The 57142-nt window shown below is 68.5% G+C and carries 56 protein-coding genes and 1 pseudogene (2 of these 57 running past the window's edge); 28 read left to right on the top strand and 29 right to left on the bottom strand.

Going from position 1 to position 57142, the window contains the following annotated elements:
* The 5 genes from RBB84_RS23790 to RBB84_RS23770 form a co-directional block, all read left to right on the top strand.
* Positions 1 to 318, top strand: partial view of an acyl-CoA dehydrogenase gene (locus RBB84_RS23790; protein WP_064256776.1) — the 3' portion only. Its footprint begins 654 nt before the window's first position; the window shows 318 of its 972 coding nt (coding positions 655-972); its start codon lies beyond the left edge, outside the window; its stop codon occupies positions 316 to 318.
* Complete coding sequence (locus tag RBB84_RS23785; RefSeq protein WP_064256775.1) at positions 315 to 1364, top strand: acyl-CoA dehydrogenase family protein; 1050 nt, start codon at positions 315 to 317, stop codon at positions 1362 to 1364. The genes RBB84_RS23790 and RBB84_RS23785 overlap by 4 nt, the downstream gene beginning before the upstream one ends.
* A 38-nt stretch (positions 1365 to 1402) precedes the next feature.
* Entirely contained in the window at positions 1403 to 1627 is a 225-nt protein-coding gene (locus RBB84_RS23780; RefSeq protein ID WP_064256774.1) for a hypothetical protein, read from the top strand.
* 94 nt (positions 1628 to 1721) lie between these two features.
* Complete coding sequence (locus RBB84_RS23775; protein ID WP_033096902.1) at positions 1722 to 2597, top strand: aldo/keto reductase; 876 nt, start codon at positions 1722 to 1724, stop codon at positions 2595 to 2597.
* A 69-nt stretch (positions 2598 to 2666) separates the two neighbouring features.
* Positions 2667 to 3404: an acetoacetate decarboxylase family protein gene (locus RBB84_RS23770; RefSeq protein WP_064256773.1), complete on the top strand. Its 738-nt coding sequence runs from the start codon at positions 2667 to 2669 to the stop codon at positions 3402 to 3404.
* Between the two features lie 13 nt (positions 3405 to 3417).
* On the opposite strand, the gene RBB84_RS23765 is transcribed toward RBB84_RS23770, so the two are convergent.
* Complete coding sequence (locus RBB84_RS23765) at positions 3418 to 4041, bottom strand: hypothetical protein (protein ID WP_064256772.1); 624 nt, start codon at positions 4039 to 4041, stop codon at positions 3418 to 3420.
* Positions 4042 to 4124: 83 nt separating this feature from the next.
* On the opposite strand from RBB84_RS23765, the gene RBB84_RS23760 reads away from it, so the two are divergent.
* Positions 4125 to 4745, top strand: a complete 621-nt coding sequence (locus tag RBB84_RS23760) for a TetR/AcrR family transcriptional regulator (RefSeq protein WP_064256771.1) — start codon at positions 4125 to 4127, stop codon at positions 4743 to 4745.
* A 6-nt stretch (positions 4746 to 4751) separates the two neighbouring features.
* Here the strand turns inward: RBB84_RS23760 and RBB84_RS23755 are convergent, their stop codons facing one another.
* Genes RBB84_RS23755 through RBB84_RS23745 form a run of 3 tightly spaced genes read right to left on the bottom strand, consistent with a single transcriptional unit; the run spans position 4752 to position 6915 of the window.
* A complete protein-coding gene (locus tag RBB84_RS23755) occupies positions 4752 to 5447 on the bottom strand; it encodes a GntR family transcriptional regulator (RefSeq protein WP_006550439.1) in 696 nt (231 codons plus the stop codon).
* A complete protein-coding gene (locus RBB84_RS23750; RefSeq protein ID WP_064256770.1) occupies positions 5434 to 6174 on the bottom strand; it encodes a hypothetical protein in 741 nt (246 codons plus the stop codon). Before RBB84_RS23750 ends, RBB84_RS23755 begins: the two co-directional genes overlap by 14 nt.
* Positions 6175 to 6915, bottom strand: a complete 741-nt coding sequence (locus tag RBB84_RS23745) for a hypothetical protein (RefSeq protein ID WP_064256769.1) — start codon at positions 6913 to 6915, stop codon at positions 6175 to 6177. It lies immediately after the preceding gene.
* 80 nt (positions 6916 to 6995) lie between these two features.
* On the opposite strand from RBB84_RS23745, the gene RBB84_RS23740 reads away from it, so the two are divergent.
* Positions 6996 to 7970: a D-2-hydroxyacid dehydrogenase gene (locus RBB84_RS23740; RefSeq protein WP_033096907.1), complete on the top strand. Its 975-nt coding sequence runs from the start codon at positions 6996 to 6998 to the stop codon at positions 7968 to 7970.
* A gap of 32 nt (positions 7971 to 8002) precedes the next feature.
* Complete coding sequence (locus tag RBB84_RS23735; protein WP_064256768.1) at positions 8003 to 9373, top strand: amidase; 1371 nt, start codon at positions 8003 to 8005, stop codon at positions 9371 to 9373.
* A gap of 65 nt (positions 9374 to 9438) precedes the next feature.
* Here RBB84_RS23735 and RBB84_RS23730 read toward each other — a convergent pair whose 3' ends face one another.
* On the bottom strand, positions 9439 to 9933 hold the full coding sequence (locus RBB84_RS23730; RefSeq protein ID WP_019290153.1) for a DUF3830 family protein: 495 nt from the start codon (positions 9931 to 9933) through the stop codon (positions 9439 to 9441).
* A 22-nt stretch (positions 9934 to 9955) separates the two neighbouring features.
* Positions 9956 to 11197: an aminotransferase class III-fold pyridoxal phosphate-dependent enzyme gene (locus tag RBB84_RS23725; RefSeq protein WP_064256767.1), complete on the bottom strand. Its 1242-nt coding sequence runs from the start codon at positions 11195 to 11197 to the stop codon at positions 9956 to 9958.
* A 181-nt stretch (positions 11198 to 11378) separates the two neighbouring features.
* On the opposite strand from RBB84_RS23725, the gene RBB84_RS23720 reads away from it, so the two are divergent.
* Positions 11379 to 12353, top strand: coding sequence for a PRC-barrel domain-containing protein (locus tag RBB84_RS23720; RefSeq protein ID WP_156666117.1), 975 nt, complete (start codon positions 11379 to 11381; stop codon positions 12351 to 12353).
* A gap of 90 nt (positions 12354 to 12443) precedes the next feature.
* On the opposite strand, the gene hsaB is transcribed toward RBB84_RS23720, so the two are convergent.
* The 4 genes from hsaB to hsaA are packed head-to-tail and all read right to left on the bottom strand — an operon-like array spanning position 12444 to position 15990.
* Positions 12444 to 13031: a 3-hydroxy-9,10-secoandrosta-1,3,5(10)-triene-9,17-dione monooxygenase reductase subunit gene (hsaB, locus tag RBB84_RS23715; protein ID WP_064256766.1), complete on the bottom strand. Its 588-nt coding sequence runs from the start codon at positions 13029 to 13031 to the stop codon at positions 12444 to 12446.
* The gene (hsaC, locus tag RBB84_RS23710; RefSeq protein ID WP_019290158.1) at positions 13031 to 13930 is read right to left on the bottom strand and encodes an iron-dependent extradiol dioxygenase HsaC; all 900 of its coding nucleotides are present in this window, start codon (positions 13928 to 13930) and stop codon (positions 13031 to 13033) included. Before hsaC ends, hsaB begins: the two co-directional genes overlap by 1 nt.
* Positions 13931 to 14806 (bottom strand): 4,5:9,10-diseco-3-hydroxy-5,9,17-trioxoandrosta-1(10),2-diene-4-oate hydrolase, encoded by an 876-nt coding sequence (gene hsaD / locus RBB84_RS23705; protein WP_006550449.1) that lies wholly within the window; start codon positions 14804 to 14806, stop codon positions 13931 to 13933. It abuts the gene before it with no gap.
* Between the two features lie 8 nt (positions 14807 to 14814).
* The gene (hsaA, locus tag RBB84_RS23700; RefSeq protein WP_006550450.1) at positions 14815 to 15990 is read right to left on the bottom strand and encodes a 3-hydroxy-9,10-secoandrosta-1,3,5(10)-triene-9,17-dione monooxygenase oxygenase subunit; all 1176 of its coding nucleotides are present in this window, start codon (positions 15988 to 15990) and stop codon (positions 14815 to 14817) included.
* 191 nt (positions 15991 to 16181) lie between these two features.
* Between hsaA and RBB84_RS23695 the strand changes: the two genes are divergently transcribed.
* The 7 genes from RBB84_RS23695 (at position 16182) to RBB84_RS23665 (ending at position 24052) form a co-directional block, all read left to right on the top strand.
* The gene (locus tag RBB84_RS23695) at positions 16182 to 17330 is read left to right on the top strand and encodes a Rieske 2Fe-2S domain-containing protein (protein WP_006550451.1); all 1149 of its coding nucleotides are present in this window, start codon (positions 16182 to 16184) and stop codon (positions 17328 to 17330) included.
* A 2-nt stretch (positions 17331 to 17332) separates the two neighbouring features.
* Positions 17333 to 17695, top strand: coding sequence for a hypothetical protein (locus tag RBB84_RS23690; RefSeq protein ID WP_033096911.1), 363 nt, complete (start codon positions 17333 to 17335; stop codon positions 17693 to 17695).
* A gap of 178 nt (positions 17696 to 17873) precedes the next feature.
* Entirely contained in the window at positions 17874 to 19586 is a 1713-nt protein-coding gene (gene kstD, locus RBB84_RS23685; protein WP_006550453.1) for a 3-oxosteroid 1-dehydrogenase, read from the top strand.
* A gap of 40 nt (positions 19587 to 19626) precedes the next feature.
* Positions 19627 to 20487: a MaoC/PaaZ C-terminal domain-containing protein gene (locus RBB84_RS23680; RefSeq protein ID WP_064256765.1), complete on the top strand. Its 861-nt coding sequence runs from the start codon at positions 19627 to 19629 to the stop codon at positions 20485 to 20487.
* 34 nt (positions 20488 to 20521) lie between these two features.
* Positions 20522 to 22267, top strand: coding sequence for a cholesterol oxidase substrate-binding domain-containing protein (locus RBB84_RS23675; protein ID WP_064061663.1), 1746 nt, complete (start codon positions 20522 to 20524; stop codon positions 22265 to 22267).
* 61 nt (positions 22268 to 22328) lie between these two features.
* A complete protein-coding gene (locus RBB84_RS23670; RefSeq protein WP_231912057.1) occupies positions 22329 to 23387 on the top strand; it encodes an alpha/beta fold hydrolase in 1059 nt (352 codons plus the stop codon).
* 50 nt (positions 23388 to 23437) lie between these two features.
* Complete coding sequence (locus tag RBB84_RS23665; protein ID WP_019290163.1) at positions 23438 to 24052, top strand: NAD(P)H-dependent oxidoreductase; 615 nt, start codon at positions 23438 to 23440, stop codon at positions 24050 to 24052.
* Between the two features lie 27 nt (positions 24053 to 24079).
* Here the strand turns inward: RBB84_RS23665 and RBB84_RS23660 are convergent, their stop codons facing one another.
* From RBB84_RS23660 to RBB84_RS23615, 10 genes are all read right to left on the bottom strand, one after another.
* Positions 24080 to 24868 (bottom strand): ABC transporter permease, encoded by a 789-nt coding sequence (locus tag RBB84_RS23660; RefSeq protein WP_170318477.1) that lies wholly within the window; start codon positions 24866 to 24868, stop codon positions 24080 to 24082.
* A gap of 11 nt (positions 24869 to 24879) precedes the next feature.
* On the bottom strand, positions 24880 to 25857 hold the full coding sequence (locus RBB84_RS23655; RefSeq protein ID WP_033096913.1) for a daunorubicin resistance protein DrrA family ABC transporter ATP-binding protein: 978 nt from the start codon (positions 25855 to 25857) through the stop codon (positions 24880 to 24882).
* Between the two features lie 94 nt (positions 25858 to 25951).
* On the bottom strand, positions 25952 to 26788 hold the full coding sequence (locus RBB84_RS23650) for a mycofactocin-coupled SDR family oxidoreductase (RefSeq protein WP_197481867.1): 837 nt from the start codon (positions 26786 to 26788) through the stop codon (positions 25952 to 25954).
* A gap of 115 nt (positions 26789 to 26903) precedes the next feature.
* Complete coding sequence (locus RBB84_RS23645) at positions 26904 to 28310, bottom strand: DUF2252 domain-containing protein (protein ID WP_064256763.1); 1407 nt, start codon at positions 28308 to 28310, stop codon at positions 26904 to 26906.
* A 79-nt stretch (positions 28311 to 28389) separates the two neighbouring features.
* On the bottom strand, positions 28390 to 29559 hold the full coding sequence (locus RBB84_RS23640) for a lipid-transfer protein (protein WP_064256762.1): 1170 nt from the start codon (positions 29557 to 29559) through the stop codon (positions 28390 to 28392).
* Complete coding sequence (locus RBB84_RS23635) at positions 29556 to 29960, bottom strand: MaoC family dehydratase (protein WP_064256761.1); 405 nt, start codon at positions 29958 to 29960, stop codon at positions 29556 to 29558. Before RBB84_RS23635 ends, RBB84_RS23640 begins: the two co-directional genes overlap by 4 nt.
* Positions 29957 to 30976: a bifunctional MaoC family dehydratase N-terminal/OB-fold nucleic acid binding domain-containing protein gene (locus RBB84_RS23630; protein WP_064256760.1), complete on the bottom strand. Its 1020-nt coding sequence runs from the start codon at positions 30974 to 30976 to the stop codon at positions 29957 to 29959. The genes RBB84_RS23635 and RBB84_RS23630 overlap by 4 nt, the downstream gene beginning before the upstream one ends.
* Positions 30977 to 31020: 44 nt before the next feature.
* A complete protein-coding gene (locus RBB84_RS23625; RefSeq protein WP_006550465.1) occupies positions 31021 to 32172 on the bottom strand; it encodes an acyl-CoA dehydrogenase family protein in 1152 nt (383 codons plus the stop codon).
* Positions 32157 to 33200, bottom strand: a complete 1044-nt coding sequence (locus tag RBB84_RS23620; protein ID WP_064256759.1) for an acyl-CoA dehydrogenase family protein — start codon at positions 33198 to 33200, stop codon at positions 32157 to 32159. Before RBB84_RS23620 ends, RBB84_RS23625 begins: the two co-directional genes overlap by 16 nt.
* Before the next feature lie 67 nt (positions 33201 to 33267).
* The gene (locus RBB84_RS23615) at positions 33268 to 35415 is read right to left on the bottom strand and encodes an acyl-CoA dehydrogenase (protein ID WP_064256758.1); all 2148 of its coding nucleotides are present in this window, start codon (positions 35413 to 35415) and stop codon (positions 33268 to 33270) included.
* An 89-nt stretch (positions 35416 to 35504) separates the two neighbouring features.
* Between RBB84_RS23615 and kstR the strand changes: the two genes are divergently transcribed.
* The gene (kstR, locus tag RBB84_RS23610; RefSeq protein WP_006550468.1) at positions 35505 to 36164 is read left to right on the top strand and encodes a cholesterol catabolism transcriptional regulator KstR; all 660 of its coding nucleotides are present in this window, start codon (positions 35505 to 35507) and stop codon (positions 36162 to 36164) included.
* A 92-nt stretch (positions 36165 to 36256) separates the two neighbouring features.
* On the top strand, positions 36257 to 38833 hold the full coding sequence (gene otsB, locus RBB84_RS23605; protein WP_064256786.1) for a trehalose-phosphatase: 2577 nt from the start codon (positions 36257 to 36259) through the stop codon (positions 38831 to 38833).
* 21 nt (positions 38834 to 38854) lie between these two features.
* Here the strand turns inward: otsB and RBB84_RS23600 are convergent, their stop codons facing one another.
* Entirely contained in the window at positions 38855 to 39961 is a 1107-nt protein-coding gene (locus tag RBB84_RS23600) for a LacI family DNA-binding transcriptional regulator (protein WP_024102867.1), read from the bottom strand.
* 169 nt (positions 39962 to 40130) lie between these two features.
* Between RBB84_RS23600 and RBB84_RS23595 the strand changes: the two genes are divergently transcribed.
* From RBB84_RS23595 to RBB84_RS23570, 6 genes and pseudogenes are all read left to right on the top strand, one after another.
* Positions 40131 to 41192, top strand: coding sequence for a zinc ABC transporter substrate-binding protein (locus RBB84_RS23595; protein WP_064256757.1), 1062 nt, complete (start codon positions 40131 to 40133; stop codon positions 41190 to 41192).
* A 26-nt stretch (positions 41193 to 41218) separates the two neighbouring features.
* Positions 41219 to 42082 (top strand): ATP-binding cassette domain-containing protein, encoded by an 864-nt coding sequence (locus RBB84_RS23590; RefSeq protein ID WP_006550472.1) that lies wholly within the window; start codon positions 41219 to 41221, stop codon positions 42080 to 42082.
* Positions 42079 to 42963: a metal ABC transporter permease gene (locus RBB84_RS23585; protein WP_006550474.1), complete on the top strand. Its 885-nt coding sequence runs from the start codon at positions 42079 to 42081 to the stop codon at positions 42961 to 42963. The genes RBB84_RS23590 and RBB84_RS23585 overlap by 4 nt, the downstream gene beginning before the upstream one ends.
* A 137-nt stretch (positions 42964 to 43100) precedes the next feature.
* A pseudogene (locus tag RBB84_RS23580) lies at positions 43101 to 43960 on the top strand (GMC oxidoreductase); the annotation flags it as partial.
* A 19-nt stretch (positions 43961 to 43979) separates the two neighbouring features.
* Complete coding sequence (locus RBB84_RS23575; RefSeq protein WP_064256755.1) at positions 43980 to 44738, top strand: 5-oxoprolinase subunit PxpA; 759 nt, start codon at positions 43980 to 43982, stop codon at positions 44736 to 44738.
* Positions 44739 to 44763: 25 nt separating this feature from the next.
* Complete coding sequence (locus RBB84_RS23570) at positions 44764 to 45372, top strand: allophanate hydrolase subunit 1 (RefSeq protein ID WP_006550478.1); 609 nt, start codon at positions 44764 to 44766, stop codon at positions 45370 to 45372.
* A 30-nt stretch (positions 45373 to 45402) separates the two neighbouring features.
* On the opposite strand, the gene mgtE is transcribed toward RBB84_RS23570, so the two are convergent.
* A complete protein-coding gene (gene mgtE, locus RBB84_RS23565) occupies positions 45403 to 46755 on the bottom strand; it encodes a magnesium transporter (protein ID WP_064256785.1) in 1353 nt (450 codons plus the stop codon).
* An 86-nt stretch (positions 46756 to 46841) separates the two neighbouring features.
* On the opposite strand from mgtE, the gene RBB84_RS23560 reads away from it, so the two are divergent.
* Complete coding sequence (locus tag RBB84_RS23560; protein WP_064256754.1) at positions 46842 to 47714, top strand: biotin-dependent carboxyltransferase family protein; 873 nt, start codon at positions 46842 to 46844, stop codon at positions 47712 to 47714.
* Between the two features lie 17 nt (positions 47715 to 47731).
* On the opposite strand, the gene RBB84_RS23555 is transcribed toward RBB84_RS23560, so the two are convergent.
* Genes RBB84_RS23555 through carD form a run of 6 tightly spaced genes read right to left on the bottom strand, consistent with a single transcriptional unit; the run spans position 47732 to position 52897 of the window.
* Positions 47732 to 48775 (bottom strand): alpha/beta hydrolase, encoded by a 1044-nt coding sequence (locus tag RBB84_RS23555; protein ID WP_064256753.1) that lies wholly within the window; start codon positions 48773 to 48775, stop codon positions 47732 to 47734.
* Positions 48776 to 48819: 44 nt separating this feature from the next.
* The gene (gene rlmB, locus RBB84_RS23550) at positions 48820 to 49788 is read right to left on the bottom strand and encodes a 23S rRNA (guanosine(2251)-2'-O)-methyltransferase RlmB (RefSeq protein WP_006550482.1); all 969 of its coding nucleotides are present in this window, start codon (positions 49786 to 49788) and stop codon (positions 48820 to 48822) included.
* Entirely contained in the window at positions 49788 to 51182 is a 1395-nt protein-coding gene (gene cysS / locus RBB84_RS23545; RefSeq protein WP_006550483.1) for a cysteine--tRNA ligase, read from the bottom strand. Before cysS ends, rlmB begins: the two co-directional genes overlap by 1 nt.
* A gap of 11 nt (positions 51183 to 51193) precedes the next feature.
* Positions 51194 to 51670: a 2-C-methyl-D-erythritol 2,4-cyclodiphosphate synthase gene (gene ispF / locus RBB84_RS23540; protein ID WP_024102859.1), complete on the bottom strand. Its 477-nt coding sequence runs from the start codon at positions 51668 to 51670 to the stop codon at positions 51194 to 51196.
* Positions 51671 to 51675: 5 nt separating this feature from the next.
* On the bottom strand, positions 51676 to 52383 hold the full coding sequence (gene ispD / locus RBB84_RS23535) for a 2-C-methyl-D-erythritol 4-phosphate cytidylyltransferase (RefSeq protein WP_064256752.1): 708 nt from the start codon (positions 52381 to 52383) through the stop codon (positions 51676 to 51678).
* A 25-nt stretch (positions 52384 to 52408) separates the two neighbouring features.
* A complete protein-coding gene (carD, locus tag RBB84_RS23530; protein ID WP_006550486.1) occupies positions 52409 to 52897 on the bottom strand; it encodes an RNA polymerase-binding transcription factor CarD in 489 nt (162 codons plus the stop codon).
* A gap of 276 nt (positions 52898 to 53173) precedes the next feature.
* Here carD and RBB84_RS23525 point away from each other — a divergent pair, with 276 nt between their 5' ends.
* The 3 genes from RBB84_RS23525 (at position 53174) to dinB (ending at position 56603) form a co-directional block, all read left to right on the top strand.
* Positions 53174 to 53806 (top strand): hypothetical protein, encoded by a 633-nt coding sequence (locus RBB84_RS23525; RefSeq protein ID WP_024102857.1) that lies wholly within the window; start codon positions 53174 to 53176, stop codon positions 53804 to 53806.
* Positions 53807 to 53897: 91 nt separating this feature from the next.
* Complete coding sequence (radA, locus tag RBB84_RS23520; RefSeq protein WP_006550487.1) at positions 53898 to 55289, top strand: DNA repair protein RadA; 1392 nt, start codon at positions 53898 to 53900, stop codon at positions 55287 to 55289.
* Between the two features lie 57 nt (positions 55290 to 55346).
* Complete coding sequence (gene dinB / locus RBB84_RS23515; RefSeq protein WP_006550488.1) at positions 55347 to 56603, top strand: DNA polymerase IV; 1257 nt, start codon at positions 55347 to 55349, stop codon at positions 56601 to 56603.
* Positions 56604 to 56629: 26 nt separating this feature from the next.
* Here the strand turns inward: dinB and RBB84_RS23510 are convergent, their stop codons facing one another.
* Positions 56630 to 57142, bottom strand: the 3' portion of a protein-coding gene (locus RBB84_RS23510; RefSeq protein ID WP_006550489.1) for a PaaI family thioesterase. Its footprint extends 51 nt past the window's final position; only the last 513 of its 564 coding nucleotides appear in the window; its start codon lies beyond the right edge, outside the window; the stop codon is at positions 56630 to 56632.

The raw sequence follows: 57142 nt of genomic DNA, 5'->3' as shown, positions 1-57142 counted from the left end.
CAGGCGGTCAAGCACCATCTCGCCGAGGTGGCGGTCGCGCTGGAGATGGCACGTCCGCTGCTGCACGGTGCGGCCATCGCCGTCCGCGACGAGCTGTCCACTGCGTCCCGGGACGTCTCGGCGGCCAAGGTCGCGTGCGGCGACGCCGCCTATCTCGCCGCGCGCACGGCACTGCAGGTGCACGGCGCGATCGGCTACACCCAGGAATACGATCTGTCGCTGTGGATCACGAAGGTCCGCGCGCTCGTCACCGCGTGGGGCACCCCCGACGAGCACCGGGCACGCGTGGTCGCGGCACTCGAGAGCGAGGCGTCATGACGTTCGAGACGGAAGATCGTGCCGCACTGCGGGACTCGGTGCGTACCCTGCTCGCCAAGCACTCCGATTCGGCTGCCGTCCGGCGGGCGATCACGACCGGCAGCGGGTACGACGACGAACTGTGGACGATGCTCGTCGAGCAGGTCGGGGTCGCAGCCCTCGCCGTCCCGGAGGAATACGACGGTGTGGGCGCCTCGTGGGTCGAGGCCCACGTGGTGCTCGAGGAACTCGGCCGCACGCTCACCCCGTCGCCGTTCCTGGGGTCGGCGGTGCTCGCGGCGCAGACCGTGCTGCTGTCCGGTGATGCCGACGCGGCGGCGCGTCTGCTCCCCGGCATCGCGGCCGGCGAGGTCGTCGCGGTGTGCTGGGCGTCGGCCACCGGCTGGCAGCGTCCCGGCGTGAGCGCCGAGGGCAACGTGCTGACCGGAACCGCGCACTACGTGCTGGGCGGCGACATCGCGTCCACCCTGCTCGTGCTCGCCGCCGACGGTGACACGGTCGGTCTGTTCGAGGTCGATCCGGAGACCGACGGGGTGTCGCGGCGCCGCGTGCCCACGATGGATCCCACGCGTTCCCTCGCGGAGGTGTCGTTCTCGGCGGTGACCGGTCGTCGCCTGTCATCGTCCGACGATCTCGTCGACCGGTTGCGGGCGTCCGCGGCGATCGCCCTGTCGGCCGAGCAGGTGGGTGCCGCGCAAGCGGTGCTCGACCTGACCGTCGACTACGCGAAGAACCGCAAGCAGTTCGGTCGCGCAATCGGGTCGTTCCAGGCGCTCAAGCACCGCATGGCCGACATGTACGCGCTCGTAGAGACGGCGCGATCGATGTCGTATGCGGCTGCGTTGTCGCAGGATCCGCAGGACGCGTACGCCGCGAAGATCTACTGTTCGGAAGCCCTCCAACAGGTCGCGTCGGAGGCCGTGCAGCTGCACGGCGGGATCGCGATCACCTGGGAGCACGACGCGCAGTTGTTCTTCAAGCGGGCGCACGGCAGCGCCCAGTTGTTCGGGCAACCGCGCGAGTACCTGAGCGCAATATCGGCCTGAGCAATATCGTCGGCGGCGATCCCTGCGAAAGATCGGTGATGCGCCTCCTCGATTCCTCGGTTCCACTCCCCGCGCGTCCCCGCCGCGTCCTCGTGGCGGGGACGTCGAGGAGTTCACCGCGCACCCACGGTGGGTACCGCGACCGCGTCCTCACCGCGCTCGCACAACGTCCCGATCTGCCGGTCGTGCGGCTGACGGGCCGACGGGAGGTCGATACGTGGGCGGCGCTGTTCGCCTGCCGTCCCCCGGCGTCCGGCGGATGAACTCGACACCCGTCCTCGGAGCCCGCGGGCCGGAGAGCACCCGATCGTCCGGGATCACTCGCGCCCGCCGCGGCGGCTCGCTAACGTCGGAGAGATGACACCTCCCACGATCACGCTGAATTCCGGAACGACGATCCCGCAGCTGGGCCTGGGAGTCTGGCAGGCCACCAACGACGAGACCGAACATGCGGTCCGATACGCGATCGACGAGGCCGGTTACCGGCACATCGACACGGCCGCGGCCTACGGCAACGAGGAAGGCGTCGGGCGCGCGCTCGCCGCGTCGTCGGTGCCGCGCGAGGACATCTTCGTCACCACCAAGCTGTGGAACTCCGATCAGGGTTACGAGCCGGCGCTGAAGGCCTTCGACACGAGCCTGAAGAAGCTGGGCACCGAGTACGTCGATCTGTACCTGATCCACTGGCCGCTGCAGGACCGCGAGCGGATCCTGCGCACTTGGGACGCCCTCGAGAAGATCGCCGAGTCCGGGCGTGCGAAGGCGGTCGGAGTGTGCAACTTCGAACCGCACCACCTGCAGTTGCTGGTCGATCGCGGCGGGCTGCTTCCGGCGGTGGATCAGGTGGAGTTGCATCCGCACCTGTCGCAGCAGGAGATCCGCCGGTTCGCGTCCGAACACGGCATCGCCGTGGAGTCGTGGAGCCCGCTCGGGGGCACGAGCAACTCGGGCTGGGGTCCGAACTCGAAGCCGAACACCCTGCTCGTCGACCCGATCGTCACCCGCATCGCCGACCGTCACAGCAAGTCGGCCGCGCAGGTACTCATCCGCTGGCATCTGCAGAACGGGCTGATCGTCATCCCGAAGTCGGTGCACGAGCAGCGCATCTCCCAGAACATCGACGTCTTCGACTTCGAGCTCGACGAGCTCGACCTCAGCGAACTCGACACGCTCGACGACGGCACGCGGGTGGGCGCGCATCCCGACGAGATGAACATCGGCGCCCCCTCCTGATCCCTTCTCTCCGGAACTGGAACGTGTTCTCATTGTCGGGTACGCACGTCCGACTTCCGGAAGGCAGCGATGAGCGAGACGACGACGCATCTGGTGCTGGGCAAACCGGTCACGATGCCCGTGCAGGTCCGAACGGCCACGGCGTTCATGGGGATGTTCTCGGTTCCCGTGCGCGCCGCGCAGGAACTCGTCGCCCACACCGGGCTCGAGATCCTGCAATACCGGCCGGGCCACGGGATCTGCACGCTCGTCTTCGTGGACTACGTCGACGGGGATCTCGGCCCGTACAACGAGTTCGGGGTGTGCTTCCTCGTCCGCAACCACCGCAACCGCGGCGACGGCATCGTCGGCGACTGGCGGAGCCTGGTCGGCGGGCAGGCCGGTGCGCTCATCCACCATCTGCCCGTCGACGGCGACTTCACTCTTGCGGCGGGACGCGGCATTTGGGGTTTCCCGAAGACCCTCGCCGACTTCGACGCCGACCACGACAGCAGCACCAAGCGCGGTTCGGTCTCCGCCGACGGAGTGCTGATCGCCGAACTGGCGGTGGCGCCCGGATTTCCGGTGCCGGGCAACGGCCTTGCAGCCTCGCTCGCCGCCTACTCGCACATCGACGACGTCACCCGCTGCACGACCTGGGAGATGAATCCGAGCGGCGTGCGCACCCGGTTCGGCGGCGCGACCCTACGGTTGGGGACGCATCCGATCGCCGACGAACTGCGGTCGCTCGGTCTGCCCCGACGCGCACTGACCTCGTCGTCGATCGCCGATCTGCGGATGATCTTCGGCAACGCGACCGTCGTCTGAGACTCTCCCGGACTCAGGAGAGCGCGCCCGAGACGGCGAGGACGATCACCGCGACACCCAGCAGGGTGTCGAGCACACCGCAGAACTCCGCGAGCGAGCGGGCGACCACGGTGTTCCGGCGGAAATGAACGTAGTCCCACGCGGCGTGACCGAGCAGTCCGAGCCCGACGATCACGCCCGCTGGGACGGGGGTGACCGTCACCGCGGCCACCGCGACGGCACCGAAACCCAGCATGGCCACGGCCGACGGCCCGACGAGCATCGCCCGGCCGGCCGGGGTGCGCGCGAGTCCGTAGACGGCGCCGGCGGCACCGAGCGCGACCATCACCACGGTGATCTCGACCGGTACCCCGAACGCGACGACGGCGACCTTGCCGATGCCGATCAGCGCGACGGCGCCGAGGAACAGCGGCCAGGCCGCGCTGCGACGACCCAGCACGGCGGCACCGAGATAGACCAGTGCCGCGCCGGTGAGGATCGCCGGGAAGTCGGTGCCCCCGTCCGCGAGGACGAACGCGGCGAGGGCGACTGCGACGAGGCTCGGCCACCGGCGCAGCACCCCTCGTAGCAGCGCCTTCGGGTCGATGCCGGTCGCAGGTCGATCGACGGGGACGATGGTGATGTCGGAGCTCGTCATGAGGATCCGCCTAAGTTGAACAGTGATGTTCGATTTGGCGATCAGCGTAACCTGAACATCAGTGTTCGACAAGAGGAGGATCCGTGACCACCCACGAGGCATCCCCTCGTCCCGAGTCCCCCCGCCCGGAATCCCCCCGTGCCAGGAAACGTGCGGACGCCGAGCGGAACATCGAGGCGATCCTCGACGCCGCGCGCATCGCACTCAGTCGTGATCCCGACGCGAGCATCGGGGAGATCGCCAAGGCCGCCGGCGTCGGGCGTGTCACGCTCTACGGCCACTTCCCCACGCGCGTAGAACTCGTCACCGCCGTGGTGCAGCGCACGCTCGCCGAGGCGGAACAGACCATGGACCGGATCGACCTCACGGGCGACCCCCGCGACGCCCTGCACCGCCACATCGCGGGTTCGTGGTCGCTGACCGCCGACGCGGGGGCACTGCTCGCGGCGGCCGAACAAGCACTTCCCGCCGAGGACGTCCGCGCCGCACACGACGGCCTGCTCGCCCGCGCGACCGCCCTCATCGAGCGCGGTCGCGCCGAAGGGGCGTTCCGCACCGACCTGGCGTCGTCCTGGCTGGCGTCGGTCCTGCACAGCCTGGTCCATTGTGCCGCAACCGAAGTCGCGGCAGGACGGTTGTCGGCGGAGGACGCCGCCGACTACATCGCCGCAACGGCCCTGTCGTCGTTCACCCCGCCCGGCTGAGCGGTATCAGCCGGACGCGATCACGCCGTCGACGTTCTGACGCTCGCGGAGCCGGGTGACCGTGTCGTGCAGGTGCTCGTCGAGCAGACGCCGCACCTCCTCCCGGTCGGCGGTGCGGATCGCCTCCCGCAGCACGACGTGCTCGTCCACCTGCACGTGCAGGTCGGGATAGGTGGTCTGCAAGGCGCCGAGGCACATCCGCGTCTCGACGAGCAGCGTGCGGGCCGCCCGCACGAGCCGCGGACTGTCGGCACTGGCCACGAGGATCTCGTGGAAACGTCGGTCGCCGTCCGAGACACCGGTGGCGTCCTCGCGTTCGGCGGCGGTGCGCATCTCCTCGATCGCCGGTTCGAGGGCCTTCCACGTCTGTTCGCGACGGCCGTCCAGCACCAGGTCGAGGGCACCGCCCTCGATGACCCAGCGGCTGCGGTAGATGTCGACGACGTCGTCGAAGGTGAGCTCGGTGACGAAGATGCCCCGATTGCGGATGCTGTAGAGCAGACCTTCGGACAGCAACCGCTGCATGGCTTCTCGCAGCGGGCCCCGGGAGACCTGGAAGTGCGCCGCGAGTTCGGCCTCCCCCAGCTGTTCGCCGGGACCGAGCGCACCCCGGACGATGGCCGACCGGATCTGTTCGGCGATGAGCTCGGCCGTGGACGGCCGGGTGACAGGACGTAGATCTTCCAGATCACCGAGCACCATGATCGGTATCCTCCTCGAACAGTGAGCCCAGCTCCGGGCATTCCACTGTATATCCGGCGAGTTCCAGGCCGTGCCACACGGTGACCTGGTTGGCGGTCAGCACCGGCTTGCCGGTCTCCTTCCCGAGTTCCCGCATGATCCGCAGCGTGTGCATCGCGGTGTCGGGGACGAGGACCGCCTGTGCGTCGGGATGATCGTTGGTCCTCACGAATTCGAGGACGGCCTCGTCGGTCAGGGTGCCGACCTCGGCGGCGGTGTCGATGCCGGCGTCGGCGAGCGAGACGACGTCGACACCGGCGTCCGCTAGGAAGGCGACGAACAGTTCGGCGACGTCCCGCGGATAACTCGCCGCCACGGCCACCCGGCCGACTCCGAGCGCCCGAAGTGCGGCGACGAACGCGATGCTCGTGCTCGTCGTGGGCACGCCTCCCGCCTCCCGGGAGAGCTGCTCGACCTGGGTGCGTGCCCCCTCGGGTCCGTACACGAAGCTGCCCGACGTGCACGCCCACACAAGGGCGTCGAGGGGCTCGTCCGCGAACTGCGCCGCTCCCCCGGCGAGCTTGGCCGGGCTCCCGAGGTCGAGGAGTTCGGGAACGGCGTGCAGATCTGTTCCGTAGATGTGGGCGACGGGCAGATTCACCCCCAGGAGTTCGGCGGCGAACGGGTAGTCGTCCTCGGCGGCATGATCCGGGTAGACGATCCCGATGGTCGGACGGTCACGATGCATTCAGAACACTCCTCTCAACCACTTCCCCGGTCCGGTCATGGGCAGCTTCATCCGTCCCAGGCACGCCCAGATGGTGAGCTGGTTGGCCGTGAGGACCGGCTTGCCGAGTTCCCGTTCGAGCGGCGCGATCAGGTCGTAGGTCGGCAGGTTGGTGCAACTGACGAAGATCGCCTGCGACTCGGGGGTATCGGCCCCGATGATGTGTTCGGCGATGGTGCGGTAGTTGACCTTCCAGATGCCGCCGCCGAGCCCGAGATGTGACGACCGGACGACCTCGGTTCCGGCCTCCTTCAGGAAGTCGTGCAGCAGGTCGGTGAGTTCCCGGTCGTAGGGGGTGATCACCGAGATGCGGGTGAGGTCGAGTTTGTGGAGGGCTTCGAGCAGCGCTCCGGAGGTCGTGACCGCGCACGGTGCGCCCGCCTCGCAGATCGCGTCGCACAGGGCCTTCTCGTAGGCCACCCCGTTGACGAAACTGCCCGACGTACACAGATAGGCAACGACTTCCGGTTCCACCGACAGCACGTCGCGGGTCGCGACCATCAGGTGCCGTCGGTCGGACACCAGCTCGGCCATGGCACGGCTGACCGGCACCGGCTCGTAGGGGGTTCGAGCGAGGTGCAGACTGACCTCGAGCGGCGCCCATCGCCACAGTTCTCGTTCCAGAGCGAGATCGAAGGGTGCGATCACACCGATGCCCCGCTGAGCCAGAGGACCTTCGAATTCGGGAATGTTCAGTTCCATACGGTCCCTCGGCTTCGTCAACAGTTCCCTCAGCCTTGAGGATTGTTGACAATAATACGAGGCGCTCTTACGGTGTCAACGTGGATGCCCAGCCGGTCGTTGCAGTGCTTCATGCCGAAGCCGTGCCGGATCGTGCGTGGATGGCCCCGGTGGCCGAACACGCCACGGTGCGCTACACCGACGCCGCCGGTCTGGCGGACGCACTCGACGGCGCCGACATCCTCTTCGCGTACGACTTCCTCACCGACGCCCTGCCCGCGGCCTGGCACGCCGCGACCTCCTTGAAGTGGATCCATGTCGCCGCGGCCGGGGTCGACGCCCTCATGTTCCCCGACCTGCGCGACAGCGACGTGGTCGTCACCAATTCCCGCGGAGTCTTCGACGGGGCGATCGCCGAATACGTACTCGCCCAGATACTTTCCTTCGCCAAGGACATCCCCGAATCCCTGCGGCTCCAGCGCGAGCACATCTGGAAGCACCGCGAGTCCGAACGCATCGCCGGTCGCTCCGTGCTCGTCGTCGGCACCGGTCCGATCGGCCGCGCGATCGCACGCCTGCTCTCGGCCGTGGGGATGACGGTCCGAGGCTCGGGCCGGCGCCCTCGCGACGACGACCCCGATTTCGGCACCGTCACCACGACCGCGGATCTTCCCGGCGCCCTCGCCGACGCCGATTTCGTCGTCGTGGCCGCGCCTCTCACCGAGCAGACCCGGCACCTGTTCGACGCCCGGATGTTCGCCGCGATGAAGTCGCAGGCCCGCTTCGTCAACGTCGGGCGGGGCGAACTCGTGCGCACCGACGACCTCGTCGAGGCACTGCGGTCGGGCGCCATCGCCGGTGCCGCACTGGATGTGCTCGACGTCGAGCCGCTCCCCGAGGACCATCTGCTCTGGGACATGCCGAACGTCTCGATCACCCCGCACAATTCGGGGGATTTCGTGGGCTGGCGCGATGCGCTGGTGGACGTCTTCATCGACAATTTCCACCGTCACCGCAGTGGCGAACCTCTTCGGAACGTGGTGGACAAGAAGCTGGGTTACGTGCCCGGCGCGTGAGAGTCGGCATCGTCCGACGAGAAGGAGGCACGATGGAGCCCACAGACATGACCGCCGTCGAACTCGTGTCGGCGTTCTCCTCGGGCGAGTTGTCTCCCGTCGAGGTGACACGGGCCGTGCTCGATCGGATCGCGGCGCACGATCGCGAGATCAACTCGTTCTGCCTCGTCGACGAGGAGAAGGCCCTCCACCAGGCACGCCGCTCCGAGGAGCGGTGGCGGACCGGCTATTCGAAGGGTCTGCTCGACGGGGTCCCCATCTCGATCAAGGACGTCTTCCTCACCGACGGATGGCCGACCCTGCGGGGCTCGCAGGCCATCGACGAGAACCAGGACTGGAACGTCGACAGCCCGGTCGCGGCCCGGCTGCGCGAGGACGGAATGGTGCTGGTGGGCAAGACCACCACCCCGGAGATCGCGTGGAAGGCGGTGACCGATTCGGCCCTGTACGGGGTGACCACGAATCCCGTCGATACGACGAAGACCGCCGGTGGCTCGTCCGGTGGCAGCGCGGCGGCGGTCGCGGCCGGCTTCGGTCCGTGCTCCGTCGGCACCGACGGTGGGGGCAGTATCCGCATCCCCGCATCGTTCTGCGGCGTGGTGGGTTTCAAGCCCACTCACGGCCGGATCCCGATCTTCCCCGCCAGCCCGTTCGGGCCGCTCGCGCACGCCGGGCCGATCACCCGGACGGTCGAGGACGCGGCGCTGCTCACCGACATCCTCGCGCTGCCCGATCCCCGGGACCCGACGGCCCTTGCGCCGCCGCTGACGACCTTCCGCGGTGGCCTCAACCGCGAGGTGGTGGGGATGGACGTCGCCTATTCCAAGACCCTCGGCTACGTCGACGTGGACCCCGAGGTCGGTGAGATCGTCGACCGGGCGGTCCGCGTCCTCGACGAAACCGGGCTGCGCGTGACCGCCGCCGATCCCGGTTTCCCCGATCCGCTCGATGCCTTCGAGAACCTTTGGGCGGCAGGCGCAGCGACGATGCTGAGGACCTTCCCCGAGGGCACGCGCGACAAGGTGGATCCCGGTCTCGGACGCGTGTGGTCCCACGGCGAACAACTCGGTGCCGTGGACTATCTCGAGGCCCGCGCGGTCGCGGCGGCGGTCGGCATCACGATGGGGATCTTCCACCAGAGGTACAACGTGCTGATCACCCCGACGATGCCGATCCCCGCCTTCGAGGCCGGCCACGACGTGCCTCCGGATTCGTCGCTGACCTCGTGGCCGCAGTGGACCCCGTTCACCTATCCCTTCAATCTCACGCAGCAGCCGGCCATCAGCATCCCTGTGGGCACCACCTCGGCGGGTCTGCCCGTGGGTCTGCAGATCGTCGGGCCGCGGCACTCGGACGACCTGCTGCTCGCTGTCGCGCGATTCGCCGAGTACGCGTTGAGCTGAAGAAGAGGTCTGCACGGGAACGGCACCGCACAGACTGTGCGGTGCCGTTCCCGTGCGGTGCCCGTCTATGCGCGTGCGAAGCTCAGAGTCTCCCCCACGACCCCCTGGATCCACAGGTCGTTGCACGCGACGGCGAGTTCGGGCAGGCCATCCTCGATCGTCGCGAAGACGTTGCCCGGCACCCAGCCCACATCGCCGTTGAGCAACAGATTGTTCCGGCCGTAGAACAACGCGAGATCGGTCGCTCCCTGCTGCGCATGGGCCTGCGAGCCGGGTTCGTAACCGTATGCGGGATTACCGATCTCCCACGGTTCGAAGTCGAACAGGCACACATCCCCCGGGATCGGCGTCACCGTCGGGTTCTCCCGGTGCGGTGCCGCGGTGATCCTCGGGACGAGGGTGTAGAGCTCGTTGCGGGCGTACTTGGCGTGGAACGCCGAACCGCTCTGCGGCAGGGCGTCCCACACCGCCGCGCAGGTGAGCGGCGCCTCGTCGTCGAGAAGCCGTGCTCTGCACGTGATGTCGCGCTTGTCGAGAGTGATCGTGATGTATCGGGCCACGCGGACTCCCTCGTTCGACGGATTATCGGACCTCGGCGAGGACCTCGGACCAGATCCCGAGCGCATCCTCGATCTGCCGGGTGGTGACGATCAGCGGCGGGATCATGCGCACCACGTTCATGTGCGCACCGCAGGTCAACAGCAGCAACCCCTTCTGCGCGGCGAGCTGCTGCGCTGCGGACGCCCGCTCCCGGTCGGGTACTCCGTCGGTAGTGAACTCGAGGCCCACCATGAGGCCGAGGCCGCGCACGTCGCCGATGGCGTCGATCGTGTTCTCCCGTGCACCGGAGAGCAGTTCACGTCCACGTGCGGCGGCGTTGTCGACGAGCCCCTCCTTCTCGATCACGTCGAGAGTGGCCACGGCCGCCGCGCAGGAGACCGCATTAGCTCCGTACGTGCCGCCCTGCGATCCCGGACGGGCGCGCTCCATGAGTTCCTCGGAGGCGGCGATACCCGACAGCGGGAAACCGCTCGCGAGGCCCTTGGCGATGGTGATGATGTCGGGTCGCACGTCGAAGTGCTGATGCCCGAAGAACTTTCCGGTCCGCCCGAATCCGGTCTGGATCTCGTCGAAGACGAGCAGGATGCCGTGTTCGTCGGCCCGCTGCCGCAGTCCCTGGAAGAACCTGGTGTTGCCGGGGACGTAACCGCCCTCGCCCAGGACCGGTTCGACGACGAAGGCCGCGATCTCGTCCGGCGCCACGAGGGTCGCGAACAGGTAGTCCAGTTCCTGCAGGGCGAAATCGGTCGCTTCCTCCTCCGACCAGCCGTAGCGATAGGCCGTGGGGAAGGGAGCGACGTGTACACCGCCCATGAGCGGCGAGAACCCTGCGGAGAAACGGGTTCCGGAGGTGGTCATCGTGGCGGCGGCGACGGTACGGCCGTGGAAACCGCCGTGGAAGACGACGATTCCGGGTCGCCCTGTCGCCTGGCGGGCCAGACGCAGCGCCGCCTCGACTGCCTCGCTGCCCGAATTGGCGAAGAACAGCGAGTCGAGTCCTTCGGGGAGCACCGTGCCCAGGCGTTCGGTGAGTTCGAGCAGGGGCCGGTGCATCACGGTCGTGTACTGCCCGTGGATCAGCGAGCCGATCTGCCGGCGGGCGGCCTCAACGACGTGCGGGTGACAGTGGCCGGTACTCGTGACGCCGATGCCGGCGGTGAAGTCGAGATACCGACGTCCGTCGGTGCCGTGGATGTAGCACCCCTCGGCGTGGTCGACGGTGACGGGCGTTGCCTGCAGCAGGCGGGGTGAAAGACGGGTCATGACGATCCCTCCGAACAGCCGAGGGCGCGAACCCTCGTGCCGGTTGTCGGATTGTTGACAATATGGATAACACGCCAGGATGGCGGACGCAACGGCGAGCGGTGTAACGGCAGCGTTTCGTCACTCGCACCGCAGGGCATCCGCACAGCAGGAAGCCGCATCGCCCACGGATGAGGACATCATGATCAGCAACGACGACATCGACACCCTCGCTCGCGCCACCGCGTACGGGCCGGACGGTGACAAGCTCGGACGCGTCGGAGAGGTCTACCTGGACAACGACACGGGCCGACCCGCCTGGATCACCGTCGTCACGGGTCTGTTCGGAACGCGCCGGCACTTCGCCCCGATCGACGAAGCCGTGCTCGACAGCACCGGAGTGCGCCTGCCCTTCGACAAGGACACGATCACCGGCGCCCCGAACATCGACGAGAACGGTGAGCTGACCCCGCTCGAGGAGGACGAGCTGTACCGCTACTACCGCCGGTTCGGGGACACCCCTGCAGGGGGTGGATCCACCGGCGATCAGGGCGGATTCACGGACGATCGGGCCGGGTTCACCGACGACCGCAGCGGCCTCGGCGAGCGGAGCGCAGCCGGTGGTGGCCTCGTCGGTGGCGCGGCCGGCGGACCGGGAGGCACCGGGACGCCGCACACCGGCGAGACGTACGGCACCACCACATCGGCGGGAACCGGGCCCTCACCGACACCGCCCGACGTCGCGCGTGAGGAGATCGCCGGCAACTACCGGCCGAGCGAGGGCCAGCGGGACGAATCGCTCGAGCACTCGATGCCGGGGCATACCGCGTCGACGCCGTCCACACCGTCCGGGACCGCGGACTCGTCCACACCGTCCGGGACCGCGGACTCGTCCACACCGTCCGGGACCGCGGACTCGGCGGCGGACACCGCCCGCCACGCAGCTCCCGGCAGCGACAGCGGCAGCGATCAGGAGATCGTCGGTCCGGGACCGACGGGGCCGGCGCACTTCACGCCGCCGCCGTCGGCCGACACGAGCACGGCCGATGCGAAGACGGACACGGCAGGCGGCGAGGACGCCGACCGGCCGCGCAAGCCGCGCCTGGTGCGCCGCGTCGTGACCACGGAGTACTACGAGGAGGAACCGGACGACGCGACCGGCGCCGGCCGTTCCTGATCCACACACGAAGCCGGGACGACCACAATCGATGTGGTCGTCCCGGCTTCGTCGTGCGGTACCACGTGTCGCGCGGTACGGTCCTGCGATCTACAACCAGGTGTCCTCCGTGACGGAGGTGAGGAACGCTTCGAGGTCTTCGCGCCAGGGCGCCGGCGTCGTCTTCTCCGGTTCGATCCCGGTGTACTGCCCGCGGTAGAAGAGCAGCGGGCGTTCCTTCTCGTCGCGCACCTCGCTCAGCGACGACACGCGACCGAAGACCACCCAGTGGTCTCCCCCGTCGTGCACCGTCTCGACCGTGCAATCGATGTGCGCAAGCGAGCCCGTCAGGACGGGTGAGCCCAACGGGGACGGCGTCCAGTCGAGTCCGGCGAACTTGTCGGGTTCGCGAGAACCGAACCGCGCGCAGGTCTCCTGCTGTTCCTCGGCAAGGACGTTGACGCAGAAGCGGCCCGCTCGTTCGATGGCCGCCCACGACCGCGACTGCTTCGTGGGGCAGAACAACACCAGCGGCGGGTCGAGCGACAACGCTGCGAACGACTGGCACGCGAATCCCACAGGCGTTCCGTCGTCCTCGGTGGTGGTGATGACGGTGACGCCGGTGCAGAACTGCCCGAGCACGGTGCGGAAGGCCCGCGGGTCGATCGCATCGTTCTCTCCGGCCTCCGGCGCGGTCATTACTGCATTCCCACCGAGAAGTCGTGGCCCCACAGGCTCACGGCCGTGGATTCACGGGCGATCCAGTCGTCGTCCTCGACCTGCAGCCCCTCGCAACCGAATTCGACGTCGAATCCACCGGGGGTCTTCATGTAGAAGGACAGCATCTTGTCGTTGACGTGGCGACCGAGCGTCGCCGACATCTTGACCTTCTTCCGCAGTGCGCGGTCGAGGGCGAGACCGACGTCGTCGGAGTTCTCCACCTCGATCATCAGGTGCACGATACCCGACGGGGTGGGCATGGGCAGGAAGGCGAGGCTGTGATGGCGCGGATTGCATCCGAAGAACCTCAGCCAGGCCGGTTTTCCGTCGGCGGGCCGGCCGACCATCTGCGGAGGCATCCGCATCGAATCACGCAGGCGGAAACCGAGCACGTCGCGGTAGAAGCGCAGCGATTCCTCGTCGTCGCGGGTCGAGAGCACCACGTGCCCGAGACCCTGCTCGCCGGTGACGAACTTGTGCCCGTACGGGCTGACGACGCGGCGGTGTTCGAGGGCGGCACCGTGGAACGCCTCGAGGGTGTTGCCCGACGGATCCTGGAAGACGATCAGTTCGTCGACGCGACGATCGGCGAGTTGCTCGGCGGTGCCCTCCTTGAACGGGACGCCTGCCGCGGACAGACTGTCGCGAACCGACTGGAGATCGGCGGCGTTCGCGGTCTCCCAGCCCGAGACGAGCAGCGTGTCGGATTCGTGCGGCTCGATGACGAGCCGGGCCGGGAAGTCGTCCATCCGCAGGTACAACGCGTCGGCGTGGGTGCCCTTGCCCTCGATCATGCCGAGGACCTTGAGTCCGTACTCGCGCCAGGCCGGGACGTCGGTGGCGCCGATCCGGAGATATGCCAGCGACCGGATACTCATCTATTCGACTCCGTCCGTGAGGAAATCCGCTGTCAGGCGGTTGAATTCGTCGAACTTCTCGAGCTGGGCCCAGTGGCCGCATCCACCGAACACGTGCAACTGTGCACGCGGGATCATCTTCAGCGCGACGAGTGCACCGTCGAGCGGGTTGACGCGGTCCTCGCGACCCCAGATCAGCAGTACCCGCTGACGGAGTTTGTAGGCGTCGCGCCAGAGCATCCCCTTCTCGAATTCGGCGCTGGAGAACGACTTCCCCATCGCCTTCGCCGCAGCGAGCGACTCGGGGGTGCTCGCCGACGCGAACCGCTCCTCGACGAGCTCGGGGGTGATCAGCGACTGGTCGAACACCATGATCCGCAGGAACGCCTCGAGATTTTCGCGGGTGGGCTCGTACGAGAACCGGCCGAGATTCTTGACGCCCTCGGTGGGGTCGGGTGCGAACAGGTTGACGCTCAGCCCACCCGGCCCCATGAGGACGAGCCGTCCGGCGCGTTCGGGGTAGTCGAGCGCGAACCGCACGGCGGCACCACCACCGAGCGAGTTGCCGAGGAGGTGGACGCGGTCGGTGATCCCGAGCGTGTCGAGCAGGTCCTTCAGCGCGGACGCGCTGTGCACGAAGTACTGCGGATGCTCGGTCGGCTTGTCGGACCTGCCGTAGCCGGGCTGGTCGACGGCGAGCACGTGGAACCGTTGTGCCAGCACCGGAATGTTCCTGGCGAAGTTCGACCACGACGACGCGCCCGGGCCACCGCCGTGGAGCAGGACGATCGTGGTGTCGTTGCCGACGCCGGCCTCGTGGTAGTGCAGGCGAAGGTCGTCGCGGACCTGCGCGAAACGGGAGGTCGACTCGTAGGTGATCTCGTCGATTGCGGTCACATCCACCCCTAGACCATCGTGTCGGTGATCGGCAGACCGAACTCGGCGGCACCGAACATCACGTAGGCGCGTTCGGCGTCGTTGGCGGCGTGCACACGACCGGCGTGCGCGTCGCGCCAGAAACGCTGGATGGGTGTGCCGTCCGCGAGTGCGGTGGCACCCGAGTTCTCGAAGAGACGGTCGATCGACGTGATTGCACGGCCGGTCGCGCGGACCTGGTCGCGACGCGCCCGCAGCCGCAGTTCCATCGGAACCTCCTCGCCGGCGAGGAGGTGGGCGTACTCGTCGGCGACGTTGCCCGACAGCTGACGCCAGGCCGCGTCGATGTCGCTCGAGGCCTCGGCGATGCGCACCTTGGCGAACGGATCGTCCTTGGCCTTCTCGCCGGCGTACGCCGCACGGACCCGCTTGCCCTGGTGTTCGACGTGGGCCTCGTACGCGCCGTAGGCCATGCCGACGATGGGCGTCGAGATGGTCGTGGGATGGATGGTGCCCCACGGCATCTTGTAGACGGGTGCGGTGTTGCGCTCGAGCCCGGGCGAGGCGAGGTCGTTCATGGCCTTGAAGCTGAGGAAGCGGTGGCGCGGGACGAAGACGTCCTTGACCTTGATCGTGTTGGATCCGGTGCCGCGCAGGCCGACCACGTGCCACACGTCGTCGATCTCGTACTCGGAACGAGGGATCAGGAAGCTGCCGAAGTCGACGGGGCGGCCGTCCTTGATGACCGGGCCACCGACGACGACCCAGCTCGCGTGGTCGCATCCGGACGACCAGGCCCACGCACCGTTGACCTTGTATCCGCCGTCGACGACCTCACCGGCACCCATGGGCGCGTAGGACGAGGAGATGCGGACGTCGGTGTCGTCGCCCCAGACCTCTTCCTGGGCCTGCTGGTCGAAGAGTGCGAGGTGCCAGTTGTGGACGCCGATGATGCCGGAGACCCATCCGGTCGAGCCGCACGCGCTCGCGATGTTGCGCACCGCGGTGAAGAAGGTGACGGGATCGGCCTCGTATCCACCCCACTGGGCCGGTTGCAGAAGTTTGAAGAAGCCGGCCTCCTGGAGTTCCTTGATCGAGTCGTCGGGCACCCGGCGCAGATTCTCGGCCTCCTGCGCACGTTCTCGCAGCGTGGGCAGCAGAGCGTCGATCCGCTGCAGTACCTCGTGGCTGTCGTGGTCACCCACTGGACGCTCCCGTCTGTTCAGGAATTGATCGCTTGTACCGAGACTAGAACATGTTCTTATTCGTGTCGAGACGCGCCGCACCCGCAGGTAGACAATCTCTATGGCGGGACCAAAGTCCCCGAACCCTTCCCCTCGGGACGCGAATTCTATAACGTGTTCTAGAAGAGATTTCCGGAGGGAAGTGAGCGGACATGGCACAGATTCGCGAGATCGACGTCGGAGAGGTCCGGACGCGTTTCGCGCGAGGCTGGCACTGCCTCGGCCTCAGTCGCACGTTCAAGGACGGCAAGCCTCACGCCGTCGAGGCCTTCGGCACGAAACTCGTGGTGTGGGCCGACAGCAACGGCGACGCGAAGGTGCTCGACGCGTACTGCCGCCACATGGGCGGCGACCTGTCACAGGGCGAGATCAAGGGCGATTCGGTTGCGTGCCCGTTCCACGACTGGCGCTGGGGCGGCAACGGCAAGTGCACGGACATCCCGTACGCCAAGCGTGTTCCCCCGCTGGCCCGCACCCGTTCGTGGATCACGATGGAGAAGCACGGCCAGCTGTTCGTGTGGAACGACCCCGAGGGCAACACCCCGCCTCCGGAGGTCACCATCCCCGAGATCGAGCAGTACGGCTCGGACGAGTGGACGGACTGGACCTGGAACCAGATCCGGATCGAAGGTTCCAACTGTCGCGAGATCATCGACAACGTCGTCGACATGGCGCACTTCTTCTACATCCACTACGCCTTCCCCACGTTCTTCAAGAACGTCTTCGAGGGGCACATCGCGGAGCAGTACCTCAACACCCGCGGCCGGCCGGACAAGGGTATGGCGACGCAGTACGGGCTGGAGTCGACGCTCGAGTCGTACGCGGCCTATTACGGCCCCTCCTACATGATCAATCCGCTGAAGAACAACTACGGTGGGTACCAGACCGAATCCGTGCTGATCAACTGCCACTACCCGATCACGCACGATTCGTTCATGCTGCAGTACGGCATCATCGTCAAGAAGCCGCAGGGCATGTCACCCGAGCAGTCCGACGTGCTGGCCGCCAAGCTCACCGAGGGTGTCGGCGAGGGCTTCCTGCAGGACGTCGAGATCTGGAAGAACAAGACAAAGATCGACAATCCCCTGCTGTGCGATGAGGACGGTCCGGTCTACCAGCTCCGCCGCTGGTACGAGCAGTTCTACGTCGACGTCGCCGACGTGACGGAGAAGATGACGGGCCGCTTCGAGTTCGAGGTCGACACCGCCAAGGCCAACGAGGCCTGGGAGAAGGAGGTCGCCGAGAATCTCGAGCGTAAGAAGCGCGAGGAAGAACAGGGCAAGCAGGAAGCGGAGGTGTGACGATGAGTGCCTCGACCCGGCGGAGCAGATGGGCGAAGTCCCCGGACTTCTCCCAGTGGCCCGAGCGGGCCGAGGCCGTCGCCGCCCAGACCGCGATCGACAAGATCAACTATCTGGATTCGGGTCAGCACGAGGTGCAGTGCCGCGAGTGCGGCACCTGCGTGCTGGTGCGCAAGAACAGCCTGTCGCACACGAGCGTGCAGTGGCAGGAGGATCCGGACACCGTGTGCCCGACCTTCCGCGAGACCGCCTCGCTCCGAGGCTCGTCCATCACACCGCGCGAAGGGTGTCCGCGGCTCCGGGAGAGCATCGACCGGGCCGTGCTCGACGGCACCCTTCCCGTACCGGACGGATCACCCACCTGACCGATTCCGACCCCGATCGACCCCGCGACGGCACCGTCCCTATCGGACGGTGCCGTTGCTCGTCGTCGGCCGGCGATATCGCGTTCCAGTGTCGGCGTCACCGCGTCTTCGCTTCACGTCCAGGACTCTTCGCATTCGGGGATGGACTCGGCACCGCCATTTCTATAACGTGTTCTACATGACGAAGCAGGAGTACGACATCGTTGTCGTCGGCAGCGGTGCCGGCGGAATGACCGCCGCCATCACCGCAGCCCGCAAGGGCGCCGACGTGGTCCTGATCGAGAAGGCGTCGCGCTACGGCGGGTCGAGCGCCCGATCGGGCGGCGGTGTGTGGATTCCCAACAACGAGGCGCTGAAGTCCGCCGGGGTGGACGACACCCCCGAAGAAGCCCGGAAGTACCTCCACAGCATCATCGGCGACGGCGTACCTGCCGAGAAGATCGACACCTACATCGATCGCGGACCGGAGATGCTCTCCTTCGTCCTGAAGAACAGCGCCCTCGAACTGCAATGGGTACCGGGCTATTCCGACTACTACCCCGAGGCGCCGGGCGGACGTCCCAGTGGCCGTTCGGTCGAACCGACGCCCTTCGACGGCCGCCGTCTCGGCGAGGATCTCGCTCTCCTCGAACCCGACTACGCCCGAGCTCCCAAGAACTTCGTCATCACCCAGGCCGACTACAAGTGGCTGAACCTGCTCATGCGGAATCCGCGCGGACCGGTTCGCGCCATGCGGGTCGGCGCTCGGTTCGTCTGGGCGAACATCACCAAGAAGCACCTGCTCGTCCGAGGCCAAGCGCTCATGGCCGGGCTGCGGATCGGTCTGCGCGACGCCGGTGTGCCCCTGCTACTGGAGACGGCGCTCACCGACCTCGTCGTCGAGGACGGGGTCGTGCGCGGCGTCGAGGTGGTCGCGAACGGCGAGAAGTGCGTCATCCGTGCCCGCAAGGGCGTGATCCTCGCAAGCGGCGGTTTCGAGCACAACGCCGAGATGCGGGCGCAGTACCAGCGTCAGCCGATCGGCACCGAGTGGACCGTGGGCGCGAAGGCGAACACCGGAGACGGCATCCGCGCCGGACAGAAGCTGGGCGCCGCAGTCGATTTCATGGACGATGCCTGGTGGGGACCGTCCTTCACTCTCACCGGCGGCCCGTGGTTCGCACTGTCGGAACGCAGCCTCCCCGGGTGCCTCATGGTCAACGCCGCAGGCAAGCGTTTCGTCAACGAGTCGGCGCCCTACGTCGAAGCGACGCATGCGATGTACGGCGGCAAGCACGGCCGCGGCGAGGGACCGGGCGAGAACATCCCCAGCTGGCTGATCCTCGATCAGCGCTACCGCGACCGCTACACCTTCGCCGGCATCACCCCCCGCACTCCCTTCCCCCGCCGGTGGCTCGAGGCCGGGGTGCTCGTCAAGGCCGGTTCCGTCGCCGAACTCGCCGAGAAGATCGGGGTACCGGCCGACGCCCTCACCGAGACGGTGCAGCGGTTCAACGGCTTCGCCCGGGCCGGCAAGGACGAGGACTTCGGCCGCGGCGAATCCCACTACGACCACTACTACGGGGATCCGCGCAACAAGCCGAATCCGAGCCTCGGCGTGGTCGACAAGGCCCCGTTCTACGCGTTCAAGGTGGTCCCCGGCGATCTCGGCACCAAGGGCGGGCTCGTCACCGATGTCCATGGCCGGGTGGTGCGCGAGGACGGCAGCGTGATCGACGGCCTGTACGCGACCGGTAACGCCAGCTCCCCGGTCATGGGTCACACCTACGCCGGGCCCGGCGCCACCATCGGACCGGCGATGACCTTCGGCTATCTCGCGGCCCTGGACATCCTGGACCGCACGCGTGACGAACGTGCCGAAGAGCTGCGAGAATCCGCCGACACCGTGTGACCCGATCGACTCGCGTTCGAGCCGTAGAAAGGAAGTACCCGTGCCCATCGATCCCTCGGTTGCCGTCGGAGCCGAACTGCCCGCTCAGGAGTTCGAGTGGAGCAGCACCGATGTCCAGCTCTACAACCTCGGCATCGGTGCCGGGTCCCATCCCACCGACGCGGGTGAACTGCGTTACCTCCGGGACAGGGGTCCCCAGGTACTCCCCACCTTCGCGACCGTCGCCGCGACCTTCCACCAGGTCGAGCCGCTGAAGGTCTCGTTCCCCGGGATCGAGATCGATCTCGCCAAGGTCGTCCACGGCAGCCAGGAGGTGACCGTGCACGCGCCCATCCCCGCTTCGGGCAAGGGCCGCACGGTCACCCGCATCGCCGAGGTGTGGGACAAGGGCAAGGCCGCGGTCGTCGTGCAGGAATCGGTGACCGAGGATCTCGACGGCAATCCCCTGTGGACCGCGCGGTCGTCGATCTTCGCCCGCGGTGAGGGTGGTTTCGGCGGCGAGCGCGGCCCGTCGGAGTCGGTGGAGTATCCCGATCGTGAACCGGACGCCGAGTTCGACGTGCCGACCCTTCCACAGCAGGCGCTGCTCTACCGCCTGTGCGGCGACCGCAATCCCCTCCACTCCGATCCCGAGTTCGCATCCGCGGCGGGCTTCCCGGCACCGATTCTGCACGGGCTGTGCACCTACGGCATCGTGTGCAAGGCGGTGACCGACGGTCTGCTCGACGCCGACGCATCGCGCGTGAAGGGATTCCGCGCCCGGTTCGCCGGTGTGGTCTTCCCCGGCGAGACCCTCCGGGTGCGCGTGTGGAACGACGGCGACCGCAAACTCGTGACCGTCTCCGTCATCGAACGCGATCTCGCCCCTGCCCTGGCCGACGTGGTACTCACCGTGGCGTGATCGCCACGCCCTCCCGAAAGAGCGACATTCGAACATGACACTTCGTGATTCGTCGCCGCGCCTGTCGCGGCGCGGTTTCCTCGCGGCCGGCGCCGGTGCGTTGGCGGTCTCCGCCCTCGGTGGATGGACCCCGGTACATGCCGTCCCCTCCGGGTCCGCGGCCTCGACGCTCCCCACTCCCCCGGTGTTCCCCGACGGCATCGATCTCTACCAGCAGGCGTACCAGAACTGGTCCAAGGAGATCATGCTGGACGCCATCTGGACCTGCGCGCCTCGCACCCCCGACGACGTGGTGCGCCTGGTGAACTGGGCGCACGAGAACGGATACACCATCCGTCCGCGCGGGGCCATGCACGGCTGGACACCGCTGACGATCGTCAACGGCGCACCCGTCGACCGGGTGATCCTCGCCGACACCATGCTCCATCTCGACTGGGTCCAGGTGAACCCCGGAGGCTCCCCCGCGACCGTCACGGCAGGTCCCGGCGCGACGCTCGACGTCATCACCACTGCATTGCAGGACCACGGTCTCGGACTCGCGAATCTTCCTGCGCCCGGCGTGTTGTCGATCGCCGGGGCGCTCGCCGTCAACGCGCACGGCGCCGCCCTGCCCGCCAACGGTGAATCCACCCTCCCCGGTCACACCTTCGGGTCGCTGAGCAATCTCGTGACCGAACTGACCGCCGTCGTGTGGGACGGCAGCGCCTACGCACTGCGTACCTTCACCCGCGCCGATCCCGAGATCACCCCGCTGCTCACGCATCTCGGCCGGACGTTCATCACGTCCGTCACGTTGCAGGCCGGACCGAACTATCGCATGCGCTGCCAGTCCTTCACCGACATCACCTGGCAGGAACTGTTCTCCCCCGCCGGTTCGCCGGGTCGGACCTTCGAGTCGTTCGTCGATTCGGCGGGGCGGGCCGAGGCGATCTGGTATCCGTTCACGGAACGTCCGTGGATGAAGGTGTGGTCGCTCGCACCGGAGAAGCCGGCCACCTCGCGGGAGGTCACCGGGCCGTACAACTACCCGTTCTCCGACAACGTGCCCGAACCGATCACCGACCTGCTGGGGCACATCACGGCCGGGAACACTTCGATCGCACCGGCTTTCGGTCAGACCTATTACGGCGTGACCGTGGCCGGTCTCGCCGCGACGGGATCGTCCGACATCTGGGGCTGGTCGAAGGATCTGCAGTTCTACATCAAGGCGACCACCCTGCGACTGACCGAGGGTGGCGGTGCGGTGCTCACGAACCGCACCAACATCGCCAACGTGATCCACGACTTCGCGCACTGGTTCTCCGAGCGCATCGAGCACTACCGCAGCCTGGGACAGTTCCCTCTCAACGGTCCGGTCGAAATCCGGTGCTGCGGACTGGATCGGCCGGAGGACGTCCTCGTCCCGTCGGCGGGACCGCCGACGATCGCGTCGACCCGCCCGCGTCCCGACCACCCGGAATGGGACACCGCCATCTGGCTCAACGTTCTCGGTGTCCCGGGAACTCCCGGCATGTTCGCCTTCTACCGGGAGATGGAGCAGTGGATGCGGCAGCGGTACAACGGAAGCGACTCGACCTTCCGGCCGGAATGGTCGAAGGGCTGGGCGTTCGGTCCCGACCTGCCGTACACCGACGAGCAGATCCTGACGCAGGGCCTGCCCGACACCTACCGGGAAGGTGTTCCCTCGGACGAGAACTGGGATTCGGCTCGCGCGGTCTACAACCGTCTCGATCCGCATCGGGTCTTCAGCAACACCTTCATCGACACCCTACTCCCCTGATCTCCCACGGGCGTCCTCGCTCACCACGGGCACAGCGCAGTCCTTTGCTAGGGTTCGCACCATGCGGAACGTGCGAAGGTGGATCGGTGCTGCTGCTGTGCCCGTGCTGGTTCTCGCGGGAGGTGTGACACTCGCGGGAACCGCGGTGGCCCTTCCCGACACGGGTTCGGTCGCCGTGTCGAACGGCACCGACGCCCCGGTGACCTTCGAGGCCGACGGCACCACCTTCCACGGCAGCCTCCGCAACCCGGACGGAGCCGCGGTGGCCGCCGCACTGCTGCTCCCGGGCAGCGGCACCACCGATCGCAACGGCAACCAGCCCGGCTGGGCGGCCGACACCCTGGTGCGCACCGCGGACGCACTCGCCGCCCACGGCATCGCGAGCCTGCGCTTCGACAAGATCGGGGCCGGTGAGACGGGCCTCGGGTCCTACACGGTCGAGACCATCGGCGAGTACGGCTTCACCGAGCAGGTCGACCACGCCGAAGCCGCGGTGCGTCTGCTCGCTGAACACACCGGAGTCTCCCCCGAGGAGATCCTCGTCCTCGGACACAGCGAGGGTGCACTGACCGCGCTCGCACTCGCCGATCGCGGTATCGGAAGCGGCTTCGCACTTCTCGCTCCGCTGCCGATGCGCTACCTGGACCTGCTGACCGCCCAGCTGAATGCCGTGGTGGATTCCGGACAGCTCGGCCCCGACGGCGAGGCGGTCCGGGCCGACCTGCCGCGTGCCGTCGAGTCGCTGCGGACGACCGGGGCCTTCCCCACCGATCTGCACCCGATCCTCGCGCAGTTCGGCATGAACCCCGCGAACGCGAAGTTCCTCTTCGAGTCCGACCAGCTCGACCCGGTTGAGCTCGCCGCGGAGCTGGCGGCCGACACCCCGGTGCTGCTCACCTGTTCCGACAAGGACCTGAACATCAACTGCGCGCAGGTCGAGCCGCTGCGAAACGCCCTCGCCCACACCGACCTGCAGTTCGAGCACTTCACCACCGCGAACCACAGCCTCGAGGAGCTCGGCCCGTTGCAGCCCGGCCCGGCCGACCAGGTGGCGCTGCTGCCCACCTCGTTCGAGTTCTCGGCGGCGATCGACGGCTGGGCGGCCGCACGCGGTCGCTGACTGTCGTGTTGTAGGTGATTGTCGTGGTGTAACTCGGGTATCCCGGGCACATGACAGCACTGCACGCCGTGGCCCTGAACTGCACGCTCAAGCCGTCCCCCGCCGAGTCCAGCACCGACAAGATGGTGGCGCACGTGTTCGACGCACTGTCGAAGCACGACGTCAGCGTCGAAACCGTCCGAGTCGTCGACTTCGACGTCAAGCCCGGTGTCGAAGCCGACATGGGCGACGGGGATCAGTGGCCGGAGATCGTCGAGCGCATCGTCTCGGCCGACATCCTGCTCGTCGCCACACCGACCTGGGTGGGACACATGTCGAGCGTCGCCCAACGTGTCCTCGAGCGGCTCGATGCCGAACTGTCGAACACCGACGACGAGAACCGTCCACGCATGGTGGGCAAGGTCGGGATCGCCGCAGTCGTCGGCAACGAGGACGGCGCGCACAAGATCGTCGCCGACCTGTTCCAGAGTCTCAACGACATCGGTTTCTCGATCCCCGCGCAGGGCTCGACCTACTGGAACGGCGAGGCGATGTCGGGCACCGACTTCAAGGATCTCGACGAGATCCCCGAAGCGGTGCGCTCGACCACCGAATCCGTCGCCCGCAACGCCGTGCACCTGGCGACACTGTTGCGTCAGCGCCAGTACGCGCCCTACCCGGGATGAGCCCACCCGCCGGCCGGACGCCGACCGTCAGCGGCTGACGGCCTTCTGGTACCTGCGGATCGCGAACGGCACGAACACGATCAGCATCAACGCTGTCCACATCAGCGACGCGAGGACCGGATTCTGCAGGGGCCACACGTCGGGCGGCGGCACCATGGGATTGGTGTTGCCGAACAGTTCGCGGACCGCCTGCGTGACCGCCGAGATGGGATTCCACTCGGCGATGACGCGCAGCACCGTCGGCATCGACGACGGGTCGACGAACGTGTTGGCGATGAACGACAGCGGGAAGATCACCATGAAACTCGCGTTGTTGAAGACCTCCGGTGTGCGGATCCACATGCCGATCACGGCCATCACCCACGACAGGGCGTAGGCGAACAACAACAGCAACAGGTAGCCGGCGAGCGCCTCACCGACCGAGGTGTTGATCCGCCACCCCACGAGAAGACCGGTCAACGACATCACCACGAGGCTGAGCACATTGATCAGCACGTCGGTGCTGGTGCGTCCGATGAGCACCGCGGACGGGGCCATCGGCAGCGACCGGAACCGGTCGATGATGCCCTTCTGCAGGTCTTCGACCATCCCGAGGCCCGTCCAGGTGGATCCGAAGATGACCGTCTGGGTGAAGATGCCTGCGATGAGGAACTCCCGGTACGAGACGCCGGGAACGTCGATCGCGCTGCCGAAGACGTATGCGAAGAGCAGCACGAACATGATCGGCGACAGCGTCGTGAAGACCAGCAGATCCGGCACACGCTTGATCTTGATCATGTTGCGCTTGGCAATGGTCAGGCCGTCGGATGCGACCATCTCGAGTGTGTTCACGACACCGCCTCCTCGACCTTCTCGTCCGTGCCGCGACCGGTGAGCGTGAGGAACACGTCGTCGAGGGTCGGTTTCCGCAGTGCGACGTCGGAGACCCGGATGCCCGCGGCCGACAGCTTCCCGAGCGCCATCACGAGCCCGTCGGTTCCGCCGCCCGAGTCGCCGCTGACCGGCACGGTGATGCGGCCGGTACTGCGCTCGACCCTGACCTCCCCGGACGCCACCGATTCGAGCTCGCGAACCGCGCGGTCGCGCTGATCGGTGTCGGTCACGGCGAGTTCGATGCGTTCGCCACCGACGCGGCTCTTGAGCTCGTCGGCCGTGCCGCGGGCGATGACCGTGCCCCGATCGATCACGACGATGTCGTCGGCGAGGCGTTCGGCCTCGTCCATGTACTGCGTCGTCAGCAGCAGCGTCGTGCCGCGTTGCACGAGGGTGTCGATGACGTCCCACAACCCGAGGCGGGCCCGCGGATCGAGACCCGTCGTGGGTTCGTCGAGGAACAGCACCGGAGGATCGGCGACGAGCGCACCGGCGAGGTCGAGGCGGCGTCGCATACCGCCCGAATAACCCTTGACCGGGCGATCGCCCGCTTCTTCGAGATCGAACTGTTCGAGCAACTCGCGTGCCCGGAGGCGACTGCGTTTGGCGCCGAGGTGGTACAGCCGGCCGACCATCTCGAGGTTCTCGAAGCCTGTGAGATATTCGTCGACCGCCGCGTACTGCCCCGATGCTCCGATCCTGGAGCGGAGCTTTCGCGCCTCGGTGAGGACGTCGTATCCCGCCACTTCGGCGCGACCGGCATCGGGGACGAGCAGTGTCGTCAACACCCGCACCGTGGTGGTCTTTCCGGCCCCATTGGGCCCGAGCAGCGCGGTGACCGTCCCCTCCGGCACTCGCAGATCTACCCCGTCGAGCGCTCTGAGCTGCCCGTATGTCTTGATCAGTCCTTCTGCAACTATGGCGTCGGCCATCAGTTTCTCCCCTGACTGTGGTGGTGAGCACAGTGTGCACGAAGAGACCGACACCGTTCGACGGGTTTTCTCATCGCTCCGCCGGGAGGATCGTTCAGCCCGTCACCCGGGCGGCGTTGCCGGCGTCGATCGGCAGCACGGTGCCGGAGATGTGTGCGGACGCCTCGTCGGCGAAGAACAGAACCGCACGGGTGACCTCGGCCGGGTCGAGCCACGGCACCGGTTGTGCGTGCAGGGAGGTGAACACCGGAGCGACATCGTCGGCGGTCGGATGTTCGAGGTCGGGCCGCAGCATCCCGTAGAGCGCGTCGTTGTGGATCATCGGCGTGGAGATGTTGCCCGGGGCGACGGCGTTGACGGTGATGCCGTTCTGCGCGAGGTCCAGGGCCGCGCTCTTCGTCAGGCCGATCACGCCCCACTTCGACGCCGCATACGCGGCCATGTTGGTGTTGCCCGCTCGGCCGAGCATCGACGACACCGTGACGATACGACCGTAGCCGCGTTCGATCATCCCCGGCGTGACCGCGGCGACGGTGTTGAACACCCCGGTGAGATTGGACGCGATCGCTTCGTCCCACATCTCCTGCGGCATGCGGTACACCGGTGCCGCGACCGACACCCCGGCATTGGCGACCGCGATGTCGATCCGCCCGAGTTCGGCGTGGGCACGAGCCACCAGCGCGTCCATCGCCGGACGGTCGGCGGTGTCGAGTGTCGCAGAGACGGCGCGGCGACCGGTCGCCTCGACGAGTTGCACCGTCTCCGCGAGGTCCTCCTCGGTCGCCAGCGGATATCCCACCACCGGTGAGTCGGAACACCGGTCGCAGACGACCACGTCGGCGCCTGCCTCGGCGAATGCGACGGCGTGCGAGCGTCCTTGGCCCCGCGCCGCTCCCGTCACGAATGCGACCCTGCCCTCGAAACCCATCATGACGTCCTTCCGTCGGCACGTGATCGCCTCCCTTGTACCGCGCCGAGCGAAAGGACGGATGGGTGATTCCCGGACAGCGGACATGCCCGGGGAGCAGGCACGAATCAGACGGGGATCAGAGCCCGGTCCGGGCCTTCACCCGTCCCTGTTCGATGGCGTCGTGCAGCGCCTGCAGGTCGCGTTCGTTGCGGTCCGCGTAGGCCACCGCGAACGACGAGACCGCCTCGTCGAACTCCTCGTCCGTGCCGAGATAGGCCGCCAGTGCGATCCGGTCGCCGGCCCGCGCATGGGCGAAGGCGAGGACTCGGCCGCAGAGTCGGCCGTAGAGCTTCAGGCCCTTGGGCACCATCTCCTCGATCACCGCCGAACCCTTGCCGTCGCGGAGCTGACGGATATAGAAATCCCGGTTCACCCCGTCGGCCCCGGCGCCCTGCTGCCAGCCGAGGAAGATGTCGCTCGCCGACTGCATCAGCCGCTGACCGTTGACGACCCGTTCGCCCTCGTTCCGGAAGGTCGGACCGTCGACGTAGTACGACAGCACCGAACGCTGGGCCTCCTTCGCCTGCAGGAACAACGGATCGTCGTCGTCCGCACCGCGCAGCAGGAGGATCCACGCCCGCGTGCCGACACTGCCCACTCCGACGACCTTCCGCGCGGCCTGGACCAGTTCGAACTGTTCGAGGAGGACTCGGCGGTCCCACTGTAGTGTCGCCCGGTACGAACGGACACGGCCGTACAACTCGTCGTAGATCGCCTCGGCGTCGAGGTCGGCGAAGACCTCTTCGACGGGCACGATGAGCGGCGGATCGCTGATGATCCGGCGGTGACCGTCGATGATGGTGGTCAGCTTCTCCAGTGCCTGGAGGCTGTCGCGGCGCGAGGCCTTGTCGAGCGCTTTCCGCGTGCGTTTTCCCATCTTCGCATCCAGCAGGCCGCCCAACTCCGCTATCTCGGTCGTGGGATCGAGGTGGGAGTACCGCACGGCCAGATTTCCGAGTTGCGCTTGCCTACAGATCGTCTCGCGGTACTCTGCGGCACATGCCCGGGTGATCTTCCGGCGTTCCTTCGCGGTGAACCCGTTGTCGCGACCGGCGATCTCGAGGCTTGCGACCAGGCGCTTGACGTCCCATTCGAACGGCCCCGGATAGGTTTCGTCGAAGTCGTTGACGTCGAAGGCCGTTCTCCGTTCCGGAGTCGCGAACAGGCCGAAATTGCTCGCGTGGGCGTCGCCGCACAGCTGTGTGTGCAGACCACTGTCGGATGTGCGCGACAGATCGTCGGCCATCACCAGTGCAGCACCGCGGAAGAACGCGAACGCCGACGTCGCCATGCGGCCGTACCGGACCGGAACGAGCTGGGGGACGCGCGACTGCGCCTGACTCTCGAGCAACGCGATCGGATCCCGGGACGACTCCCCGAGATCGGCCAGCGACTCGACGGGAGTGCCCCTCCGAGCGGCGAGACCGTTCTGGACCCGCTGTTCGCGAGTCGGATGCACGACATGTCCGTCCGTGACCGACATGGGTCCTCCCACGGGGATATCACCGGAGTGTGGGCCTTCATAGTAGGCAGGCCTGCGGTCCCCTGGGAGGGAAACGGCGTCAGGACCGCGACAGCACCAGCCCTGAGGTCGGAACTCCTGTTCCTGCCGTGACCAGGACGTGGTCGACGTCGTCGACCTGGTTGACGGCCGTGCCGCGGATCTGCCGTACGCCCTCCGCGATGCCGTTCATGCCGTGGATGTAGGCCTCGCCCAGCTGACCGCCGTGCGTGTTGATCGGTAGCCGTCCGCCCACCTGGATGCCGTCGGCGACGAAGTCCTTGGCCTCACCGCGGCCGCAGAAACCGAGTTCTTCGAGCTGCATGAGCACGTACGGGGTGAAGTGGTCGTAGAGCACGGCCGTGGCGATGTCCTGCGGCCCGATGCCCGCCTGCTCCCACAACTGGTCGCCGACGATGCCCATCTCCGGCAGGCCTGTGAGCCCGTCCCGGTAGTAGCTGGTCATGATGTACTGATCGGGTCCGCTCCCCTGCGCCGCGGCCGCGATCATCGCCGGGGTCTGCTTCAGGTCCTTCGCCCGCTCGGCGCTGGTGACGACGATCGCGACGCCGCCGTCCGATTCCTGGCAGCAGTCGAGCAGGTGCAGCGGCTCGGCGATCCACCGCGAGTTCTGGTGGTCCTCGAGCGTGATCGGCTTGCCGTGGAAGAACGCCTTCGGATTCGTGGCGGCGTGCGCCCGATCCGCGACCGCCACGGCGCCGAAGTCGGCGCTCGTCGCACCGGAGACGTGCATGTAGCGTTGCGCGACCATCGCGACGAACGAGGCCGGTGTACTCAGCCCGTGCGGGTAGGAGAACGCGTTGTCGGTTCCCGACGAATTCACCTGTGCGGCAAGGGCAGTGTTGACCTGCCCGTACCGCGCGCCGGACCGCTCGTTGAACGCCCGGTACGCGACCACCACGTCGGCCACGCCGGTCGCGACGGCCATCGCCGCCTGCTGCACCGTCGCGCACGCCGCACCGCCGCCGTAGTGGATGCGGGAGAAGAACTTCAGGTGCGGAATGCCCACCGAACGGGCCACGGCCACTTCGGTGTTGGTGTCCATCGTGAACGAGACCAGACCGTCGACGTCGGCCGGGGTCAGTCCCGCGTCGTCGAGGGCGGCGCACACCGCTTCGGCCGCGAGGCGGAGTTCGCTGCGGCCGGAGTCCTTCGAGAAGTCGGTCGCGCCGATGCCGACGATCGCCGCTGCACCCGACAGGCCGCTCATGCGGTGCCTCCGATCACGAAAGTGGCTGTGGCCGTGATGTGTTTGCCCAGACTGTTGGTGCCGGTGATGTCGACGGTGACCAGTCCGTCCTCGACGGACGCGACGGTGCCCGAGAGGGTCAGGGTGTCGTAGGCGTACCAGGGCACACCCAGTCTCAGCGAGATCGACTTCACCACCGCGCGGGGGCCGGCCCAGTCGGTGACGTAGCGCTGCACGAGGCCGGTGTCGGTGAGGATGTTGACGAAGATGTCCTTCGATCCGCGCTGCTGTGCCTTGTCGCGGTCGTGGTGCACGTCCTGGAAGTCGCGTGTGGCCAGGGCCGTCGACACGATGAAGGTGGGATCGGCGTGGATCTCGAGGGAGGGCAGGCTCTCGCCCGTCGTGACGGTCGGGGTGCTCACACGTCCTCCTCGATCGGCTTCCAGGCGTACAGCGTCCACGGCTGCCCGCCGGTCTCGTCGTCGCCGGGGAAATCGAGGAAGGTGACCTCGACCGACATCCCGATGCGTACCTGTCCAGGGTCGACGTCGCGGAGTTCACCGAGCATCCGGACACCCTCGTCGAGTTCGACGAGCGCGACGACGAAGGGCACCTGCCGCCCCGGCACCTTGGGCGCGTGGTGGACGACGAAGCTGAACACCGTTCCGCGACCGGAGGATACGACGTAGTCGGTGGTTTCCGACTTGTCGAGCCAGAGCGCCGGGACGGGTGGGTGCTGCAGGGTGCCGTCGGGGCGTCGCTGGATGCGCAGTTCGTGGGTGGCCACGCCGTCCCAGAAGAATTGCGTGTCGCGGGAGACGGACGGGCGGAGCATCCGCATGGGGTCGAGATCGTCGGGTACCGCGGATGTGGGCCGGTCTTCCGACGTCTCCGCGCGCTCGTCCTTCGACGGCGGTGCGAACTTCAGGATGCGGAAGAGCATCTCGGCGACGACCTCGTCGCCGACCTTCCACAGGTTGCGGGTGGTGAAGAACCATCCCTCTCCGAGCCCGGTCCGCTTCGGGCCGACGACGTCCTCGAGGGTGGATTCGATCGTCACCTGCTCGCCGTGGCGCAGGTAGCGGTGGTAGATCTGGTCGCAGTTGGTGGCGACCACCGAGGTGTAGCCGGCGTCGTCGAGGATCTGCGTCATCCGGCCGAGCGGGTCGTCCTTCTCGCGTTCGGCGCCGAGGCCGCGCATCGTCCACACCTGCGCCATCGCGGGCGGGGCCACGAGACCACCGTGACCGGCTGCGATCGCCGCGGTCTCGTCGGTGTAGATCGGGTTGTCGTCGCCGATCGCCTCGAGCCAGTTGCGGATCATCGGCATGTTCACGGGATCGCGGCCGGGTCGCGGCGCGGACGGGCCGTCGCCGCGGACCTTCTCGGCCGCCTGCCGGATCTCCTCGGGGATCCTCCCCCGAGCATCTCGTGTCACCGAACCTTGTGTCACCGAATCTCGTGTCACCGAATTCTCCTGCCTCACCGCGGGACCCGCGGCATGCCCAGACCGGCGGTGGCGATCAGTTCGCGCATCACCTCGTTGACGCCACCGCCGAAGGTGATGACGACATTGCGTTTGGCCATCATGTCGAGCCAGCGGAGCAGATCGGCGGTGTCGTCGTCGGCCGGATCGCCGAAGGCACCGACGATCTCCTCGGCGAGGCGCCCGACGCGCTGGATCCGCTCGGTGGCGAACACCTTGGTCGCCGAGGCATCGGCGATGTCGACGGCGTCGTTGCTGCTCGCCGCGACCTGCCAGTTGAGCAGTTCGTTGAGTCGCCAGGTCGCGTGGATCTCGCCGAGTGCGCGTCGCACCTCGGGGCGGTCCCGGAGTTCGTGGGCGCGGACCCATTCGACGAGCCGGTCGTAGATGCCGGCGACGCGACCGGCCGGGCCGAGCATGACGCGTTCGTGGTTGAGTTGGGTGGTGATGAGCTTCCAGCCCTTGTTCTCCTCGCCGACGAGCATCTCGACGGGAACGCGTACGTCGCTGTAGTAGGTGGCGTTGACGTGGTGGGCACCGTCGCACGTGATGATCGGCGTCCAGCTGAAGCCGGGATCCTTGGTGTCGACGATGAGCACGGAGATGCCGCGGTGACGCGAGTCGGCGGGGCCGGTGCGGACGGCGAGCCAGATGTAGTCGGCGTCGTGCCCGCCGGTGGTGAAGATCTTCTGTCCGTTGACGATGTAGTGGTCGCCGTCGCGGACGGCGGTGGTGCGCAGGGCGGCGAGGTCGGTACCGGCCTCGGGTTCGGAGTAGCCGATGGCGAAGTGCACCTCGCCGGCGAGGATGGCGGGCAGGAACTTTCGCTTCTGTTCGTCGGTCCCGTAGACCTGCAGGGTCGGGCCGACGGTCTGCAGGGTGACGCTCGGCAACGGCACGTCGGCGCGGACGGCCTCGTTGGCGAAGATCTGCTGTTCCACGTCGCCGAAGCCGCGGCCGCCGAACTCGACGGGCCAGCCTACGCCGAGCCAACCGTCCTTGCCCATGCGACGCACGACCTCGCGATAGGTGGGGCCGTGCCGCTCCGTGCGCATGATCGCAGCCTCCTCGGGTGAGACGAGGCTGCTGAAGTAGCGCCGCAGTTCGGCTTGCAGTGCGCGCTGGTCGTCGGTCAGATCGATGAACACCGGGCCCCCACGAGGTCGAGTCGGTACGAGGCGCCGCCGAGCAACCGGGCGAGGTCCTTGGCGGTCGACGAGTACTTGTGCAGCGGATAGGTCTCGTCCACACCCACGCCGCCGTGCAGGTGGTGCAGCACCCGCATGGCCGGCGGCAGTTCGGCGGCGATCCAGTAGGCGGTGATGTCGAGATCGTCCGCGGCGTCGAGACCTTCGGCCAGGCGCCAGACCGACGACAGCGCCGCGACGTGCAGGGTGCGGGCGGTGACGTAGATGTCGGCGATCTGCTGTGCGACGGCCTGGAAGGTCGCGAGCGGCTTGCCGAACTGGTGCCGCTCGCTGACGTGCTTCGCCGTGAGTTCGGTTGCCCCGGAGAGCAGTCCGTCGGCGAATGCCGCCACGGCGGCGAGCGCGATCCGGTGGAGTGTCGCCACGGCGTCGATGCCGGATTCGGCGAGCAGGACACCCACGGCGCCGTCGGCGCGCACCGAGAACTCGGGAGAGCCGGTCGAGGTGGGGCTCGAACGCAGGGTCATGCCCACGGCGTCGGGAGCCACCGCGACCACGCCTGCGTCGGTGGGCAGCAGCACCACGCGTGCCCGGTCGGCGTAGGGCACGGCGACGAACGAACCGGTGACCGCGTGGCCCCCGTCGGTGGCGACCGCCGTGGCGGCCGGTTGCTCCGGGAAGGCGCGTCCCGGTTCGCCGAGCGCGGCTGTAAGCACGGCTCCTTCGGCGACGCCGGCGAGCAGGTCGTCCTGTTGCTGTTCGGAGGCGAGCGCGAGGATCGGCAGCACGCCCAGGCCGAGGGTGGCCAGGGCCGGGGTCTGCGCGGCTCCGCGTCCGATCTCGGTGAGCACGGTGGCGACCTCGCCGAGCCCGAGGCCCGACCCGCCGAGACGCTCCGGCAGAGCGAGCGAGAGCAGGTCGGCGTCGGCCAGCGCGGCCCACAACGCGTCGTCGGTGAGGCCGCGTTTCAGGAGACCGGCCGCCACACCGGCGATTTCCTCCTGTGTCTCGTCACGTGTGAAGTCCACCGTCACCCACCTTCGAATAGAACGTGTTCTAGTTGTAGCACTCCCCGGCGCCCTGCGGAAGGACCGCTCAATCGCGCGGCAGGCCCAGGAGCCGCTCGGCCGCCATGGTGAGCAGGATCTGCTCGGTTCCGCCGGCGATCGTCAGGCACCGGGTGTTGAGGAACTCCCGGGTGAGCGGACCTTCCACCCAGCCGGCCTCGCCCGCGAGATCCATGGCGAGCTCGGCGGTGTCCTGCCGCTGCCGCACACCGATGAGCTTGCGGACGCTGGACGCGGCGCCCGGATCCTGCCCTTCGAGCTGCGCGAGGGTCGCCCGCAGATCGAGGAGCGAACCGACCGTCGCCTCCCCGATCTGCGTCGCGATGCGGTCCTCGGCGACGGGATCGCCGGAGGTCGACAGTTCGAGCAGTTCCTCGATGCGCGGCCCCAGCGACGATTTGCCCCCCATTGCGACGCGTTCGTTGGCGAGGGTCGTGCGGGCCAGCTTCCAGCCGTCGCCGAGATTGCCGACCACGCAGTCGTCCGGCACGAAGACCGAATCGAGGAAGACCTCGTTGAACAACGCGTCGCCGGTGATCTCGCGCAGCGGCGAGATCGTGATGCCCGCCGACTTCATGTCGACGAGGAAGTAGGTGATGCCCTTGTGCTTGGGGACGTCGCGGTCGGTGCGGGCGAGACAGATCGCCCAGTCCGCCTGCTGTGCGAGCGAGGTCCACACCTTCTGTCCGCGCAGCACCCATCCGCCGTCGGCCTTCTCGGCACTCGTGCGCAGCGCCGCGAGGTCCGAGCCGGCGCCGGGTTCGGAGAACAGCTGACACCAGACCACGTCGCCGCGCAGGGTGGGCATCACGAAACGCTCGATCTGCTCGAGTGTTCCGTGTGCGAGGACGGTCGGAATCGCCCACCAGCCGATCACGAGGTCGGGACGTTCGATGCCGGCGGCGGCGAGCTCCTCCTGAACGACGAGCTGTTCGGCGGCGCCGGCTCCGCGACCGTAGGGCGGCGGCCAGTGCGGCGCGAGCAGGCCCGACTCGGCGAGGGCGACACGGCGCTCGGATTCGGGTGCGGCGGCGATCTTCTCGACCTCCGCACGGATCCGCGCGCGTTTCTCCTCGTGATCGGACAGGTCGATACCGAGGTGACGGCGCGCGCCGTCGCGGACCAGGGTCGTCAGCCGCGAGCGCCACGCGGTGGAACCGCCGAGCACCTGGCGGGTGGCGACCGCACGGCGGAGATAGAAGTGTGCGTCGTGTTCCCATGTGAACCCGATGCCGCCGAGCACCTGGATCGCGTCCTTGGCGGTCTGCACCGCGGCATCGAGTGCGATCGCGGCGGCGGCCGCCGCCGCGATCGGCAGTTCGTCGGGCTGCGCGTCGACGGTGACCGCCGCATCCCAGGCCACGGCCCGGATCTTCTCGGTGCGGCAGAGCATTTCGGCGCAGATGTGTTTGACGGCCTGGAACGAACCGATCGGTTTTCCGAACTGTTCGCGGATCTTCGCGTACTCGACGGCGGTGGTCAGCGCCCAGCCGGCGAGACCGGCCAGCTCCGCGGCGGCGAGGCCGGCGGTCAGGTCGCGCACGAAGCCGGCCGGGACGGTCGCGACCCGATCGACCGGGACCGTCGCGTCGTCGAGGCGGACGCGGGCCACCGCGCGGGAGGCGTCGATGGTCTCGAGCGGTTCGATGTGCAGACCCGGATCATCGGCCTCGACGAGCGCCCAGCTCTCGACGGCCGGATCACCTTCACCCGCGACACGGACGAGCACGGCGACCCCGGCTTCGGCACCCACGGCCGGTCCGGCCTCACCGCGCAGCAGGACTCCGTCACCCGCAGGCTCCGCGGTCACGGCCGAGTCGAGAGCGAGCGCGGTGGGGACCTCACCCTCGGCGAGCCGTTCCGTCGTCTTGGCGACGGTCTCACCGGCACGGCCGAACACGAGGGCGGCCACGACGGTGGTCAGGATCGGGCCCGGTGCGAGTTCGTAGGCGGCCTGCTCGAGCATGACGGCCAGGTCCACGGTGGTCGCGCCGAGGCCGCCCGCCTCCTCCGGGACGGCGACGCCGAAGACTCCGAGTTCTGCGAGGGAGGACCAGCCGTCGCGCCACGTCGCGTCGCTTGCGCGACGTATCGTCGACATGGGGTCTACGGCACGTGACCAGGCCTGGACAGATGCCTGAACGGCCCGCTGCTCCTCGGTCGTGGCGATACTCACAGCGGTTTCCGCCCTTCCGAATGACATCATTGCTAGAACGTGTTCTAATATGGCACCGATTCAGAGTCAAGGCGTGAGGAAACGAATCTATGGCCACCCCGTCCCGCTCCCGTGCCAACGGACACGGAACTCTGACCGCCCTCACCGAGGACGATCTCAGTTCCAATGCCCAGAAGGAACGGCGCAAGCGGATTCTCGACGCCACCCTGGCGCTCGCGTCGAAGGGTGGTTACGAGGCCGTGCAGATGCGGGCGGTGGCAGAACGCGCGGACGTCGCGGTCGGCACCCTCTACCGATACTTCCCGTCCAAGGTCCACCTGCTGGTCTCCGCCCTCGGCCGTGAATTCGCCCGCATCGAAGGCAAGGGCCGGATCCCACCCGGCCACAGCCCCCTCGAGCGCATGCACCTCATCCTGGGCCTGATCACCAAGGCCATGCAGCGCGATCCCCTGCTCACCGAGGCCATGACACGGGCGTTCATGTTCGCCGACGCTTCCGCCGCCGCCGAGGTCGACCAGGTGGGCACCCTCATGGACCGACTGTTCGCACGGGCCATGAACGACGGCGAGCCCACCGAGGAAGAACTCGCCATCGCACGCGTCATCAGCGACGTGTGGCTGTCGAATCTCGTCGCCTGGCTCACGCGCCGTTCGTCGGCCACCGATGTCGCCCGCCGGCTCGAACTGACGGTGGAGCTGCTGCTCGGCGACGGCTCGCGCGTGCCGAAGACGGTCGCGTCGGAAGCCTGACGTCCGATCCGCCGCTTCCTGTAACCGGAAACACGTGGTCGCAATACCCACCGGGTCGGATTCGTGCCCCACTCTGACCTAACGTGGAGCAGGTGAGTGCCCACGATCTTCCGATTGACCTTCGACGTGCTCTGGTGGCTGTCGCGCGGACGCCCCGCCTGCTCGTGGCGACCGACTACGACGGCACCATCTCCCCCATCGTGAGCGATCCCGAGAAGGCCTACCCGCACGACGATGCGGTGCGGGCGCTGCGGGGCCTCGCCGCTCTGCCGTCGACGGCCGCTGCCGTCATCTCGGGACGCGCTCTCAAGGATCTCGCCGCTCTGTCGCGTTTGCCGGTCGAGGTCAAACTCGTCGGCAGCCACGGCTCCGAGTTCGACATCGGATTCGTCCACGAGATCGATCCCGACGCGAGGGACCTCCTCGCCACGATCGTCGAGGGACTGCACTCGGTGGCATCCCGGTTCGACGGCGTGCAGGTGGAGGCCAAGCCCGCGAGCGCCGCGCTGCACGTGCGCAATGCCTCTCCCGCCGATGCCGAGCAGGCCCTCGATCTCGTGCGCAGCGGCCTCGCGCTCCGGCCCGGTGTGCAGGTCACCGAGGGCAAGGCAGTCATCGAGTTGTCCGTGGTGCCCACCGACAAGGGCAAGGCGCTCGACGTCATCCGCCACCAGGAAGCCGCCAGCGCGGCGGTCTTCTTCGGCGACGACGTGACCGACGAGAAGGCCTTCCGTTCGCTGCAGGGCCCGGACGTCGGGGTGAAGATCGGCGACGGCGACACCGCCGCCGAGTACCGCGTCCGCACCAGCGAAGAGGTCATCGCCGCACTCGCGTTCCTGCTCGAGGAACGTCGCACCTGGTTGTCCGGCGCCCACGTCGCGCCGATCGAACGCCTGACCATGCTCGCGAGCCCCCGCTCGAAGGCACTCGTCACCCCCGACGGCACGATCACCTGGCTGTGCCACCCCGAACCCGATTCCGCGGCGGTGTTCGCCCATCTCCTCGGCGGTGACGCAGCCGGTCACTTCACCATCGGCCCGACCCGCCAGGCACTGCCGCTCAGCCAGCGCTACGTCGACTCGACGATGACGGTGGTGACCCGGTGGGCGTCGCTCGCGGTGATCGACTACCTCCCGCACGATGTCGAGGCCGGCCGTACCGACCTCACGCGCGTGATCACCGGGCGCGCGAGCGCGGTGGTGACCTTCGCCCCGCGACCGGAGTTCGGACAGGGACAGGTCACCCTCGAGGTCGAGGACGACGGCATCCGCGTCATGGGCTTCAACGAGCCCTACGTCCTGCGCTCCCCCGGCGTGCGGTGGGACATCACCACGGACGGCGTGCACCAGACGGCCCACGCCGTGGTCGACCCCACCGAGAACGACATCATCCTCGAACTCCGCTGCGGCACCGACGATCTCGATGAGCACCCGGTGCCGGAGGTCGAGCGTCGGGCACAGTCCGAGGCCTACTGGCACACGTGGGCGTCCCAGCTCGAGCTGCCGCCGCTCAAGCCCGATCTCATGAAGCGTTCGGCGCTCACCCTGCGGGGGCTGGTCCACGGTCCGACGGGCTCGATCCTCGCCGCGGCGACCACCTCGCTCCCCGAGGAGATCGGCGGTGTCCGCAACTGGGACTACCGCTACTGCTGGCTGCGCGACGCCGCGCTCACGGCGCAGGCGCTCGTGCGGGTCGGATCCCTCGAGGAGGCCGAGAACTATCTCGACTGGGTCCACCGCGTCCTCGAGACCGTGCCGGGCCCCGAACGTCTGCACCCGCTGTACACGCTCGCCGGCGGACCGCTGCCGCCCGAGGCCGTGATCGACTCGCTTCCCGGATACGCCGGTTCGCGGCCCGTGCGGGTCGGCAACGCGGCGAACCAGCAGGTGCAACTCGACGTCTTCGGCCCGATCGTCGACCTGATCGCCGACCTCGCGCACAGCCGCGAGTCGCGCGGCGTGTCCCACGACCGTGCCCTCACCGACCGGGACTGGGAGCTCGTCTGCTCGATGGTCACCGCGGTCGAACGGCGCTGGTTCGAACCGGACCACGGCATCTGGGAGATCCGCCACGCACCCCGCCACCATGTGTACTCGAAGGTCATGGGGTGGCTGACCGTCGACCGGGCACTGACGCTCGCCGAGAAGTTCGGCCGGACCGCCGGCGAGGGCTGGGCGGCGCTGCGCGACGAGATCGCCGAGGAGGTCACCGAGAAGGGCTGGAACGACGAGGTCCAGTCGTTCACCTCGGCCTACGACGGCACCGATCTCGACGCGGCCACCCTGTTCATCGGCCTCACCGGACTCGTCGACCCGCAGGACGAGCGGTTCCGGGCGACCGTGCAGGCCACCGAACGGGAGTTGCGCAGCGGCGCGACCGTCTACCGCTATCACAGCGACGACGGCCTGCCGGGCGCCGAAGGCGGCTTCCACCTGTGCGCGGCGTGGCTGGTCGCGGCCTACCTGCTGGTCGGGCAGCGCAACGACGCCGAGGCGCTGTTCGCGCAGCTGGTCGCGGCGGCCGGACCGACCGGGCTGCTCAGCGAGGAGTACGACCCCGTCGCGGAGCGCGCGCTGGGCAACCACCCGCAGGCGTACAGTCACATCGGTCTGCTGCGCTGCGCCCAGCTGCTGTCGGGCGCGAAGGCCATGGGCGACCGGCAGCACTGAGCTACAAGCGGGGCCGCTCGGTCACTCGGCGTACCACTCGCTCTCGACCCGACCCGAGGTGGCACCGAACCACAGCTGGGTCCCCAGGGTCTCGAGCGCGGGCACACCGGAGTGCGAGGGGGCGGCGAGGAGCAGTTCGCCTGCGCGCCGCCCCTTGTCCTTCTGCGGTTGCCGCACGGTCGTGAGGCCTTCGCGGATCGCTTCGTCGATGCCGTCGAAGCCGGTGATCGACAGGTGGCCGGGCACGTCGAGACCCATCTGATTGGCCCAGGCGAGAGCGCCGAGCGCGAGCACGTCGGTGGTGCACACGAGCGCGGTGATCCGTGGGTTCATGCGCATGATCTGCGCCGCGGCGGACAGGCCGTCCTCCGCGGTGTGGGTGTAGCGCTCGACGACGGTGAGCGATTCGGGGGCCAGCCCTGCGGCGCTCATGGCGTCCTGGACGCCGCGGATGCGTTCGCGCTGCACGTGGAAGGCGCCGGATTCGAGGGTCGCCAGGTCGACGACCCCGTCGTGCCGTTCGCGGCCGAGGCGCATCGACAACATGCCGATCTGACGGTGGCCGAGTTCGATGAGGTGGGCGGCGAGATCGCGCATCGCCCGCCGGTCGTCGATGCCCACCACCGGGGTGTTCTCGAGACCGCGCGGCTGGTCGCACGCGACGATCGGGAGGTGCCGTTCGAGCACGGCAGCGAGATAGGGGTCCTCGGCGGGGACCGAGTAGACGACGAAGCCGTCGACGGACGAGCGGTGCACGACCTGTGCGGCCTCGTCGTCGGTACGGCCCGGTCCGGCGGGGATGAGCAGTAGTCCCTGTCCGGCCGCTTCGCAGGCCTCGGACAGTCCCGACAAGAAACTCATGGCGGCGGGATCCCGGAAGGAATAGCTCAACGCTTCGGTGAGCAGGACCCCCACGGCTCCTGCCTTGCGGGTGCGCAGCGACCGCGCCATCGGATCCGGGCCGGCATATCCGCGTCGTTTGGCGACTTCGAGGACACGTTCGCGTAGCTCGGCGGACAACTGGTCGGGGCGGTTGTACGCGTTCGAGACCGTGGTGCGGGAGATCTTCAACTCGGCGGCAATCGACGCCAGGGTCGCCTGTCGGCGCGGCTGACGAGACCTGGACATGAGAGGACCGTAGTCCTGTGTCCATGGTCACGACCACCCAGGGATGGTAGGAGGGCTCGGTGTCGTCCGCTAAAGTGGAACGGTAACGGTTACCAATAACGTTTGGGTCGGTCGCTCGGTCGTTCCGGACCCCGTTCGTCGAAGACCGCCGATCCTCAGGAGAAGAACTGTGCGACTGTCCTCCCGCACGGCCCTCGCAGCCGCCGCCGTAGCCTGCGCGACCGCCCTCGCCGCGTGCGGCACCGATACCTCCGGCGCCGACGACGACGAGATCAGCGTCGTCGCCTCCACGAACGTGTGGGGGTCGATCGCACAGGCGGTGGCCGGAGACCGCATCGAGGTCCGCTCGCTCATCACCGAACCGAACGCCGACCCGCACTCCTACGAGGCCAGCCCCCTCGACGCCGCGGCGATCTCCGACGCCTCGCTCGTCGTCTACAACGGCGGTGGCTACGACCACTTCGTCGACGACATCCTCGGCGCCACCGGGGACAAGCCTGCAGTCGTGGAGGCCTTCGCCCTGTTCGAATCCGGCGCGTACTCGGATCTGCACGCCGGACACGATCACGGCGACGAGGACGGCACCGACGACGCCATCGAGAGCGACTCGGAGACAACCGTTTCCGAGGACCACTCGCACGAGAGCGGTGAGGTGTCCGACGCCGGCGACGGGCACTCGCACGAGGGTCACGACCACGGCGGCATCAACGAGCACGTCTGGTACGACCTCGCGACCGCCGACGCCGTCGCGCACGCCGTCGCCGAGCAGCTCGCCGAACTCGACCCCGACGGCGCCGCCGTCTACGAGGCCAACGCCGCGGGCTTCCACGAGAACCTGCACTACGTCGCGGATGTTGTCGACAAGCTCGCCGACACACACGGCGACGCACCCGTCGCCCAGACCGAGACGATCGGCCATTACCTCGTCTCGGCCGCGACGCTCGACGACATCACTCCCCCGGATTTCACCAACGCCATCGAGAACGGCACCGATCCGTCCCCGGCGGCGATCGCGGCGACACGGCAGTTGTTGGTCGACAAGCAGGTTCGCGTCCTGATCTACAACCCGCAGACCGAGGACCGGATCAGCCGCGAGATGCGCACGGCAGCAGAGTCGTCGGGCGTCCCCGTGGTCGAGGTTTTCGAAACCCTGCCCGAAGGTGTCGACTACATTCAGTGGCAGGCCCGGACCGCCGAGACCCTCGCCGCCGCGCTCGAGACCGCCTCCTGACCATCCGATCGAGAACACGGACTCCGGTGACACCTCCTCCATCCGACCGCACGCCCACAGTCGAACTCCGCGATGCCCGGCTGGCATTCGGCGATCGGGTCCTCTGGGACGGACTCGACCTCGTCGTCGAACCCGGCGAGTTCCTGGCGGTGCTCGGACCGAACGGTGCCGGCAAGACGTCGCTGCTCAAGGTGCTGCTCGGCCAGCTCCCGCTCACCTCCGGAACCGCGACCATCGCCGGGCAGGCCGTCCGGACCGGGAACTCGCACGTCGGATACGTGCCGCAGCAGAAGTCTCTCGACGAGGGCGTCCCGCTGCGGGGACGCGATCTCGTAGGGCTCGGCATGGACGGACATCGCTGGGGCACCGGCCTGCGCACGCGCCGGCGGCGCCGCGTCGCGGTCGACGACGCGATCGCTCAGGTCGGCGCAGAGACCTATGCCGGAGCCCCGATCGGCACGCTCTCCGGTGGTGAGCAGCAGCGGCTGCGTATCGCGCAGGCGCTCGTGGGAGATCCGCGCGTACTCCTGTGCGACGAGCCGCTGCTCAGTCTCGATCTCGCCAACCAGCACCTGGTGTCGGCGCTCATCGACCGCCGCCGCCGCGACCACGACACCTCCGTCCTGTTCGTCACTCACGAGATCAATCCGATCCTGCCGCTGGTGGATCGCGTGCTGTACCTCGTCGACGGCCAGTTCCGCATCGGCACCCCCGCCGAGGTGATGACCTCGCAGGTGCTTTCCGAGCTCTACCGCACCGACGTCGAGGTGCTCGAGATGCGCGGCCGCCTGGTGGTCGTCGGCACCGGCGACGCCATCGACGCGCTCGGCAGCGCCGGCGGACTGCGCCCCGGGGAAGGCGTCCACCACGATCACGAGGATCACGAATGAGCAGCAAGTTCACCGACGCCCTCGGGCGGATGTTCGACGTGGAGACCACCGTCGAACTCCTGCAGTACGACTTCGTGCAGCAGGCGCTCGTCGCCGGTGCGATCCTCGGTCTGCTCGCCGGCGTGATCGGCCCGCTGATCATCAGCCGTCAGATGGCGTTCTCCGTCCACGGCACCTCCGAACTGTCGCTCACCGGTGCCGCGGCGGCGCTCATCATCGGGGTCTCCGTCGGGATCGGTGCGGTCGCGGGTGCCGTGATCGCCGCGATCCTCTTCGGGGTCCTGGGGACACGTGCCCGCGAACGCGACTCCGTCATCGGCGTGGTGATGGCCTTCGGACTCGGTCTCGCCGTCCTGCTGCTGTGGGCCTACGACGGACGCACCGGTGCCGCATTCTCGCTGCTCACCGGTCAGATCGTGGCGCCCGGCGGTACCGGCATCGCCCTGCTCGCCGCGTGCGCTGCCGTCGTGATCCTCACGCTGCTGGTGATCTACCGTCCGCTACTGTTCGCCAGCACCGACCCGGAGGTCGCGGCTGCACGCGGCGTCCCGGTGCGCGCATTGTCGATCGTGTTCGCGGTCCTCGTCGGTGTCACCGCCGCACTCGGTGTGCAGATCGTCGGCGCGCTCCTGGTGATGGCACTGCTCATCACCCCGGCCGCCGCGGCGGCCCGGGTGGTCAGCGGGCCGCTCGCCGCCACGGTGCTGTCTGTGGTCTTCGCGGAGATCTCGGCGGTCGGCGGCATCCTGCTCGCGCTGGCGCCGGGCGTGCCGGTCTCGGCGTTCATCACGACGATCGCGTTCGTCATCTACATGATCTGCCGCGTGATCGGCACCGCCCGCAACCGACGTGGTTCCGGGCGGGTCGCCGCAACTGCCTGATTCACGGCCCGTCGGGACGTGATCTTGACGCGCTCCTCGACGTCCGCCCAGTTTCCCGAGGTTGCTCCAGTAACGGGACGTCACAGACATCGGGGGTGGAGAGTACAGCACGTCACGCGTTGTTCCTTCGCGTCGACAACCCCGACAAGCGGTTCCTGTGGCACCGGTCGAACCCCGAGGTGTTCGGTCGTCACCTCGCCTTCGAGCCCTACACCTGGTCGAGGCGTGCGTCGGCGAGAACATGACGGCCCTGTGCGCCGCCGGTGTCGGCGGCGGGTCGCTCGCCTACCAGGGCATGACGCTGCAACCCGACGAAGCGGTGTTCAACGCCCACTTCCCGAACGAACTCGACTGGGCGCGCATGGACCGCGTCCACTACCCGCGCGTCGCGCAGATGCTGCACCTCGCCGTGGCGCCCGACGAACTCGTCGACAGCCCCAACTACGCGACCTCGCGCATCTTCGCCGACCGTGCGCGGAAGGCCGGCTTCCCGATCGACAAGATCCCGATGCCGATCGACTGGGACTACGCGCTCGCCGAACTCCGCGGCGAGATGGCCCCGGCCTACACCGACGGTTCGGGTGCGATGGGTGTCAACAACGGCGGCAAGCAGGGCTACGGCGTCAGTGAGGGTCGCGGGCACTTCGTCTACGACGCCGCTCGCGACGACGCCGTCCTGCGCTGGCCGCACGAAGGGGACGCGGTGCTGCAGACGGGTCACATCGACCCCACCGTGCGCCGCATCGCCGGCGAACGCAGCATCCTGACCGACACCAACTCGATCGTCCCGTCGACCTGGCACCCGCTCGGCGGCGCGAGCATGAGCACGGTGTGCGATCTCGAGGGCCGGGTGTTCGGCCAGCGCGGGCTGTACGTGCTCGACGGAGCCCTCATGCCGGGCAACACCGCCGCGTGCAACCCGTCGATGACGATCGCCGCCGTCGTCGAACGCGCCCTCGACGACATCGTCGTCCGCGACGTCGGAACGGTCTTCTGAGCGGGCATAGACTCGGGTCGTGACCCGCATCGACCTCAACAGCGACCTCGGCGAGAGCTACGGCCGGTGGCGTCTCGGCGACGACGAGACCATGCTCGACATCGTCACCAGCGCCAACGTGGCGTGCGGATTCCACGCCGGCGACCCGGCGACACTGCTGCACACGTGCCACGGCGCCGCGAAGCGCGCGGTAAGGATCGGTGCCCAGGTCGGCTACAACGACATCGGCGGTTTCGGCCGCCGCTTCATCGAGGTGCCGTCGGCGGATCTCACCGCCGAGATCATCTATCAGATCGGTGCGCTCGACGGTCTCGCCCGGGCGGCCGGTTCGTCGGCGAGCTACGTCAAACCCCACGGCGCGCTGTACAACGCGATCGTCCATCACCGCGAACAGGCCCGTGCGGTCGTGGATGCGGTACGCGCCTACGACGCCTCGCTGCCCGTCCTCGGACTGCCCGGCTCCGTCTTCCTCGAGGAGGCCGAACGGGCCGGACTGAAGGTGGTCGCCGAGGCGTTCGCCGACCGCGCCTACACCCCCGAGGGCACGCTCGTCTCCCGATGCGAACCCGGTGCGGTACTGCACGATCCGGAGGAGGTCGCCGAGCGGGTCCTGCGCATGGTCACCGAGGGGGTGGTCACCGCCGTCGACGGCAGCGACATACGCGTGAACGCGCAGTCGGTGTGCATCCACGGCGACTCCCCCGACGCCACGGCGATGGCCGTCGCCGTGCGCCGCCGCCTCGACGCCGAGAAGATCGACATCCGGGCGTTCGTGTGAACGCCCGACATCGCGAGGTCCACCGATGAAAATCCTTCGTGCCGGAGACAGCGCCCTGCTCGCCGAATTCGATTCCCTCGACGAGGTTCTCGCCCACTTCCGGGCACTCGACCGCGAGCGGCCGCGTGGCGTCGTCGATCTCGTGCCGGCGGCGCGGACACTGCTGGTGTGCTTCGATCCGTCGGAGACCGGCGCGCAGGTCGTGCACAAGTGGGTCACCACCACCCCACCGGTGTCCGGGGACGACGTCGACATCGAGGAGGTGACGCTCGAAGTCCGGTACGACGGCGTCGATCTCGAAGAGGTCGGCGAGTTGACCGGCCTCGGCGCGGACGGCGTGATCGCCGCCCACACCGGCAGCCTCTGGACGGTCGCCTTCGGCGGGTTCGCGCCCGGCTTCGCGTATCTCACCGGCGGGGATTCTCGATTGCACGTGCCGCGGCGCAGTTCACCGCGCACCTCCGTCCCGTCCGGCGCCGTGGGACTGGCGGGTGAGTTCTCGGGCGTCTACCCGCGGAAGTCGCCCGGAGGATGGCAACTCATCGGAACCTCCGATGCCCCGCTGTGGCAACCGGACCGGACTCCTGCGGCGCTGCTGCGACCGGGATGTGCGGTGCGCTTCGTCGCGATCTGAGCCGTCCCCGGATCCACTGCGCCGCTGCGCTCAGATACCGAGCACGGCCTTCGCGACGAGGAAATAGATCACCAGGCCGGTCGCGTCGACGAAGGTCGTGATGAACGGATTGGAGAAGACCGCGGGGTCGGCGCGGATCGATTTGGCCACCAACGGCATCGCACCACCGACGGTGGCGGCGAGGGTGCAGATGCTCACCAGCGTCAGCCCGATCACCGCGCCCACCGACGAGTCGTAGACCAGGGACGTCAGGACGAACGCGACCGAGCCCAGCAGGACACCGAGGGACAGACCCACCCGGAGTTCGCGGGCGATCACCCCGCCGATGTCGCGTGGCGTCACGTCGTCGAGCGCCAATGCGCGGGTGACCGTGGTGGCGGCCTGGTTTCCGGTGTTGCCCCCGGTGCCGATGATCAGCGGCACGAACAGCGCCAGGGTGACCACCTGATCGAGGGTCGACTCGAACACCTCGAGGACCTGGACCGTGAGGGTCGCGCCGAGTGCCAGGAAGAGCAACCACACCACCCGCGAGCGCACCAACTGCCCGACGGGTGTCGCGAGATAGGGCCGGCGCAGCGGCTCGGTACCGCCGATGCGCGCCTGGTCCTCGCTGTCGGCGGCTTCGAGAATCCGCAGGGCGTCGTCGACGGTCAGGATGCCCACCAACCTGGTCTCGCTGTCGACGACGATCAACGCCAGCAGTTTGAGTTCGGCGCAGCGGCGCGCGGACTCCTCGGCGTCGTCGGTCACGCGCGCCCAGTAGGGCTCGTTCATGATGTCGGCGAGCACCGTTCCCGGCGCCGCAGTCATCAGCTCGCGCAGACCGACCACCCCGACGAGCACACGACCGTCGTCCACCACCGGCAGCGTGTACACCGTCTCCGCGTCGTAGAGCCGACGACGCACGGCGTCCATCGCCTGCTCGACGGTCATGTCCTGCCGCAGCGACACGAAGGCCGGGCTCATCCGCCGGCCGATCGACCGCTGCGGATAGCCGAGGATCGTGGCGGTCACCTCGCGGTCGGCGGGCGGCAGGCCGCGCATGAGGGTCGACGCGACCGTCGCGGGCAGTTCGTCGAGCAGTTCCACCCGGTCGTCGGGTTCGAGGTCGGCGAAGATTGCGGCCACCTGATCGTCGCGCAACCCGCGGAGCAGTTCGCTCTGCATGCTCGGGTCGAGCTGTTCGAAGACGTCGATCGCCCGGTCCTTGGGCAGCAACCGGTAGAGCACTGCGCGATCCGTCCGACCGAGCCGTTCGAGCACGTCGACGACCTGTTCGACGCTCAGTTCCGCGACAGCGTCGTGCGCGGCCTGAAGGTCGTCGGCCTCGACGGCCTTCTCGATCAGTCGTGTCGTCGCCGCCCGGACGTCTGCTTCATCCATGATCGTCACCTCCTTCCTCATGATCTTCAACCTAACGCGATCGTTCGGCCGGAGTGCGGACGTGCGATCGAAGCCGGTGAGTGAGAATGAACATCGTGGCGTGGTTCGAGGTGCTCTCCGGCGGAATGCTCACGACGGTCCAGGATCGCGGACGTCCCGGTTACGGTTCCTCGGGCCTCACCCGGTCCGGTGCCGCCGACCGGCGCGCACACGACGCCGCGAACCGGCTCGTGGGGAACCAGCCGGACGCGGCGACACTCGAGGTGACCGGCGGCGGTCTCGCCGTCCGCAGCGTCGGCGAGACGATCGTGGCCGTGACCGGTGCCCGCGCCGACGTGACCGTGTGCGACCGGCCGATCGGCGACTGGGCGCGCATCACCCTCCGCAACGACGACGTGCTGCGGATCGGCGTCTCGAACGAAGGCCTGCGGATTTACCTCGCGGTACGCGGCGGCATCGACGTGCGGGAGGTGCTCGGCAGTAGATCCACCGACATCCTGTCGCACACCGGACCGTCACCCGTTCGCGCCGGCGACAGTCTGCTGGTCGGGGCGATGTCGGGTCACCTGCCCGACGAGGAGCAGTTCCCACCACCGCCGCCGATGGACGACCCCGTGGAGATCCGGGTACGGCCCGGCCCGCGCGACGACTGGTTCACGCCCGGATCACTGCGGGCGCTGTTCCACGAGACATGGACGGTGACACCGGAACTCGACCGGGTGGGTATCAGGTTCCACGGTCCCGGCCGACTGCACCGGGCACGGCAGGAGGAGATGCCCAGCGAGGGCATGGTTCCCGGCTCGCTGCAGATACCGCCGGACGGGCATCCGGTGCTGTTCCTCGTCGACCATCCCGTCACGGGCGGCTATCCGGTGGCCGCGGTGGCGGTCGCCGCCGATCTGCCGGTCGCGGCGCAACTGCGTCCCGGACAGCGGGTGCGGTTCGTGCCGGTACGGTGATCGCTGCTGGGTGACCGTCAGGCGCGCGACGGCACGGAGGTGTCGTCCTCGTCGGTCGGGTCGGTAGCCGTCACCCGACGTACGAAGGTGATCGCCTCGTCGAGTGCGTGTGTCGCGGGCGGAGAGATGCCGGGCAGGCTGAGATAGCCGTGCACGGTGTCGGGATAATCGGTCTCCGCGACGTCGCCGCCCTTGGCCCGCAATGCTTCGGCGTATCGAACGGCGTTGTCGCGCAACGGGTCGTGCCCGGCGATCTGGACGAGGGCCGGTACGGCGGCACCGGCGAGCGTGCCGCGCAGGGGAGCCGCGGTCGGCGCATACGGATCGGCTCCGGCCAGATACAGGCGCACGAACGCCCGCATACCGCGGGAGGTGAGCACGGGAGCGTTCGCGAACTGCCGCTCCGACGGGAACTCCTCCTCCATCTCCGTCGCCGGATAGATCAGCACCTGACCGGCCGGCAGCGGACCACCCGAGCGGCCGGCCACGTCGGCGACGACCGCGGCGAGGTTGCCTCCGGCACTGTCACCGGCGACCACGACGCGGGACGGATCACCGTCGAGTTCCGCAGCGTGTGCGACGACCCACCGGAACGCCGCCCAGCAGTCCAGCACCGCTGCGGGATAGGGATGTTCGGGGGCGAGCCGGTAGTCCACCGACACCACGACGCTCGGGGTCCGCGCGGCGGTGTGGCTCGCCCACCACTCGTTCTGCTCCGGATTGCCGAGCACCCACCCGCCGCCGTGGAACAGCAGCACGACCGGCAGCGGACCGCTCGTTCGCGCCGAGGGCCGATAGATCCGCAGACGGGTCCGGACCGGGGAGTCCTCGGGGGCGAGATCGTCGATCACCTCGTGCTCGAGATCGACCCATCGGTCCTCGATCCGCACGCCGGGATGCGTCCGGCCCGAGATCAGCCGTCCGACCGGGGACGACAGGAGCTTCGTGCGCGCAGCACGACGTGCCGGGATCTCGTCGACGGACGCGTCGGCAATGGACTTGTCGGCGAAGCGTGCGAGGAAGGCGAACACCTTCGTACGGAACGGCAGGGATGCGACCACGAGGACAGACTAGGCCCTCGCGACCGCAGCTCGGGCAGACTCGATCAGACCCGACGCTGCCGCGCGATGTCCGCGAGCACCACGCCCGCCGCGACGGAGGCGTTGAGCGACTCGACGTCTCCGGCCATCGGGATGGAGAGAACGGCGTCGCAGGTCTCCCGCACCAGGCGCGAGAGTCCCTTGCCCTCCGACCCCACGACCACGACGACGGGATCGGTGCCGTCGAAATCGTCGAGGTTGGTGTCGCCACCGGCATCGAGACCGACGACGCGGACACCGCGGGACTGCCAGTCCTTGAGCGTGCGCGTGAGGTTGGTGGCACGCGCGACGGGCAGTCGCGCTGCGGCACCGGCGCTCGTGCGCCATGCCACGGCCGTCACCGACGCCGAACGGCGCTGCGGGATGACCACACCGTGGCCGCCGAAGGCCGCGACCGAACGGATCACCGCGCCGAGATTGCGCGGATCGGAGATGTTGTCGAGGGCCACGAGCAGCGGACGCTCGTGGTTCTCCGCGGCGCGGGCCAGCAGGTCGTCGGGGTGCGCGTAGCGGTACGGCGGCACCTGCAGGCCGATGCCCTGGTGCATCCCGTTCGACGACAGACGGTCGAGTTCGGAACGCGAGACCTCGAGGATCGAGATGCCCATCTCGGCCGAGCGCTGCACGGCTTCCTTGAGCCGCTCGTCGGCCTCGGCGCCGAGGGCGACGTACAGAGCGGTCGCGGGCACACCGGCACGTAGGCACTCGACGACCGGATTGCGGCCGAGCACCATCTCGGGCCCGTCCTCGGCCTTGCGACCCGCCGCGGGACGACGACCGCCACCGCGCGGGTCGGCGGCCTTGGCCGCGGCCCGGGCACGCCGTGCGGCGGGGTGGTAGGGCCGGTCCTCGGCCTTGGGGGTGGCGCCACGCGCTTCGAGCCCGCGTCGCCGCTGCCCGCCGGACCCGACGACCTGCCCCTTCTTCGTGCCGCCCTTACGAATAGCGCCGCGACGCTGGGAATTGCCTGCCATCACTGTCCTGCTTTCAGAGACCACTCGGGTCCGTTGGGCGTATCGGTCACTTCGACCCCCGCGGCTGTGAGGCGGTCCCGCACCTCGTCGGCCACCGCCCAGTTCTTCTCGGCCCGGGCGGTCGTGCGGCGTTCGAGATCCGCGCCGACCAGCACGTCGAGTGCCGCGAGTGCGGCCGACCCTGAATCGTCGGTGGAGCACCAGTGCTCGTCGAGCGGGTCGACACCGAGGATGCCGAGCATGCTCCGGACCTGCGACGCGATCTGCACGGCCGTGTCGAGATCGCCGTTGTCGAGCGCCTTGTTGCCCTTGCTGCGCTTGCGGTGTATTTCCGCGAGCGCCTTGGGCACACCGAGATCGTCGTCGAGAGCCTCGGCGAAGGCCTCGGTCCACTCGCCCACGGGCACCTCGCCCGCGCGGTCGCGGGTCTTGAGCACGAACGACTCGAGTCCCCGGTAGGCCGCCGCCGCTTCGGCGAGCGCGTCGTCGGAGTATTCGAGCATCGAACGGTAGTGGGCGCTGCCCAGGTAGTAGCGCAGTTCCTGCGGCCGGACGCGGGCGAGCACGTTGGGGATCGACAGCACGTTACCGAGCGACTTCGACATCTTCTCGCCGCCCATCGTCACCCAGCCGTTGTGCAACCAGTAGCGGGCGAAGCCGTCGCCGGCGGCGCGGGACTGCGCCATCTCGTTCTCGTGGTGCGGGAAGACGAGGTCCATGCCTCCGCAGTGGATGTCGAAGGTGCCGCCGAGATAGAAGCCGGCCATCGCGGAGCACTCGAGATGCCAGCCGGGGCGACCACGACCCCACGGGGTGGGCCAGGACGGCTCACCGGGCTTCTCGGCCTTCCACAGCGTGAAGTCGCGGGGGTCGCGCTTGCCGAGTCCGGCGCTCTCACCCTGGTGGACGTCCTCGATGCGGTGTCCCGAGAGGGCACCGTATTCGGGGTAGCTCAGCACGTCGAAGTAGACGTCGCCGTCGGCCGCGTAGGCGTGCCCGGCGTCGATGAGGCGCTGGATGAGTTCGACCATCTGCGTGATGTGGCCGGTCGCGCGAGGTTCCACCGAGGGAGGAAGCACACCGAGCGCATCGTAGGCGCGGTTGAAGGCCCGCTCGTAGGTCGCGGCCCACTCCCACCACGGCCGACCTGCCTCTGCCGCCTTGCGGAGGATCTTATCCTCGATGTCTGTGACATTTCTCACAAACAAGACATCGAGACTCTTGGTAGCGAGCCACCGGCGGAGCACGTCGAACGCAACGCCGCTGCGTACGTGCCCGATATGGGGTTCGCCTTGGACGGTGGCCCCACACAGGTACACCGAGGCCTGGCCGGGGACCAGCGGTTCGAAATCCCGCACGGCCCGCGATTCGGTGTCGTATAAGCGCAAGGTCACGACCGTCTATCCTACCGCTCGTCCTGCTGGGCCAGGACCAGTGCGGTCGCAACCGCCGCCACACCTTCTCCCCGGCCGGTGAGCCCGAGTCCGTCCGTGGTGGTCGCCGACACGGAGACCGGACCGCCGAGCGCCTCGGACAGCACCGCCTGTGCCTCCTCGCGCCGCGGCCCGATCTTCGGGCGGTTCCCGATCACCTGAACGGCGGCATTGCCCACCACCCAGCCGGCGTCGTCGAGCAGGCGACGTACCTCGCCGAGCATCGCGACACCGGAGGCGCCGGCCATCTCGGGTCGGCCCGTGCCGAAGACCGATCCGAGGTCGCCGAGACCGGCGGCCGAGAGCACCGCATCGCACAGCGCGTGCGCAGCGACGTCCCCGTCGGAGTGACCCGCGCACCCGTCGGCGTCCTCGAACAGCAGACCTGCCATCCAGCACGGCCGTCCGGCCTCCACGGGATGCACGTCCGTTCCGATGCCGACACGCACGATGCTCACATCTCCTTCTCGGTGCGGACGCCGGACGCGAGCACGGTCCGTGCCAGCACCAGGTCCAGTGGGGTGGTGATCTTGAAAGCGAGAGGGTCTCCCACGACGGTGGTGATCCGCTCCCCCAACCGCTCGACGAGTCCCGCGTCGTCGGTCGCGTCGGCGGCGTCGCGGTTGGCCCGCTCGAGCAATTCGACGTCGAATCCCTGCGGCGTCTGCACCGCGCGGAGGGTCGACCGGACGGGAGTCCCGGTGACGACTCCGTCCTTGTCGACACTCTTGATGGTGTCGACGACGGGCAGGACGGGGATCACCGCGTCGCTGCCGGCCCGCAACGCGTCGACGACCCGGACGAACAGCTCGGCCGGGGTGAGCGCACGCGCGGCGTCGTGGACGAGCACGAACCGCGCGCCCGATGCCGCCGCAAGACCGGCGCGCACCGAGTCGGCGCGTTCGGCGCCACCCGCGACGACGGTGACCCGGTCGGCGAACGACTCGCCGACGAGCCGGTCCGCGGGCGTCGCAGCCAGTTCGGGCGGCGCGACGATCACCACTCGATCGATGACCGCTGAAGCGAGCATCGACTCGACCGAGCGGTCGAGCATCGTGCGGCCGTCCAGTTCCACGAACGCCTTGGGCAGTGGTTCTCCCAGGCGAACACCGCGGCCGGCCGCCGGAAGGATTCCGACGACCGGCCCGTTGCGATCGCTCATGTGCAGTTTGCCGATGTCTCGCGCGTCAGGAAGCGGCGGCGAGAACCTCGTCGAGCATGGTCTCCGCCTTGACGTCGTCGGTGCCCTCGGCGAGCGCGAGCTCACCGACGAGGATCTGACGTGCCTTGGCGAGCATCCGCTTCTCACCTGCGGACAGGCCGCGGTCCTGCTCCCGGCGCCACAGGTCGCGCACAACTTCTGCGACCTTGTTGACATCGCCGGAGGCCAGCTTCTCGAGGTTGGCCTTGTACCGCCGTGACCAGTTGGTGGGTTCTTCCGTGTGGGGTGCGCGCAGCACCTGGAAAACCTTGTCGAGGCCTTCCTGCCCGACGACGTCGCGCACTCCGACGTACTCCGCGTTCTCTGCAGGTACCCGGACCGTCAGGTCGCCCTGCGCGACTTTCAGAACCAGATATTCCTTCTGCTCACCCTTGATGGTGCGTGTTTCGATTGCTTCGATCAGCGCCGCACCGTGGTGGGGGTATACGACGGTGTCTCCGACCTTGAAAATCATGTGTCCCGTGCCCCTTTCGATTCTCCCAGTTTAACACGTGACCACATCACCCTCCCGTCAACGATGCAGGTCAGGGGCACCGAGCACTGAGCGTAGGGCTTGACAGGCAGTTGCTTCCGTGTATCGGGTGACCTCCGACACACCCGCCCGTGGGCGCCTGTCGATCTCGTCTTCCGCGCGCGAATCCGCACGAGATCCGGCCCCGACGTACACAGCGCACACGGGAACTACTACTCTGCCTAGTGGATTGCGAGCCTTACTCGAGTGGAGGAACCCGTGACTGCTCTCAAAGCGCCGACTCGCCGAGTCGTGACCGCTCTCGCCCTTGCCGCGGGAGCGGCGCTCACGATGTCCGCGTGCAGCGCCGGTCAGATCACCCAGACCTCGACACAGGTCGCGGCCATCAACGGTTCCAACGTGGACGCCGGCAGCCTCGCGCTGCGCAACGTGCACGTGATCTACCCGAACTCCGAGGAGTACAGCATCGAGCCCGGCGGCACCGCCCAGCTCGGCTTCACGATCGTCAACCTCGACCCGTACGTCGGCGATCAGCTCACCGGTATCTCCACCGATTTCGCAGCCTCGGTCACCGGTGCCCGCCTCGAGATTCCGCCGCAGTCCTCCGTGGTCGCCGGTGTCTCCGAGGAGAACGCCGCCCTCGTCGAGGAGGTCGACGAGTCGCCGCGTCCGAACAGCACCGAGGAGACCCCCTCCCCGGCCCCGGCAGGCGTCGTCAACAACGTCGAGCTCGTGAACCTCTCCGAGGGTGTCCGCCCGGGCCTGACCATCCCCGTGACCTTCACGTTCGCCGAGGCCGGCGACGTGACCCTGTCCGTGCCGATCGACGCCGGCCCGGAGCTCCCCCGCGACGAGTCGGAGCTCTCGCCGATCGTGGGCGAAGCACACTAGGACTTCCTGCTGGAGGGCCCGGTCGAGCACAGCTCGGCCGGGCCCTCCTCGCATCCGCTCCGGTGTCGGTGCGACCGACTATCCTCCGGCCGTGGCAAAGACCAAGACCCTCTACCGCTGTTCCGACTGCTCGCACACCGTCGCGAAGTGGGTCGGGCGCTGTCCCGAATGCGGAACGTGGGGGTCGATGGACGAAGCACCCGTCCAACCGGTCGCGGTCGCCTCGCGGTCGGGTACCTCGCTCGCCCGCGCCGGTGCCGCCGCCGTACTGCCGAGCACCCCGGCCACCCCGCTGTCGCAGATCGACGGCAAGGCCACCCACGCGAAGCCCACGGGCATCCCCGAGCTCGACCGCGTCCTCGGCGGCGGTGTCGTACCCGGTTCGGTCGTCCTGCTCGCCGGCGAACCCGGTGTCGGCAAGTCCACGCTGCTCCTCGAGGTGGTGCACCGCTGGGCGTTGCGCGGCGAAGCCGATCGCGCGCTCTACGTCACCGGCGAGGAGTCGGCCGGTCAGGTGCGCCTGCGCGCCGACCGCACCGGCGCCGTGCACGACCGGGTCTATCTTGCCGCCGAGAACGACCTCGCGACGATCTTCGGGCACGTGGAGCAGGTCAAGCCCACGCTGCTGGTCGTCGACTCCGTCCAGACGATGCTCGCCGCCGACGTCGACGGCGTGACCGGCGGTGTCACGCAGGTCCGCGCAGTCACCAGCGCCCTGACCTCCCTCGCGAAGTCCAGCGGCATCCCGGTGCTGCTCATCGGCCACGTCACCAAGGACGGCGCGGTCGCCGGTCCGCGTTCCCTCGAGCACCTCGTCGACGTGGTGCTGCACTTCGAAGGCGACAAGCACTCCACGCTGCGCATGGTGCGCGGGGTGAAGAACCGGTTCGGAGCCGCCGACGAGGTGGGCTGCTTCGAACTTGCAGAGGACGGGATCGTCGGCGTCAGCGACCCGTCGGGATTGTTCCTGCAGCACCGCGACGAGGCCGTGCCCGGCACTGCCGTCACGGTCACGATGGACGGCAAACGCCCGCTCCTCGGTGAGGTCCAGGCGCTCGTGGTGCCCACGCACAATCCTTCACCGCGACGCGCCGTGAGCGGTCTCGACTCGGCGCGGGTGGCGATGGTGCTCGCGGTGCTCGAGCGTCGCTGCGGGCTCGGCCGGCTCGGTAACTGCGACGTCTACGCCTCCACCGTCGGCGGTATGCGGATCACCGATCCGTCCGCCGACCTCGCGCTCGCACTCGCCGTCGCCTCAGCCGTACGCGACCAGCCCGTCCCGGCCGGCACCGTGCTGCTCGGCGAGGTCGGTCTCGCCGGGGAGGTCCGTCGTGTCGTCGGTGCGGGTCGCCGACTCGCGGAGGCGAACCGGCTCGGCTTCGACCGCGGGGTGGTTCCGCGCGATGTCGAGGGTGTCCCGAAGGGCATGAAGAAGTTCGAGGTGTCCAACGTGGCGCAGGCACTGTCGACCCTCACGCGCTGACCTGCGGACATGTCGGCAGCGCCGATCTGCCGAGGTGTCGGCGGCCGGTGCGAACATGTGTTCGTGTCCGATGCGACGGTGCTGCATGCCGATCTCGACGCGTTCTACGCGTCGGTGGAGCAGCGCGACGATCCGTGGCTGCGCGCCAAACCGATCGTCGTGGGCGGGGGCGTCGTACTCGCGGCGAGCTATGAGGCCAAGGCTCACGGCATCGTCACCGCGATGTCGGGCCGAGCCGCCCGCGCCCTGTGCCCGGGACTGATCTCGGTGCCTCCCCGCATGGAGGCCTATGCGCAGGCCTCGCGCGACGTCTTCGCGATCTTCGATCGCACCACACCGATCGTGGAGGGGATCTCCATCGACGAGGCGTTCCTCGACGTCTCCGGTCTCGGGCGCATCGCCGGCAGACCCGTCGACATCGCCGCACGCCTGCGCCGCACGGTCGCCGAGGAGGTGGGGCTGCCGATCACCGTCGGTGTCGCGCGCACCAAATTCCTCGCCAAGGTCGCGAGCGGGGTGGCCAAGCCCGACGGACTGCTCCTCGTCCCTCCGCACGCCGAACTCGAGTTCCTCCATCCGTTGCCGGTGGAGCGGTTGTGGGGCGTCGGCAAGGTGACGGCGGCGAAGTTGCACGCGCACGGTCTGCGGACCGTGGCCGATGTCGCCGCCCACTCCGAGTCCGATCTCGTCTCGCTGCTCGGACGCACGGCGGGACGCCACCTGCACGCCCTCGCGATCGGTCACGATCCGCGTCCGGTCCGGCATCGGCGGCGCAGTTCGATGGGCGCGCAGCACGCGCTCGGCCGCGGACCCCACAGCCTCGAGTCGGTCGGCGAGACGCTGCAACTGCTCGTCGACCGCGTGGGCCGGCGGATGCGCCGGGCCGGACGCCTCGGCCGCACGGTGGTCCTGCGGATGCGCTTCGCCGACTACACCCGCGCGACACGCTCTCACACGCTGCCCGGGGCCACCGCACGCACCGATCTGCTGTCGGCGGCGGCGCACGACCTGCTCGAGCAGACCCGACCGCTCATCGCCGAGCGCGGTCTCACGCTCATCGGGATCGCGGTGACGAATCTCGTCGGTGAAGGCGTCGAGCAACTCGAGCTGCCGTTCGACGAGCCGGTCGAGGCCGCCGGGGACAGTACTGGAGACACGCGAACGCAGCACCGCGCCGTCGACCGGCATGCCCTCGATGCCGTCCTGGACGATCTGCACTCCCGCTACGGCGCGGGCGCGGTCACTTCCGCGGCGTTGCTCGGACGCGACCACCGGCCGGGTGTTCCGCTGCTCCCCGACGGACCGGAGACCTGAACGCGAAAACCCGGAGGGCGGAGATGTCAGACGGCGGAGATGTCGTGTTCACTCTGCGGGATGCCGTCGGCGTAGTCGCGGCCCTTCGCGAAGTGCTCGTGCCCGACGACGACGAACAACCCGACCGACGACGCCACCACGACGTCCGGATCGGCCGGCGGACCGGCGACGATGCGCGCCTCCGCACTGGTGTAGACCTTGCGCCGCACCAAGCCGTCGACGCGGGCGCGGAACTCGAGCACCGAGCCCAGGGGGATGGGACGGGCGAAGTCCGTCTCGAAGTGCCCGGTGACGACGGCGGTCCGCAGGGCGGCGTTGCACGCCATTCCCTGGACCTCGTCGAAGGCCGTCATGAGGATGCCGCCGTGGATGAATCCCGGTCCGCCCTGGTAGCGCGTGGCGACGTCGAGACGGCCGAGCACCTCGAGGCCCTCGCCGATCGTGAACTCCATCGCGAGGCCGGAGGGCTGGTCGTCACCACACCCGAAGCACTTGTTCCAATGCTGCGGTACCGGCGCACCCGGGCCGGGATGATCTTC

It is taken from the genome of Rhodococcus sp. D-6, from assembly GCF_040256695.1.
Classification (GTDB): Bacteria; Actinomycetota; Actinomycetes; order Mycobacteriales; family Mycobacteriaceae; genus Rhodococcus; species Rhodococcus pyridinivorans.
Note: the sequence above shows the minus strand (reverse complement) of the source record. Positions and strands in the feature narration are given on the sequence as shown.

Excerpts from the sequence above, each read along its gene's own strand:
- RBB84_RS23785 (WP_064256775.1), top strand. The coding sequence starts at position 315 with ATGACGTTCGAGACGGAAGATCGTGCCGCACTGCGGGACTCGGTGCGT.
- RBB84_RS23780 (WP_064256774.1), top strand. The coding sequence starts at position 1,403 with ATGCGCCTCCTCGATTCCTCGGTTCCACTCCCCGCGCGTCCCCGCCGC.
- RBB84_RS23775 (WP_033096902.1), top strand. The coding sequence starts at position 1,722 with ATGACACCTCCCACGATCACGCTGAATTCCGGAACGACGATCCCGCAG.
- RBB84_RS23770 (WP_064256773.1), top strand. The coding sequence starts at position 2,667 with ATGAGCGAGACGACGACGCATCTGGTGCTGGGCAAACCGGTCACGATG.
- RBB84_RS23765 (WP_064256772.1), bottom strand. The coding sequence starts at position 4,041 with ATGACGAGCTCCGACATCACCATCGTCCCCGTCGATCGACCTGCGACC.
- RBB84_RS23755 (WP_006550439.1), bottom strand. The coding sequence starts at position 5,447 with ATGGTGCTCGGTGATCTGGAAGATCTACGTCCTGTCACCCGGCCGTCC.
- RBB84_RS23750 (WP_064256770.1), bottom strand. The coding sequence starts at position 6,174 with ATGCATCGTGACCGTCCGACCATCGGGATCGTCTACCCGGATCATGCC.
- RBB84_RS23745 (WP_064256769.1), bottom strand. The coding sequence starts at position 6,915 with ATGGAACTGAACATTCCCGAATTCGAAGGTCCTCTGGCTCAGCGGGGC.
- RBB84_RS23735 (WP_064256768.1), top strand. The coding sequence starts at position 8,003 with ATGGAGCCCACAGACATGACCGCCGTCGAACTCGTGTCGGCGTTCTCC.
- RBB84_RS23725 (WP_064256767.1), bottom strand. The coding sequence starts at position 11,197 with ATGACCCGTCTTTCACCCCGCCTGCTGCAGGCAACGCCCGTCACCGTC.
- RBB84_RS23720 (WP_156666117.1), top strand. The coding sequence starts at position 11,379 with ATGATCAGCAACGACGACATCGACACCCTCGCTCGCGCCACCGCGTAC.
- hsaB (WP_064256766.1), bottom strand. The coding sequence starts at position 13,031 with ATGACCGCGCCGGAGGCCGGAGAGAACGATGCGATCGACCCGCGGGCC.
- hsaC (WP_019290158.1), bottom strand. The coding sequence starts at position 13,930 with ATGAGTATCCGGTCGCTGGCATATCTCCGGATCGGCGCCACCGACGTC.
- RBB84_RS23695 (WP_006550451.1), top strand. The coding sequence starts at position 16,182 with ATGGCACAGATTCGCGAGATCGACGTCGGAGAGGTCCGGACGCGTTTC.
- RBB84_RS23690 (WP_033096911.1), top strand. The coding sequence starts at position 17,333 with ATGAGTGCCTCGACCCGGCGGAGCAGATGGGCGAAGTCCCCGGACTTC.
- kstD (WP_006550453.1), top strand. The coding sequence starts at position 17,874 with ATGACGAAGCAGGAGTACGACATCGTTGTCGTCGGCAGCGGTGCCGGC.
- RBB84_RS23675 (WP_064061663.1), top strand. The coding sequence starts at position 20,522 with ATGACACTTCGTGATTCGTCGCCGCGCCTGTCGCGGCGCGGTTTCCTC.
- RBB84_RS23670 (WP_231912057.1), top strand. The coding sequence starts at position 22,329 with ATGCGGAACGTGCGAAGGTGGATCGGTGCTGCTGCTGTGCCCGTGCTG.
- RBB84_RS23665 (WP_019290163.1), top strand. The coding sequence starts at position 23,438 with ATGACAGCACTGCACGCCGTGGCCCTGAACTGCACGCTCAAGCCGTCC.
- RBB84_RS23660 (WP_170318477.1), bottom strand. The coding sequence starts at position 24,868 with ATGGTCGCATCCGACGGCCTGACCATTGCCAAGCGCAACATGATCAAG.
- RBB84_RS23655 (WP_033096913.1), bottom strand. The coding sequence starts at position 25,857 with ATGGCCGACGCCATAGTTGCAGAAGGACTGATCAAGACATACGGGCAG.
- RBB84_RS23650 (WP_197481867.1), bottom strand. The coding sequence starts at position 26,788 with ATGATGGGTTTCGAGGGCAGGGTCGCATTCGTGACGGGAGCGGCGCGG.
- RBB84_RS23645 (WP_064256763.1), bottom strand. The coding sequence starts at position 28,310 with ATGTCGGTCACGGACGGACATGTCGTGCATCCGACTCGCGAACAGCGG.
- RBB84_RS23640 (WP_064256762.1), bottom strand. The coding sequence starts at position 29,559 with ATGAGCGGCCTGTCGGGTGCAGCGGCGATCGTCGGCATCGGCGCGACC.
- kstR (WP_006550468.1), top strand. The coding sequence starts at position 35,505 with ATGGCCACCCCGTCCCGCTCCCGTGCCAACGGACACGGAACTCTGACC.
- RBB84_RS23600 (WP_024102867.1), bottom strand. The coding sequence starts at position 39,961 with ATGTCCAGGTCTCGTCAGCCGCGCCGACAGGCGACCCTGGCGTCGATT.
- RBB84_RS23585 (WP_006550474.1), top strand. The coding sequence starts at position 42,079 with ATGAGCAGCAAGTTCACCGACGCCCTCGGGCGGATGTTCGACGTGGAG.
- RBB84_RS23570 (WP_006550478.1), top strand. The coding sequence starts at position 44,764 with ATGAAAATCCTTCGTGCCGGAGACAGCGCCCTGCTCGCCGAATTCGAT.
- mgtE (WP_064256785.1), bottom strand. The coding sequence starts at position 46,755 with ATGGATGAAGCAGACGTCCGGGCGGCGACGACACGACTGATCGAGAAG.
- RBB84_RS23560 (WP_064256754.1), top strand. The coding sequence starts at position 46,842 with ATGAACATCGTGGCGTGGTTCGAGGTGCTCTCCGGCGGAATGCTCACG.
- rlmB (WP_006550482.1), bottom strand. The coding sequence starts at position 49,788 with ATGGCAGGCAATTCCCAGCGTCGCGGCGCTATTCGTAAGGGCGGCACG.
- ispD (WP_064256752.1), bottom strand. The coding sequence starts at position 52,383 with ATGAGCGATCGCAACGGGCCGGTCGTCGGAATCCTTCCGGCGGCCGGC.
- carD (WP_006550486.1), bottom strand. The coding sequence starts at position 52,897 with ATGATTTTCAAGGTCGGAGACACCGTCGTATACCCCCACCACGGTGCG.